The sequence below is a fragment of the Microbacterium sp. OVT16B genome, from assembly GCF_019969705.1.
Classification (GTDB): Bacteria; Actinomycetota; Actinomycetes; order Actinomycetales; family Microbacteriaceae; genus Microbacterium; species Microbacterium natoriense.
In genome coordinates, this window is record NZ_JAHXZA010000001.1 from 56,274 (window position 1) to 113,944 (window position 57,671).

At 68.1% G+C, this 57,671-nt stretch carries 45 protein-coding genes and 2 tRNA genes (2 of these 47 cut by a window edge); 24 read left to right on the forward strand and 23 right to left on the reverse strand.

Translation table 11 applies throughout. From position 1 onward, the window contains the following. Positions 1-277: the final stretch of a LuxR family transcriptional regulator gene (locus tag LC438_RS00285; RefSeq protein ID WP_223585459.1), read on the forward strand. Its footprint begins 2,261 nt before the window's first position; the window shows 277 of its 2,538 coding nt (coding positions 2,262-2,538); its start codon lies beyond the left edge, outside the window; its stop codon occupies positions 275-277. A 10-nt stretch (positions 278-287) separates the two neighbouring features. Next, a complete protein-coding gene (locus tag LC438_RS00290; protein WP_223585460.1) occupies positions 288-1,412 on the forward strand; it encodes a Xaa-Pro peptidase family protein in 1,125 nt (374 codons plus the stop codon). A 61-nt stretch (positions 1,413-1,473) separates the two neighbouring features. On the opposite strand, the gene LC438_RS00295 is transcribed toward LC438_RS00290, so the two are convergent. The 3 genes from LC438_RS00295 to LC438_RS00305 form a co-directional block, all read right to left on the reverse strand. After that, entirely contained in the window at positions 1,474-2,604 is a 1,131-nt protein-coding gene (locus tag LC438_RS00295; protein WP_223585461.1) for an aminotransferase class V-fold PLP-dependent enzyme, read from the reverse strand. A gap of 64 nt (positions 2,605-2,668) precedes the next feature. After that, positions 2,669-3,781 carry a DUF5677 domain-containing protein gene (locus tag LC438_RS00300; RefSeq protein ID WP_223585462.1) on the reverse strand — a complete coding sequence of 371 codons (1,113 nt, stop codon included), beginning with the start codon at positions 3,779-3,781 and terminating at the stop codon, positions 2,669-2,671. Between the two features lie 92 nt (positions 3,782-3,873). Further along, entirely contained in the window at positions 3,874-9,894 is a 6,021-nt protein-coding gene (locus LC438_RS00305) for a GH92 family glycosyl hydrolase (protein WP_223585463.1), read from the reverse strand. A 189-nt stretch (positions 9,895-10,083) separates the two neighbouring features. Between LC438_RS00305 and LC438_RS00310 the strand changes: the two genes are divergently transcribed. Continuing rightward, complete coding sequence (locus LC438_RS00310; protein WP_223585464.1) at positions 10,084-11,085, forward strand: LacI family DNA-binding transcriptional regulator; 1,002 nt, start codon at positions 10,084-10,086, stop codon at positions 11,083-11,085. Positions 11,086-11,139: 54 nt separating this feature from the next. Here LC438_RS00310 and ilvD read toward each other — a convergent pair whose 3' ends face one another. Further along, positions 11,140-13,044: a dihydroxy-acid dehydratase gene (gene ilvD, locus LC438_RS00315; protein ID WP_223585465.1), complete on the reverse strand. Its 1,905-nt coding sequence runs from the start codon at positions 13,042-13,044 to the stop codon at positions 11,140-11,142. A 76-nt stretch (positions 13,045-13,120) separates the two neighbouring features. Between ilvD and LC438_RS00320 the strand changes: the two genes are divergently transcribed. Further along, complete coding sequence (locus tag LC438_RS00320; protein ID WP_223585466.1) at positions 13,121-13,945, forward strand: helix-turn-helix transcriptional regulator; 825 nt, start codon at positions 13,121-13,123, stop codon at positions 13,943-13,945. Positions 13,946-14,061: 116 nt separating this feature from the next. Here the strand turns inward: LC438_RS00320 and LC438_RS00325 are convergent, their stop codons facing one another. From LC438_RS00325 to LC438_RS00355, 7 genes are all read right to left on the reverse strand, one after another. Further along, positions 14,062-14,421 (reverse strand): VOC family protein, encoded by a 360-nt coding sequence (locus LC438_RS00325; protein WP_219844592.1) that lies wholly within the window; start codon positions 14,419-14,421, stop codon positions 14,062-14,064. Positions 14,422-14,533: 112 nt separating this feature from the next. Continuing rightward, positions 14,534-15,415, reverse strand: a complete 882-nt coding sequence (locus LC438_RS00330) for a MerR family DNA-binding transcriptional regulator (RefSeq protein WP_223585467.1) — start codon at positions 15,413-15,415, stop codon at positions 14,534-14,536. Between the two features lie 278 nt (positions 15,416-15,693). After that, positions 15,694-15,766 (reverse strand) — tRNA-Ala (locus tag LC438_RS00335). 25 nt (positions 15,767-15,791) lie between these two features. Then, a tRNA-Ile gene (locus LC438_RS00340) sits at positions 15,792-15,865 on the reverse strand. A 98-nt stretch (positions 15,866-15,963) separates the two neighbouring features. Continuing rightward, the gene (locus LC438_RS00345) at positions 15,964-16,842 is read right to left on the reverse strand and encodes a DUF4097 family beta strand repeat-containing protein (protein ID WP_223585468.1); all 879 of its coding nucleotides are present in this window, start codon (positions 16,840-16,842) and stop codon (positions 15,964-15,966) included. Beyond that, the gene (locus LC438_RS00350; RefSeq protein ID WP_223585469.1) at positions 16,839-17,528 is read right to left on the reverse strand and encodes a response regulator transcription factor; all 690 of its coding nucleotides are present in this window, start codon (positions 17,526-17,528) and stop codon (positions 16,839-16,841) included. Before LC438_RS00350 ends, LC438_RS00345 begins: the two co-directional genes overlap by 4 nt. After that, positions 17,516-18,781 (reverse strand): histidine kinase, encoded by a 1,266-nt coding sequence (locus LC438_RS00355; RefSeq protein WP_223585470.1) that lies wholly within the window; start codon positions 18,779-18,781, stop codon positions 17,516-17,518. The genes LC438_RS00350 and LC438_RS00355 overlap by 13 nt, the downstream gene beginning before the upstream one ends. Positions 18,782-18,899: 118 nt before the next feature. Between LC438_RS00355 and LC438_RS00360 the strand changes: the two genes are divergently transcribed. Further along, positions 18,900-19,610 carry a VIT family protein gene (locus tag LC438_RS00360; protein ID WP_105673401.1) on the forward strand — a complete coding sequence of 237 codons (711 nt, stop codon included), beginning with the start codon at positions 18,900-18,902 and terminating at the stop codon, positions 19,608-19,610. 51 nt (positions 19,611-19,661) lie between these two features. Here LC438_RS00360 and LC438_RS00365 read toward each other — a convergent pair whose 3' ends face one another. The 7 genes from LC438_RS00365 to dnaA all read right to left on the reverse strand — a co-directional run bounded on the left by LC438_RS00365 (position 19,662) and on the right by dnaA (position 29,920). Continuing rightward, positions 19,662-20,066, reverse strand: coding sequence for a DUF3566 domain-containing protein (locus LC438_RS00365; RefSeq protein WP_105673400.1), 405 nt, complete (start codon positions 20,064-20,066; stop codon positions 19,662-19,664). Then, positions 20,063-22,609 carry a DNA gyrase subunit A gene (gene gyrA, locus LC438_RS00370; RefSeq protein WP_105673399.1) on the reverse strand — a complete coding sequence of 849 codons (2,547 nt, stop codon included), beginning with the start codon at positions 22,607-22,609 and terminating at the stop codon, positions 20,063-20,065. Before gyrA ends, LC438_RS00365 begins: the two co-directional genes overlap by 4 nt. Positions 22,610-22,780: 171 nt before the next feature. After that, positions 22,781-24,856: a DNA topoisomerase (ATP-hydrolyzing) subunit B gene (gyrB, locus tag LC438_RS00375; RefSeq protein WP_105673398.1), complete on the reverse strand. Its 2,076-nt coding sequence runs from the start codon at positions 24,854-24,856 to the stop codon at positions 22,781-22,783. Positions 24,857-24,975: 119 nt separating this feature from the next. Next, the gene (locus LC438_RS00380) at positions 24,976-25,473 is read right to left on the reverse strand and encodes a DUF721 domain-containing protein (RefSeq protein WP_105673397.1); all 498 of its coding nucleotides are present in this window, start codon (positions 25,471-25,473) and stop codon (positions 24,976-24,978) included. Next, positions 25,466-26,629 carry a DNA replication/repair protein RecF gene (gene recF, locus LC438_RS00385; RefSeq protein WP_105673396.1) on the reverse strand — a complete coding sequence of 388 codons (1,164 nt, stop codon included), beginning with the start codon at positions 26,627-26,629 and terminating at the stop codon, positions 25,466-25,468. The genes LC438_RS00380 and recF overlap by 8 nt, the downstream gene beginning before the upstream one ends. Before the next feature lie 218 nt (positions 26,630-26,847). Continuing rightward, positions 26,848-27,990: a DNA polymerase III subunit beta gene (gene dnaN / locus LC438_RS00390; RefSeq protein ID WP_223585471.1), complete on the reverse strand. Its 1,143-nt coding sequence runs from the start codon at positions 27,988-27,990 to the stop codon at positions 26,848-26,850. Between the two features lie 538 nt (positions 27,991-28,528). Further along, complete coding sequence (gene dnaA, locus LC438_RS00395) at positions 28,529-29,920, reverse strand: chromosomal replication initiator protein DnaA (protein ID WP_105673394.1); 1,392 nt, start codon at positions 29,918-29,920, stop codon at positions 28,529-28,531. Between the two features lie 318 nt (positions 29,921-30,238). Here dnaA and rpmH point away from each other — a divergent pair, with 318 nt between their 5' ends. The 11 genes from rpmH (at position 30,239) to LC438_RS00450 (ending at position 40,803) form a co-directional block, all read left to right on the forward strand. After that, a complete protein-coding gene (gene rpmH, locus LC438_RS00400; protein ID WP_045257399.1) occupies positions 30,239-30,376 on the forward strand; it encodes a 50S ribosomal protein L34 in 138 nt (45 codons plus the stop codon). 6 nt (positions 30,377-30,382) lie between these two features. Next, on the forward strand, positions 30,383-30,727 hold the full coding sequence (gene rnpA, locus LC438_RS00405) for a ribonuclease P protein component (protein ID WP_105673393.1): 345 nt from the start codon (positions 30,383-30,385) through the stop codon (positions 30,725-30,727). Beyond that, the gene (yidD, locus tag LC438_RS00410) at positions 30,724-31,074 is read left to right on the forward strand and encodes a membrane protein insertion efficiency factor YidD (protein ID WP_223585472.1); all 351 of its coding nucleotides are present in this window, start codon (positions 30,724-30,726) and stop codon (positions 31,072-31,074) included. Before rnpA ends, yidD begins: the two co-directional genes overlap by 4 nt. Before the next feature lie 3 nt (positions 31,075-31,077). Continuing rightward, positions 31,078-32,157 (forward strand): membrane protein insertase YidC, encoded by a 1,080-nt coding sequence (yidC, locus tag LC438_RS00415; protein WP_105673391.1) that lies wholly within the window; start codon positions 31,078-31,080, stop codon positions 32,155-32,157. Then, the gene (locus tag LC438_RS00420; protein WP_105673390.1) at positions 32,154-32,645 is read left to right on the forward strand and encodes a R3H domain-containing nucleic acid-binding protein; all 492 of its coding nucleotides are present in this window, start codon (positions 32,154-32,156) and stop codon (positions 32,643-32,645) included. The genes yidC and LC438_RS00420 overlap by 4 nt, the downstream gene beginning before the upstream one ends. A gap of 28 nt (positions 32,646-32,673) precedes the next feature. Further along, complete coding sequence (rsmG, locus tag LC438_RS00425) at positions 32,674-33,297, forward strand: 16S rRNA (guanine(527)-N(7))-methyltransferase RsmG (protein WP_223585473.1); 624 nt, start codon at positions 32,674-32,676, stop codon at positions 33,295-33,297. 3,129 nt (positions 33,298-36,426) lie between these two features. After that, entirely contained in the window at positions 36,427-37,350 is a 924-nt protein-coding gene (locus tag LC438_RS00430; protein WP_105677488.1) for a ParA family protein, read from the forward strand. Further along, on the forward strand, positions 37,350-38,321 hold the full coding sequence (locus LC438_RS00435) for a ParB/RepB/Spo0J family partition protein (protein WP_223585475.1): 972 nt from the start codon (positions 37,350-37,352) through the stop codon (positions 38,319-38,321). Before LC438_RS00430 ends, LC438_RS00435 begins: the two co-directional genes overlap by 1 nt. A 118-nt stretch (positions 38,322-38,439) precedes the next feature. After that, positions 38,440-39,882 (forward strand): sugar porter family MFS transporter, encoded by a 1,443-nt coding sequence (locus LC438_RS00440; protein WP_223585476.1) that lies wholly within the window; start codon positions 38,440-38,442, stop codon positions 39,880-39,882. Positions 39,883-39,929: 47 nt separating this feature from the next. Then, positions 39,930-40,265, forward strand: coding sequence for a tryptophan synthase subunit alpha (locus LC438_RS00445; protein WP_223585477.1), 336 nt, complete (start codon positions 39,930-39,932; stop codon positions 40,263-40,265). A 19-nt stretch (positions 40,266-40,284) separates the two neighbouring features. Further along, positions 40,285-40,803, forward strand: coding sequence for a GrpB family protein (locus tag LC438_RS00450; protein WP_223587431.1), 519 nt, complete (start codon positions 40,285-40,287; stop codon positions 40,801-40,803). Between the two features lie 60 nt (positions 40,804-40,863). On the opposite strand, the gene trxA is transcribed toward LC438_RS00450, so the two are convergent. From trxA to LC438_RS00470, 4 genes are all read right to left on the reverse strand, one after another. Further along, positions 40,864-41,187: a thioredoxin gene (gene trxA / locus LC438_RS00455; protein WP_105677494.1), complete on the reverse strand. Its 324-nt coding sequence runs from the start codon at positions 41,185-41,187 to the stop codon at positions 40,864-40,866. 69 nt (positions 41,188-41,256) lie between these two features. Beyond that, positions 41,257-42,231, reverse strand: a complete 975-nt coding sequence (trxB, locus tag LC438_RS00460) for a thioredoxin-disulfide reductase (protein WP_105677495.1) — start codon at positions 42,229-42,231, stop codon at positions 41,257-41,259. 168 nt (positions 42,232-42,399) lie between these two features. Beyond that, a complete protein-coding gene (gene murJ / locus LC438_RS00465) occupies positions 42,400-44,019 on the reverse strand; it encodes a murein biosynthesis integral membrane protein MurJ (protein ID WP_223585478.1) in 1,620 nt (539 codons plus the stop codon). Beyond that, positions 44,016-46,244 carry a DUF6049 family protein gene (locus LC438_RS00470; protein ID WP_223585479.1) on the reverse strand — a complete coding sequence of 743 codons (2,229 nt, stop codon included), beginning with the start codon at positions 46,242-46,244 and terminating at the stop codon, positions 44,016-44,018. Before LC438_RS00470 ends, murJ begins: the two co-directional genes overlap by 4 nt. Before the next feature lie 97 nt (positions 46,245-46,341). Between LC438_RS00470 and LC438_RS00475 the strand changes: the two genes are divergently transcribed. Beyond that, on the forward strand, positions 46,342-47,853 hold the full coding sequence (locus tag LC438_RS00475; protein WP_223585480.1) for a methyltransferase: 1,512 nt from the start codon (positions 46,342-46,344) through the stop codon (positions 47,851-47,853). 21 nt (positions 47,854-47,874) lie between these two features. Here the strand turns inward: LC438_RS00475 and LC438_RS00480 are convergent, their stop codons facing one another. Then, positions 47,875-52,146 (reverse strand): putative Ig domain-containing protein, encoded by a 4,272-nt coding sequence (locus tag LC438_RS00480; protein WP_223585481.1) that lies wholly within the window; start codon positions 52,144-52,146, stop codon positions 47,875-47,877. Positions 52,147-52,308: 162 nt separating this feature from the next. Between LC438_RS00480 and LC438_RS00485 the strand changes: the two genes are divergently transcribed. The 7 genes from LC438_RS00485 to LC438_RS00515 form a co-directional block, all read left to right on the forward strand. Beyond that, positions 52,309-52,743, forward strand: a complete 435-nt coding sequence (locus LC438_RS00485; protein WP_223585482.1) for a hypothetical protein — start codon at positions 52,309-52,311, stop codon at positions 52,741-52,743. Next, entirely contained in the window at positions 52,740-53,252 is a 513-nt protein-coding gene (locus LC438_RS00490) for a phage tail protein (RefSeq protein WP_223585483.1), read from the forward strand. Before LC438_RS00485 ends, LC438_RS00490 begins: the two co-directional genes overlap by 4 nt. 7 nt (positions 53,253-53,259) lie before the next feature. After that, positions 53,260-53,760 (forward strand): phage tail protein, encoded by a 501-nt coding sequence (locus LC438_RS00495; RefSeq protein ID WP_223585484.1) that lies wholly within the window; start codon positions 53,260-53,262, stop codon positions 53,758-53,760. 25 nt (positions 53,761-53,785) lie between these two features. Further along, on the forward strand, positions 53,786-54,313 hold the full coding sequence (locus LC438_RS00500; protein WP_223585485.1) for a phage tail protein: 528 nt from the start codon (positions 53,786-53,788) through the stop codon (positions 54,311-54,313). Beyond that, positions 54,306-54,815, forward strand: coding sequence for an N-acetyltransferase (locus tag LC438_RS00505; RefSeq protein WP_223585486.1), 510 nt, complete (start codon positions 54,306-54,308; stop codon positions 54,813-54,815). Before LC438_RS00500 ends, LC438_RS00505 begins: the two co-directional genes overlap by 8 nt. A 4-nt stretch (positions 54,816-54,819) precedes the next feature. After that, positions 54,820-55,878 (forward strand): LLM class flavin-dependent oxidoreductase, encoded by a 1,059-nt coding sequence (locus LC438_RS00510; protein WP_223585487.1) that lies wholly within the window; start codon positions 54,820-54,822, stop codon positions 55,876-55,878. A gap of 100 nt (positions 55,879-55,978) precedes the next feature. After that, a protein-coding gene (locus tag LC438_RS00515) for a collagen binding domain-containing protein (RefSeq protein WP_223585488.1) crosses the window boundary here: on the forward strand, positions 55,979-57,671 show its 5' portion. The gene runs 236 nt beyond the window's last position; the window shows 1,693 of its 1,929 coding nt (coding positions 1-1,693); the start codon lies at positions 55,979-55,981; its stop codon lies off the right edge, out of view.

A 57,671-nucleotide genomic window follows, 5' to 3' on the forward strand; every position in this document is an offset into this window, starting at 1 on the left:
CTTCGCGGAAGCCGCGATCGCCCGGTTCGGCGCTCCCACGGCCGAGGAGGATGTTCCGCTCGACGCGCTCACTCCGCGGGAGCAGGACGTCGCGGAGCTCGTGGCCGACGGACACACGAACCGCATGATCGCCGAACGGCTGCATCTGAGCCCTCGCACCGTGGAGAGTCACGTCGCACGCATCCTGCAGAAGACGGGTCTGCGCTCGCGCGCGGGCATCGCACGCCATCTCGACGGCACGCAGCCTTCCGTTCCGCCGGGCCGACCTGCGCAGTAGCGTTGACGTCGTGAGCACAACGCCGTTCCCCGCTTCCGTGTACGCCGATCGACTCGACCGGGCTGCGGCCCTCGCTGCGGATGCAGGGATCGACGGCATCGTCGTGGGTCCAGGACCCGACCTGCAGTATCTGGTGGGGGTGGAGGGCGACACGATCGAGCGCCTCACCGCCCTGGTGGTGCGTCCCGGCGCCGCCGCGACCATCGTCGTGCCGCGCATGGAGCTCGCGAAGGTCCGCAGCACCGCGGTCGGCGAGCTGGGGCTGGCCGTCGCCGACTGGGTCGACGGCGAGAACCCCTACGACCTCGTGGCCTCTGCCCTGGGCGCGGTGTCGCGGGTGGGGGTGTCGGATGCGCTGCCCGCACTGCACGTGATCCCGCTGGCCGAGCGCCTGGGTGTGCGGCTCGAACTCGCCACCCCCGTGCTGCGCGAGAGCCGGATGATCAAGGATGCCGCCGAGATCGTGGAGCTGCGACGTGCCGGCGCGGCGATCGACGCGGTGCATCGGCGGGTGCCGGAGTGGCTGCGCGCAGGTCGCACGGAGCGGGAGGTCGCCGCGGACATCGCGGAGGCGATCATCGCCGAGGGGCACCGCACCGTGGAGTTCGTGATCGTCGGCTCAGGGCCGAACGGGGCGGATCCGCACCATGAGGTGTCCGACCGCGTGATCGAGGACGGCGATGTCGTCGTGGTCGACATCGGCGGCGCCGTGCCCAGCGGCTACAACTCCGACAGCACCCGCACCTACGTCGTCGGACGTCCCTCGTCTCCCGACGCGGCCGAGCGGATCGCCGTGCTCGTGCGCGCCCAGCAGGCCGCCGTCGACGCGGTGCGACCGGGAGCGACGGCCCAGCAGGTGGATGCCGCCGCGCGCGATGTGCTGACGGATGCCGGCTTCGGCGAGGCCTTCCTGCACCGCACCGGACACGGCATCGGCGTCTCGGTGCACGAGGAGCCGTACATCGCGCCCGGCAACGACCTGGTCGTGCGCGAGGGGATGGCCTTCAGCATCGAGCCGGGCATCTACTTCGCCGGGTCCTGGGGCGCGCGCATCGAGGACATCGTCATCGTGACCGCCGACGGCGGCGAGCGCCTCAACCTCGCGCCGCACGACCTGCGCTCGGTCGGCGACTGACGCCGGGCGGATCGTCCCTGCGGAGCCGATCGAGCTCGCCGGGTACGCGGATCGAGGCCTGTCAGACCCCCATGCGGTCGAGAGCCGCTTCGAGCCGCGCGACCGCGCCGTCGACGTCGGTGAGCTTGTCGAGGCCGAAGAGTCCGACCCGGAAGGTCGAGAAGGCATCGGGCTCGCCGCAGTGCAGGGGCACCCCGGCGGCGATCTGCACGCCCTCCGCGCGGAAGCGCGCACCGCTGCGGAGCCCCGGATCGTCGGTGTGCACGACGACCACGCTCGGTGCGGCCACCCCCTCCGCAGCCACCGACGGCAGACCCCGTGCGGCGAGGAGCGCCCGCACTCTCGCTCCGAGCTCGACCTGCGCGTCCCGCAGGGCGGCGAAGCCGAGCCCGCGCGTCTCGATCATCTGCGCGAGGTTGTGGGCGATCGTGTCGGTCGGCATCGTCGCGTGATACCCCGCTGTTCCGTCGCGGTAGCCGTCGGAGATCGCGAGCCAGCGCCCGAGGTCCAGAGCGAAGCTCGTCGTGGCGCCGGCGACGACGGCATCCCGTCCTCGCTCTCCGAGCATGACGTAGCCGACGCCGGGGGATCCGCTCCAGCCCTTCTGCGGGGCGCTGATCAGCACGTCGACGTCGAGCGCCGTCATGTCGACCCACATGGCCCCAGAGGCGATGCAGTCCAGCACGAGCACTCCGCCGACCTCGTGCACGGCGTCGGCGAGGGCCCTGACGTACGAGTCGGGCAGGATCATGCCCGCGGCCGTCTCGACGTGCGGGGCGAACACGACGTCCGGCCGGGACGACCGGATCGCGGCGACGACCTCGTCGATCGGCGCGGGGCTCCACTCCGCCTGCGCGTCGTCGCCGTCGGGGCGCGCCGTGCACACGACGACGGATGACGCGATGCCGCCGGTCTCGAGGATCTGCGACCACCGGTAGGAGAACAGCCCGTTGCGGACGATGAGCGCGCGGCGCCCCGTCGCGAGCTGCCGCGCCACCGACTCCATCGCGTAGCTGCCGCCGCCGTTGACCACGACCGCGTCCTCCGCGCCGTACGCCTCGCGCAGGATCTCGAGGGTCTGCTGCATGACCGCGACGAAGCGGGCGGACATGTGGTTCAGCGACCGATCGGTGAAGACCACCGAGTACTCCAGCAGTCCGTCCGGATCGATGTCGTCGTGAGGAAGGCTCATCGCCCCAGTGTGTCAGGTGGGCTGCGCGGAGGGGAGAGCGGATGCCGCGAGACCGAGGTGACGCCTAGATGTCCCGCTTCCGTTCAACTCGATCACACACCCGAAAGACGTAGTCGATTCGACGAAGCACTGGTGCCAACCATCCAAGTGGGTCGAACGATCCATACTTTGGGAATACATCACGGGCAAAGCACTCACTTGCCAGGCCCAGAAGACTAGTTGCATAGCGAATGATCTTCACTGCTTCGTCGACGCCACCCTCAGGTCGCGTACTGAACAGATAAGACGATCCGAAGTCAGTGCTGAGCACCGTCATTGATGGGCCCACGTGAATGGAATGGCTGAGTTCCCTATACTCTTCAATATAGGGCTCCATCGAAACGGCACGCAGAATATCTTGCATCGATATTGATCTACGCCCCTCTTCCTTTCCGGAGATCAAGGGCCTCGCCCATCCGTAGGGCGAGAAGAAACCTCGACCCCAGGCACCCACAATGGCTGAGTCGATTTCAGGTGTCCTGTCTGACATGTTTTCCCAAAATGACCACGCATGATAGCGCTCCGCGATTAGGTGGGCATCGTCATCTTGTCGAGATATCGCAAGTAGCACTGCTACCGTCTCGACGAGTGTGCGAGAACGAGCCTGGGCACCCTCGACGAATCCGGCGTATGCGAGAACCTGGATCTCTTCGTAGAGGCGGACGCAACGAGCATGCAGTGACCCTTGCAGAAGTCCACGAAGTGCAAGACCGCCCAGGATCTCTTGGTGTGGAAGAAGTGCCTCGATGAGCGTGGTCTTATCCTCGCGGAATCTGGCCGCGAATGCATCGACAAATTCACGGTTGAGATTCTCTAAATCGACGACAGTGCGGGCGGTGACGCGTCTTAGCGTGCGAGTTTCTTCTCTCATTACCCGATCAGCGTGAACAACAGATCTAAACCGCTCGGAACTTAGGCGCCGGAATCTCTTGGCACCTTGCGGAGCCATACTCGCCCAGAAATACTCATCAATCGTCGCGTGGACCACGTCTTCGTTATCATCCTGAGGATCTTCATCCTCCGAAAGATTCAATCGACTGTCCATTGTTGGCGGACTTGCTTCGGTAAGTCTGATCTGCAGCAAACCGAGTAGACCTTGGGCGAGACCATTCTCATCAACTTCAACTTCGTCGATCACGGTGCAATGTTCCCACGGCCCCGTTCGAACCCTCAACAAGTGGCGAGCCGCCTCCTGAGGACAGAAGAGCGGCTCGCGACCTGAGCGGAGCCTCAGGACTCCCTGCGGCGGCGGGTCACGAGGACTCCACCGGCCGCGAGCAGCACCAGCAGCGCCACGATCAGCACGATCGGCACCGCTCCGCCCGTTCCGGCGAGACCACCGCCGACGGCAGCCGCGGCCGTCACCTGCAGCGCGGCCTGGGCGGTGAGGCCCGTGTCGGCGCCGGTGGCGACCACGGTGTGCGCGCCGACCGGGGCGTTCGCGGGCACGGCCACCTGGATGCGGAAGGAACCCGCACCGTCGGCGACCACGTCCGCGAGGTGGATCGGGTCGGAGTGCAGCACGATCGAGACCTTCTCGCCCGCGCCGAAGCCGCGGCCGATGAGCTCGAACGAGCCGCCCTGGACGACGCTCTTCACGCCGACCACGATCTCCGCGTCGAGCACCGGGGTGCTGCGCACGTCGAGCGTGAGCGGGGCGGACGTCGAGCCGAGGTAGGCCTTCGGATCCGACGGCACGAAGCGCGCGACGTAGGTGTGCGCACCCGAGGTCTCGATGCGGATGTCGGCCGTCGCCGTTCCCGCCGAGACTCCGGCGGATCCGACCACGACGTCGCCCTCGAGGAACTCGACCTGACCCGCCGCGCCTGCCGGCTTCAGCGTGGCGGTGAGTGCGACGGACTCGCCGGCGACCGGGTCGGTCGCCGTGGTCGAGAGCGCGACGGTCGTCGCCTTGGCGCCGGTCGATCCGGTGACGACGAGCACCGTGGCCCGCGCCTCGACGTTCGAGACGCTGCCGAGGGCGATCACGGGGTGAGCGCCGTCCACGGCATCCGCGGGGACCGTGACGTCGGCCGACACCGTGCCGTCGTCGAGGGCCTTCACGACCACCGGCTCCTCGTCGTCGATGCGGATCGAGACGCTCTCACCCGGCGCGAAGCCCGTGCCGGTCACGTGCACCGTGTCACCCGGCTCCACCTCGGCGCCGTCCACGGTGATCACGGGCTCGTACTCCGGTTCCGGCTCGGCGACCACGATCTGCAGCTGCGCGTCGGCCGACTTCACGCCGTCGTCCGCCGTGACCGTGACCGTGTAGGTGCCGGCCGCGGCGTAGGTGTGCGTGCCGGTGACGGCGCCCGAGGCCACGTCGACCGTGGACACGGGAGACCCGTCGCCCCAGTTGACCACCGCGGTCGTCTCGCCGGAGCCGCCCGAGATTGTAGCCAGCGCGGCCTCGAACTCCTCGCCGGCGATCTGATCGGCCACGGTCGATGCGGTCACCGCCAGCGGAGCGGCGGCGGCACGGTCGCCGTCGGAGGCGATGGCGAACACGTGCACGCGTCCGTCGCGGAGCGTACCTGCCTCCTTCGGCATCGTGAGCGACTCCACGACCTTCGGCTTCCCGTCGGCGTCGAGGTCGATCGTGATCGGCGCGGTCGCGTAGATCGCGGTGTTCTTCACACTGGACTCCGCGCCGGTACCCGACAGGCGTCCCTCGGAGACCGCGATCACCGAGTTGCCGAACGCCGGGCTGCCGGATGCTCCCACCCAGTCGCCGAACGAGATCTGCACGCGCTGCTCGGAGCCGTCGGTGAAGTGCAGCACCGCCTCAGGCTGACGCGCCTTCTCCGTCGCCGTGCCGACGAACGCGAGCTGCGTCGCGCCGGTGCCGAGGTCGAGGCGGATCGTCTGACCCTCTCCGGTGATGTTGTCCGGAGCGCCGGGGGCGACAGCGGGCAGATCGTAGGTGAGGGAGGAGCCGGGGAGCGTCAGGGTCTGACCCTGCACGAACCCGTCGGCGGCGAGCTTGTCGCGGTAGTACCCGTAGCCCTGGTCATCGCAGTTCGCGGCGGTCAGGTTGAGGTCGCCGATGCACACGCCGTTGAAGCTGCCGACGAGCGTCTCGTCGCGGTAGACCGTGACGGTCGCCGCACCGGATGCCGTGGCGCCCGTCGAGTCGCGCACCACGATCGTCGCCGTGTACGTGCCCGGGGCGTCGAAGGTGTGCGGGGCGCTCACCTTCCAGCCGCCGAGATCGTCGCGGGTGAGCTTCACGCTCGGCACCGGGGTGCCGTCGCCGTAGTCCACCGTGACGGTGTAGCCGGCGGCATCCGTCTCCTCGCCGATGATGGTCCCGAGGCTGCCGGTGAACGACGTTCCCGCCGCGACCCGCTGCGGGGCGGCCGGGGTGATCGAGAGTCCGTCGGCCCCTGCGGCCTTCGCGAACAGCTCGACCTCGGACAGCGACAGGGCATCGCCCGCACCCGTGAGGCTCAGCCTGATGCTCGTGTAGCCGCCCTCGCCGTTCGCCGTGAACGGCCGGGTCTGGGTGTCCCACGCGAACGTCTCGCCCGTGCGTGAATCGAGCTCGGTCCAGTTCACGCCGTCGGTGGAGCCCGAGAGGGTCCAGCTCGACGGGGCGCTGCCCTTCGCGGCATCCGTCAGCGTGTACTGCCCGATCGAGACCGGACCGGACTGCGAGGTCCAGACCAGCTCGGCGGTCGTGCCCGCGAACGTCGTCTTCGAGTTCATGTTGTCGTCGACGAGCGCGCCGACCGGGGTGCCGTCGGCGGCCGTGAGGATGCCGCGTCCGGGCTTGGTCGCATCGACCAGGCTCGTCGGCACCGCCAGCGGCTCCGTCAGGTCCTTCGCTCCCCACGCCGAGGGCTGCGCGCTCATCGTGAAGTCGAGCGTGCCGCCCGCGCGGACGAGGTCGCCGTCGAACGTGGTGTCGGAGACGGCCGTGCCGTTGATGCTGACGCCGGCGACGTAGTCCTTGCCGCTGGACGCCCCGGGGGCGTTGATGACCAGGTCGGTGTCGCCGATCGAGAGCGTCGCGCTGTCGAACAGGGGCGTGCCGACGGTGTAGTTCCCCGATCCGACCTCCATCGGGTAGAACCCGAGGGCCGAGAACACGTACCAGGCCGAGAACTCGCCGTTGTCCTCGTCGCCGGGGTAGCCCTGGCCGATGTCGGAGCCCACGAAGAGGCGGTCCTGGATGTCGCGGATCAGCTTCTGCGCACCGGACGGGTCGCCGGCCTCGGCGAGCACGTAGGGGATGTGGTGCGAGATCTGGTTCGACATGCCCAGCATTCCTAGGCGCACGTCGCGCGCCTCCCGAGCCTCGTGGATGCCGGAGTAGTCGGCCTTCTCACGGGTCGTGAGGAACTGGTGCAGGTTGTCGAGGAGTCCCTGCCTGCCGCCGTAGAGCACGGCGAGTCCGTCGACGTCGTGGGGAGCGTGGTACCCGAAGGTCCAGGCGCTCGCCTCGGTGAAGGCACCGCCCCACGCCTTCTTGTCGAAGTCCGCGCCGGACGTCCAGGAGCCGTCGGCGTTGCGCGAGGTGAACGTGCCCGCCTCGGGGTTGAACATCTCGACGTAGTGCTCGGCGCGGGCCTCGAAGTAGGTGGCCTCGTCCTTCAGCCGCTCGATGCGATCGGCCGGGGTCTTCGGGTCCTCGGACAGGGCCTTCGCCATCTCCGCGATGCCGAAGTCGTTGATGAAGCCCTCCAGGCCCCACGATGCGCTCTCATGCGTCGTCGCCTCGGTGTATCCGAGGAAGATCGACTGCGCGATGCCCTTGCGGCCGACGTCGTTCGAGGGCGGCAGCACGGTCGCGTTCTTGACCGCCGCGTCATAGGCCTCGAGGGCCGTGTCGGTGTCGAGGGATCCGGCGAGGTACGCCTCCGCGAACGCCACATCGGAGCTCGTGCCGGTCATCAGGTCGGCATAGCCCGGAGACGACCACCGCGCCACCCAGCCGCCGTCGCGGTACTGCTGCACGAAGCCGTCGACGAGGTCCTCGGTGACGTCGGGGTACAGCAGCGAGTACAGCGGCCAGGCCGTGCGATAGGTGTCCCAGAAGCCGTTGTTGACGTAGATCTTTCCGTCGACGATCTTGGCGTTGGTCTGGGTGTCGGTCGCGGATCCCGTCGTCGGGGAGACGGGGCTCGCGTACTTGTAGACCGGATCGGCCGCGCTTCCCGTGTTCTCGAACTGCGAGTTCGGGTACAGGTTCAGGCGGTACAGGCTCGAGTAGAGGTTGACCAGCTGCGCGTCGGTCGCGCCCTTGACGTCGTGCACGACGCCGAGACGGTCGTTCCACGCGGCTTCGACGGCGGCGTGGGCCTTGTCGAAGGAGACGCCGGAGAGCTCGAAGTCGAAGTTCTTGCGCGCCTGATCCTGCGAGATGAACGAGGTCGACAGCCGCAGCTCGACGGTGCGGTCGCCCGAGGTGTCGAACGCCGCATAGCGTGCGGTGCCGTTGCGGTCGCCCTTGGTGGTGGCGCCGGATGCTGTGGGCTGGCGGTCGAACGTGCCGTACACGAACATCCGCGTGCGCCCCGGCCAGCCGGAGCCGCCGTCGACCCAACCGGTCACGGTGTCGCCGGTGACCGAGAGCTTGGAGGAGTTCACGAGCTGGTCGATGACGACCGAGCTCGCGTCGCCCGTGAACTCGAAGCGGTAGATCGCGCCGTGGTCGGTGGCGGTGACATCGGTCTGGATGCCATTGTCGAAGCCGACGCTGTAGATGTCGGGACGGGCGATCTCGTTGTCGTGGCTGAACGTGAGCTTGCGGTCGTTCAGCGAGGACGTGGGGTTGCCGTTCGCGGCGGGCATCACGGCGAGCGAGTTGCGGTCGCCCATCCAGATGCTCGGCTCGTGCGAGATGCCGATGCCGTTGAGGGTCGGCTGGTTCTGCGCGTTATTGGCGCGCTGGTACTGGTACAGCGTGCCCGCGTTGTCGGCGTTGGTCATCGGGGTGATGAAGTTGAAGCCGTTCGGCCAGGCCACCGCCGGGAAGTTGTTGCCGCGGGAGAAGCCGCCGGTCGAGTTCGTGCCGCGACGGGTGTCGACGAACGACACGAGGCCGTCGGAGATGTCGCGCGGCGCGACCTCGGCGATGGAGATGTCATCGAGCCAGCCCGTGAAGGCCGTGCCCGCCGTGGGCACCTCGACGGCGTGCACGTCGGAGCCGGGGTGGTCGTAGGTGAAGAGGACGTCGTCGACCGTGCGGCCGGCGAACTGGCCGAGATCGACGGTCACCCTGTTCCACTGGTTCGGCCACAGGCTGTTCGACTGCCCCTTGGCCTTCGCGTTCGCCGCGTAGCCGTAGGAGTCGACGGCGCCGCTGGTGGAGAGGGTCGTGCCGTCGGTGAACCGCAGGTCGACCGCGACGAAGGTGGCCGCGTACGTCTGCTCGCCGTCGAGCACCGGGAAGACGGCGTACGAGAGGGCGGTGTCGTCGGCGACCGCGATGTCGACGTCGCTGTACAGGGTCGAGGTCGAGGAGGCGGGGCCCGCAGCGAGGGTGCGGCCCGTGTACTGCAGGGCCTTCACGCCGGTGAAGCCGACGCCGGTCTTGGCGGTGTCGGAGCTGGCGGGACCGGACCCGGTCGCGAGGAAGAGGTCGCTGGGCGGGGGCGTCGCGCCGTCGACGGCGATGGGCTCCCAGCCGGCGAGCTGCAGGATGTTCTTGCTGGGGTCGCGCACGGCCTGCACGTCGAGACGGTAGTAGGTGTACGCCGGGCTCGGCGTCGCGAGAGTGAAGCTGCGGGTCTCGCCGCGACCGGTGAAGAGCTCGCCGCTGCGCTGGTCGACCGTGTCCCAGTCGGTGCCGTTGTTGGAGCCCTGCACCCGGAAGTCCTTGGGGTCGCGCTCCTGGGCGTCGCCGCCGGAGGTGAGCGTGTAGCGCACCATCGGCTGCGGGGTGCTCAGCTGGTACTGCACCCACCCGGTGTTCTGGAACGCCAGCCACTTCGTTCCCGCGTTGCCGTCGGCGACGTTGGCGGCACCCTCGTTGGGGGTGTTCTGAGCGGATGCCGTGACCGCCGACACCTGGCCGAGCACGCTGCCGGGGGTGAAGCGGTCGCCGGTGACGTTGACGGCGGCGCCCGTGCCGGTGAGCACGGGCGCGGCATCCGTCGTCTCGAACGACGAACGGAACGTCGTGCCGCCGGCGGCGATCGCCTGCATCGGGGTCAGCATGGCGAGGGTCACGGCGAGGGCGACGCCTCCCGCCGCCCAGACGCGACGGCCGGGTCGTGCGTTCCTCGGGGATGGAACGGTCATGGTTGCTCCTTGAACTCCACTGCGATGTGTCGTCTGCGGCCGACGGGTGTGCTGCCGCGGCGCTGTCCACTTCATGACAGCGCTGTCATATGATGAGGACGCTACCACAGCGACGGTGGAGCGCGGAAGACATGATCGACGCATCCGCCGCGATAATGGGGATGCCCGCCGACGACCACAGGGGAGACGATGACGAGATCGGATGCAGAGCAGCCGGCGCGTCCGACGCTCGCCCAGGTCGCCGAGCGCGCGGGGGTGAGTCTGAAGACGGCATCCCGCGCCCTGGGCGGCGAATCGTATGTGAGCGAGAAGACGCTCGCCGTGGTGCTCGACGCGGCGAGGGAGCTCGACTATCAGCGCAACTCCGCCGCCAGCCTCCTGGCCTCCGGGCGACTCGCCGACTCGATCGGACTGATCACCGGCGACTTCACCAACCCGTTCTACTCCGCCCTCGCGCAGGGCATCGAAGACGAGATCCGCCCGCGGGGGATGCACCTCTCGGTGACCAACTCCCGCGAATCGGCCGAGCAGGAGCGACGGGTCGCGCACGACCTCGCCGACCGGCAGACGAAGGCCGTGATCACCGTCTCGGCGATGCCCGACCACCGCGACTACGCATCACTGCAGGCCCGCGGCATCCCCGTCGTGTTCGTCGACCGGCCGGCCGAGCAGGTCGAGGCCGACTCGGTCGTGTTCGACAACCGCGAGGGCGGACGGCTCGCCGCACGGCACCTCATCGACGCCGGGCATCGTCGCATCGCGTTCATCGGCGACTACGCGTGGCTCCCCACCTACCGGCAGCGCATGGCGGGCATGGGCGACGTGCTCGACCCCGCGGGCTCCGACTGGCGCGAGCTGCTTCGCGCCGACGCGCACGACGTGGGCTCGTCACGCGCCTGCGTGCGGGAGCTGCTCGCCCTCGCGCATCCGCCGACCGCGATCGTCGCCGGGAACAACCGGATCCTGCTCGGCGCCATGGAGGAGCTCGCGGAGATGCCGGCATCCGCCCGCCCTGCCGTACTGGGCTTCGACGACCCCGAGTGGGCGCAGGTGCTCGGCATCACCGTCGTGACCGGAGACGTCGAGGCGCTCGGGCGTCAGGCCGCACGCCTCGCGGTCGCCCGACTCAGCGACCGCTCGCGCCCCTTCGAGAACGTCGTGCTCCCGATGCGGCTGATCTCCCGCGGCTGAGTCCGCCGGAACCCGTTCGTCGAACGAGCGCAGCGAGACGAAACACCCGCCGGATCAGGCGAGGGATGCCGCGCTGCGGAGCTCCTGCTCACGCATCGCGCGCTCGACCGCCTCCACATCGCGCACCGCGCCGCGGTCGGCCGAGGTCGCCATGGCCGCGTACGCCCGCAGCGCGAGTGACACGGGGCGCTGGCGATCGACCGGGCGGTAGCCGGCGGCATCCAACAGCCGCTCGCGGCGACGCTCGAGCTCGGACTCATCGACGCGCAGGCTCATCGACCGGGAGGGGATGTCGATGTCGATGATGTCGCCGTCCTCGACCAGGGCGATGACCCCGCCGGCGGCCGCCTCGGGGGAGACGTGGCCGATCGAGAGTCCCGACGTGCCGCCGGAGAAGCGGCCGTCGGTGATCAGCGCGCAGACCTTGCCGAGCCCGCGGCCCTTGAGGAAGGACGTCGGGTGCAGCATCTCCTGCATGCCGGGTCCGCCCTTGGGCCCCTCGTAGCGGATCACGACGACATCGCCCGGCTGCACCTTCTTGCCGAGGATCTTCGCGACCGCTTCCTCCTGCGACTCGCACACCACCGCGGGCCCGGAGAACACGAGGATCGACGGGTCCACGCCCGCCGTCTTCACCACGGCGCCGTCCACGGCGATGTTGCCGCGGAGCACCGCGAGGCCGCCGTCGACCGAGTAGGCGTGGTCGATGTCGCGGATGCAGCCGTTCTCGGCATCCTCGTCGAGAGTCGCCCAGCGCTCGGACTGCGAGAACGCACTCGACGACCGCACGCCGCCCGGGGCCGCGAGCCACAGCTCCTTGGCGGTCTCGGTGGCCTTGCCGCCGCGGATGTCCCAGTCGTCGAGCCAATCGGCGAAGGAGGCGGAGTGGATCGTGCTGACGTTCTCGTCGAGAAGTCCGCCGCGGCGGAGCTCGCCGAGCACCGCCGGGATGCCGCCGGCCCGGTGCACGTCCTCCATGTAGTACATGCGGCCGTAGGCGGGGTTCGGGGCGATCTTCGCGAGGCAGGGCACGCGGCGCGACACGGCGTCGATCTCGTCGAGTCCGAAGTCGATGCCGGCCTCGTGCGCCGCGGCGAGCAGGTGCAGGATCGTGTTCGTCGAGCCGCCCATCGCGATGTCGAGGGCCATCGCGTTCTCGAAGGCGGCGAAGCTCGCGACCTCGCGCGGCAGCACCGAGCGGTCGTCCTCGTCGTAGAAGCGGTGCGTGATCTGCACGGCGACCTCGCCGGCCTTCTCGTACAGCGCGCGTCGGGCGGTGTGGGTCGCGAGCACCGAGCCGTTGCCCGGCAGGGCGAGGCCGAGCGCCTCGACGAGGCAGTTCATCGAGTTCGCGGTGAACATGCCGGAGCACGAGCCGCACGTCGGGCAGGCGTTCTCCTCGATGCGCTGGATGTCGGCATCCGACACCGTGTCGTTCGCCGCCTCGGAGATCGCGTCGACGAGGTCGAGCGTGCGGACGCTGCCGTCGACGAGGGTCGCCCGGCCGGACTCCATCGGTCCGCCGGAGACGAAGACCGTGGGGATGTTCAGGCGCAGAGCGGCCATGAGCATGCCGGGGGTGATCTTGTCGCAGTTCGAGATGCAGACCAGGGCGTCGGCCTGGTGGGCGTTGACCATGTACTCGACCGAGTCGGCGATCAGGTCACGCGAGGGGAGGGAGTACAGCATCCCTCCGTGGCCCATCGCGATGCCGTCGTCGACCGCGATCGTGTTGAACTCGCGCGGGATGCCGCCGGCCGCGGAGATCGCGTCGCTGACGATGCGCCCGACGGGCTGCAGGTGCGTGTGACCGGGGACGAACTCGGTGAAGCTGTTCGCGACGGCGATCATCGGCTTGCCGAAGTCGGCGGCGTTGACGCCGGCGGCGCGGAAGAGCGCGCGGGCGCCGGCGGCGTTGCGTCCGTGCGTGACGGTGCGGGAGCGAAGAGGGGTGGGCATTCTTCCACCCTGACGTCATCCCGACGTCGTCGGAAGACGGCACTGATACTAGTAGTGAGAGCACTAGGTTTGATCCATGACCACCGACGACCAGCAGCGCACCGAACTCGGCGCCTTCCTGCGCGCCCGACGGTCGCTGCTCGACCGGGCGGCGTTCGGTCTGCCCCCCGCGGGCCGCGGCCGCACGGTCGGCCTGCGGCGCGAGGAGATCTCCTTCCTCTCCGGCGTGAGCGTGACCTGGTACACCTGGCTCGAACAGGGCAGGGACATCAACCCGTCGAGGCAGGTACTGGATGCCGTCGCCAACGCGCTGCACCTCACCGTCGCGGAGCACGACTACATGCTGACGCTCGCGGGATTCGCCCCCAGTCGTCCGGGCTCGAGCGTCGCCGTCGAGACGGCTCCCGCTCACGTGCAGCGATTCCTCGACGCCCTCGATGAGCACCCCGCCTACGCGCTCGCCCCGGACTGGGGCATCGCCGGATGGAACAGCGCCTACGAGCGGCTGTACCCCAACGTCGCCACGACGCCCCCCGAGCAGCGCAACCTGCTGTGGCTCATCTTCACCGACCCCGCGGTGCGGTCGCTCCTCGACGACTGGGACGACACGAGCCGCCGGTTCCTCGCCGAGTTCCGAGCCGAGGCCGGACCGAGGCTCGGCGACCCGCGCTACCGCGACGTCATCGGCCGGCTGATGGACGCGAGCCCCGAGTTCCGCGAACGCTGGGAGAGCCACGGGGTCGGCGGCTTCGAGTCGCGCGAGCGGGTGTTCCTGCATCCGACCCTCGGCCGCCTCGTGTTCGAGCACCACCAGCTGCGTCCGTCTGACCTGACCGACGTGCAGCTCGTCGTGTACGTCGCCGATGCGGCGACGCGGGGGAGGTTCGCGGGGCGGGATTGATCCGGCCCTCGCAGCAGACTCCCGAAGAGGGCAGCATGACGTCATGGGTGTGAATCTCCGGGTCGGATTCCGGAGCCGCCCTGCGGCCGCGACGACCGCAGGGCGGAGCCTGCCGTTCAGTCGGCGTTCTTGCGCTGCCAGACTCCGAACCGGTTGCCCGCCGGATCGGAGAGGTGCGCGAAGATGATCGCTCCGTTGTCCACCGGGGGCAGCACGATCTGAGCCCCGTTCGCGGTCGCCGCGGCGACGCTCGTCTCGACGTCGGCCACCTCGACGTAGAACACGGCCCACGTTCCGGATCCGATCCCGCTGGTGTCCCACAGGCCACCGGCGTTCCCGTTCACCATGGCGTATCCGGCGGGTCCGGCCGGTCCGAACTCCCAGCCGAAGACCTGTCCGTAGAAGGCCCTCGCCGCCTCGGGGTCCGGCGTGCCGACCTCGAAGTAGTTCACGGTGTTCATGCTCGACTCGCTCATCTGCGATCGTCCTTCCGATCCGCGGCATCGCCCGCTGCGATGCTCTCGGATCGAGTCTGAGATCTACCACTGTGCGAGGGTCAAGCCACGAGAGGCTGACCGCTCTGACGGGTCAGCCGATGGGGACGTTGACCTCGGTCACCCACTTGTCGGGGTCTGACTCGCGACCCGGCCCGACGACGTAGACGTTGAAGAGAGGACCGACCTGCGTGCGACCCTGCGTCGCGATCCACGCGCCGATCGATTCGGTCGCCCGATGGATGCCGTCGAACCCGCCGTGGTGGGTCGTCCACGCCACCCTCTGTGCGGGACGGTCGACCACCTCGAATCCGCCCTGCGGTGTGAAGGAGCCGCGATAGTCGCGCCAGATCGCCATCTCCACATCCTCGTCGCGATACTCCTCGTCGAAGTAGGTCGCACCGACCAGGTCACCGAACCCGGAGGGGTCGACGCCGGCCGCGGAAGCCATCAGAGTCCGCAGATCCGCCCACAGCTCGCCCTCGGCCGGATAGCAGGCGACAGTGCGCCGCAACTGCAGCACCCGCGCGGACGGGAACATCCGCTCGCTCACCACCGATCCGGTCGATCCGAGGTCTGCGGCCAGGGTCAGCGCGAGGTCTCTCTGCGCCGCGAGCTGACGAGCCGCCTCCTCGAGACCGGCGATATGCACGTCGAGCCGATCCCGGAGCACCGCGGGAGACTCCTCGTACAGGGGCAGCAGCTCCATGATCAGCGCGATGCCGCACCCCGCATCGCGCAACGAACGGATGCGCCCCGCGATCCGCAGCTGTTCGACGGTGTAGCGCCGATACCCGGTGAACGGATCGACCACGGCCGGGATCAGCACGCCCCGATCGTCGTAGTGCCGCAGCATCCTCACGCTCAGACCGGCGTAGCGGGAGAAGGCACCGATGTTCAGCAGCGGAGCCGAGCCGTCGTGCTCCGGCAGCCGCACCCGATGCCGTGCCGCGTCGGCGTCTTCGTACCCGGTCATGGCTTCATGATGCCAGCCGTGGGGGATGACGGGGCACCGCACGTCCGGGAGGAGAACGCACTCTCGGACGGAGAGATGACGCGCGAACCTCAGCCCGAGCGTGAGATCTCCTCCCGACAGGAGGAGAAGGTGCTCTGTGTGGAGGGGCCTAGGAGACTCCGTGTGCGGGGAGCCTAGGAGACTCCGCCCTTCCGCTTCGCTCCAGGGCTCCCCGAATCACTCAACCCGATAGATGCGAGAAGGCCCCCGGGCTGCGCTCGGGGGCCTTCTCGCATCTGTGGAGCCTAGGAGATTCGAACTCCTGACATCCTGCTTGCAAAGCAGGCGCTCTACCAACTGAGCTAAGGCCCCTCATGGGGATTTCTTGAGTTAAGGGTGGGGCTACCAGGACTTGAACCTGGGACCTCTTCATTATCAGTGAAGCGCTCTAACCGCCTGAGCTATAGCCCCGTCAACCTCCAAGACTTTACCGGAAGATCCGACAAAATCCGAATCGAGGCAGGTGTACGGCGGATGCCGGGCGTTTCGGCCCGGCATCCGCCTCTCGATCATCTGCCCGGACGCAGCGTGACCGTGCCAGCGGAGAGGGTCACATCGATCGAGTTCCGTGAGCTCGAGGAGTGGTCGAGCCTGTTGTCGAGCGTTCCCGCGCTCACGTTCTGGGTGATGTTGTACTCGCCGGCGGGGACGCTCAGGTCGAGACCGCCCGCGCTCACGTCGATCGAGGTCTCGCTCGGCGCTGCACCGGTGAGCTCGACCGTGAGGTCGCCGGCCGATACGGCGAAGTCGGCTTCGCGCACTCCGTCGAGGAGGATGTCGGCGCTGCCGGCGCTCACGTCGGCGTCGAGAGACGACGCCGACCCGGAGATGGTCAGGTCGCCCGCCGACAGCTCGGTGTCGAGCTCCCCGAAGCGCCCCGTGACGTCGAGGCTGCCCGCGCTCAGAGTGAAGGACGCGTCGAGCCCCTGCAGCTCGGACGGAAGGGTCAGCACGACCGAGCGGTCGTCGTCGAACCAGCCGCCGAACCACCAGCCGAACACCGTCTCCGGTCCGCGGACGAGCAGCTCGTCCTCGTCGCGCTGCAGCGTCCAGGGGCCGCCGCGGCCGCCGGTCACGGCGAGCTGCGCCTGGTCGACGTCGCCGAACTCGACACGCACATCGCTCGCGCTCGCGTTGAGGTCGAGTTCCGAGACGCCCGTGACGTCGAGCTCCAGCACGGTGTCGCTGCGAGACAGATCTCCGGATGCGGCGACCGCTGCCGTCGCTCCGGTTCCGACCAGCGCGAGCCCGCCGATCACGGCGAGCGTGACGGTGATCCAGCTCGTCCCGCCCGGTCGCGGAGCCGCAGCCTGAGGCTGGGCCGGAGCCGGTACCTGAGCCGGCGAAGACGCGGGAGGGGGAGTGAGGGGGTTCTGTTCGGTGCTCATCGTGCGGCTCCTGTCTGGCCTGCGGGCGGCGTCGGGCCGCCGGTGTTCTCGATGTGGGCGAGGGCAGCGAGCACACGGCGGTTGCCCGACTCGTCCGGCTCGAAGCCCAGCTTCTGGAAGATGGAGGTGATGTGCTTCTCCACGCTCGCCTCAGAGAGGAAGAGCAGCGCGGCGATCGCCTGGTTCGACTTTCCCTCCGCGATCAGCGCCAGCACGGTGCGCTCGCGCTCGGTGAGCCGCAGCATCCGGTCGTCCTTGTTGCGTCTCGTGAGCAGCTGCGCGACGACCTCGGGGTCGAGCACGGTCGCACCCTCGGAGATGCGGGTGACCGACTCCAGGAACTCCGACACGTCGGCGACCCTGTCCTTCAGCAGATAGCCCAGGGGGCCGCCCTGTGCGGCGATGAGGTCGGATGCGTAGCGCTCCTCGACGTACTGCGACAGCACGAGCAGAGGCAGCGCGGGGTCGGTGGCCCGCAGCGCGAGCGCAGCGCGGATCCCCTCGTCTGTGAACGTCGGCGGGAGGCGCACATCGAGGATGCACAGCTCGGGCGCGGCATCCGCCACCGCCTCGGCGAGGCCATCGGTGTCGGGGAGAGCGGCGACCACCTGGTGGCCGGCGTCCTCGAGCAGTCGCACGAGTCCTTCGCGCAGCAGGACGGAGTCCTCGCAGATCAGGATGCGCATGGCACGTTCACCTCCAGGCTGGTGGGTCCGCCCGCAGGGCTGTCGAGGCGGAACGTGCCCCCGGCGGCGAGGATGCGGTTGGCGATGCCGTCGAGTCCACCGCCGGGCTGCACCTGCGCGCCGCCCATGCCGTTGTCTTCGACGCGAGCCCACAGTGTGCCTCCCTCGCGAAGCCGCACGGTCACCCGCGCCTCGCTCGCACGGGAGTGCTTGGCGGCATTGGTCAGCGACTCGGCGATCGCGAAGTACACGGCGGCCTCGGCCTCGCGGCTGCAGCGTCCGTCCATGCGGACGTCGAGACTCACGGGGATGTGGGAGCGGCTCGCGAGGGCCGACAGCGCAGCGTCCAGTCCGCGGTCGTCGAGGACCGAGGCGTGGATGCCGCGGGCCAGCTGCCGCAGCTCGGTGATCGCCGCCTTCGTCGAGGTGTGCGCCTCGGCGATGAGGCCCTTCGCGGCTGCCGGGTCGTCGTCGATCTTCTGATGCGCGAGTCCCAGCGTCATGCCGACGGAGACGAGCCGCGGCTGGACGCCGTCGTGCAGGTCGCGCTCGATGCGGGTGCGCTCGAGGTCGGCCGCCCGCACGGCGCCCTCGCGCTGCGCGGTCGTGGTGCGCACGCGCTCGGTGAGCTCGGCCTCGCGGCTCTGCGCCACGATCGCGAGCGACAGCGTGCGGTGCAGCAGGGCGAGACCGACGATGCCGGCGGCGCTCAGCACGACGCCGAGCGCACCGATCACCGGGGCCCATGCCGCATCCACGAGGGAGCCGAACGGGCCGTCCACCTCTCCGTCGCCCGCGAGCGGTGCGAAGGAGATGATGCCCGACCAGACGAGGGTCCAGAACAGACGCAGCACGATCACACCGGCGATGCACGCGAGCGCGAAGTTCGCGAGAGCCCTCCACATCCGGCCGTCGATGACCTGACGCCCGAGGGAGCGGGCCCATCCGCTGAAGCCGGGGCGGTCGCTGGTGCGGCGACGCAGCGGCGCCACCGGCACGCGGTACAGCGAACCGACTCGCGCCACCTCGAACCAGCCGAGGCCGAAGAGCGCGTAGACGAGGCCGATCAGCAGGAAGATGCCGATGCCGAAGGCGAAGAGGAGCCCGAGTCCGGCGCCGAACAGGCCGGTCAGCATTCCGAAGATGCCTGCGCCCAGAACGCCGAGCGCGGCGAGATGGAGGATCGTCAGGAGGATCCGCAGCGGCGGTCTCGCCGTGCCCTCCTGCAGTGGGGTCGCAGTCTGTGTGGTCATAGTCCCAAGGTACGGTGACGCCGCGACCCGCGACACGGAGGCACCCGGACTCTCGACTTCGGGTTTTCCCTACCCTGCGCCGTCGACCTGTACACCGGGTCTCTGGTTCACTGGCCTCATGACCACTCATGAAGGCGAAGCGCACGGTGCAGGACTCGGCCAGCGGCTGAACTGGCTGCGAGCGGGGGTGCTCGGCGCGAACGACGGCATCGTCTCGGTCGCGTCGCTCGTGGTCGGCGTCGCCGGCGCCACGACCGACAACGCGGCACTGCTCACGGCGGGGATCGCGGGGCTCGTCGGCGGCGCCATCTCCATGGCGCTCGGAGAGTACGTGTCGGTCAGCAGCCAGCGCGACAGTGAGCGCGCGCTCATCGCGAAGGAGAAGGAGGAGCTGCGCACCCTCCCCGAGCAGGAGCTCGCGGAGCTCACCTCGCTCTATCGGGAACGGGGTCTCAGCGAGGAGACGGCTCGCAAGGTCGCCGAGGAGCTGACCGCCCACGACGCGCTCTCGGCGCACCTCGAGGTCGAACTCGGCATCGACCAGGACGATCTGGTCAACCCCTGGCACGCCGCCATGTCCTCCGCCATCGCCTTCACGCTCGGAGCCCTGCTGCCGCTGCTCGCGATCCTGCTGCCGCCGCCGGCGTGGCGAGTGCCCGTCACCTTCGTCGCCGTGCTCGTCGCCCTGGCCGTCACGGGTGCGGTGAGCGCGAGGATCGGCGGGTCGAAACCGGTGCGCGCCTCGGTGCGTCTCGTGATCGGCGGCGCGCTCGCTCTCGCCGTGACCTGGCTGATCGGCACCCTGCTCGGCACCACGGGCGTCGCCTGAGAACGACGAAGGGCGGATGCCGCAGCATCCGCCCTTCGTTCTCTGTGAAGATCAGTTCGACATGAAGCCGACGAGCAGTCCGCCCGTGACCTTGACCGCCAGGTTGTAGATGCCGGCGACGACGGCGCCGAGCACAGTCACGACGATCAGATTGAGGATCGACACGACCGCGGCGAAGGCCATGACCTGCGGGAGGCCGGCGACCTCCGACAGACGGACGCTGTTGTCGGTGAAGCTGGAGACGAAGCCGTCGACCTGAGCGAGGACGTTGGTGGCCTGCAGCACCATGTAGATCAGGAAGAACGACACCATGGTGACGATCGCGAGCGCGACGGCCGCCAGGAAGGAGAGCTTCACGGCCGACCAGAAGTCGATGTAGACCAGGCGCAGGCGGACCTGCTTGCCGCTGGTCTTGCGCGTGGACTTCTTCGCCAGCTTGTCGGCTACTGTGCTCATGCGTTTTCCTCAGGGGTGTCTGTCGTCTCGGGAGCCGCGGGGTCGGCATCCGTCTCGGCCTCGTCCTCGCCGAGTCCTCGTTCGCCGTTGCGGGCGATCGCGAGGATGCGGTCTGCGTCCGTGGTCCGTGCGAACACCACTCCCATGGTGTCGCGGCCCTTTGCGGGGACCTCGGCCACGGCAGAGCGTACCACCTTGCCGCTGGACAGAACCACCAAGACCTCGTCGTCCTCCGCGACCATCAGACCACCCGCGAGAGTGCCCCGATCGTCGTTCAGCTTGGCGACCTTGATGCCGAATCCGCCACGTCCCTGGACCCGGTACTCGTCGATCGCGGTGCGCTTCGCGTAGCCGCCGTCGGTGACCACGAACACGTACTGGCCGGGGGCGGCGACGGATGCCGAGAGCAGGCTGTCGCCGCCGCGGAACTTCATTCCCTTGACGCCGGCGGTCGCTCGGCCCATCGGACGGAGCGCCTCATCGGTCGCGCTGAAGCGGACCGACATGCCCTTGCGACTGATCAGCAGGATGTCGTCCTCGGCGTTCACCATGAGCGCCGAGACCAGCTCGTCGTCATCGTTCAGACGGATCGCGATGACCCCGCCCTGACGGTTGGTGTCGTAGCTCGACAGGCTCGTCTTCTTGACCAGGCCGTTGCGCGTCGCGAGCACCAGGTACTCGGCGACCTCGTAGTCGCGGATGTCGAGGATCTGCGCGATCTTCTCGCCCGGCTGCAGCGCGAGCAGGTTCGCGACGTGCGTGCCCTTCGCGTCGCGCCCCGACTCCGGCACCTCGTAGGTCTTGGAGCGGTAGACGCGACCCTTGTCGGTGAAGAACAGCAGCCAGTGGTGCGTCGTCGTCACGAAGAAGTGCTCGACGATGTCATCCGCCCGCAGCTGGGCGCCCTTGATGCCCTTGCCGCCGCGGTGCTGCGAACGGTAGTTGTCGCTGCGCGTGCGCTTGATGTAGCCGTCACGGGTGACGGTGACGACCATCTCCTCCTCGGCGATGAGGTCTTCCATCGAGACGTCGCCGTCGAAGCCGTGCAGGATGTGCGTCCGGCGGTCATCGCCGAAGCGGTCGACGATGCCGGTGAGCTCCTCGCGGATGATGTCGCGCTGCAGCGCCTCGTCGGCGAGGATCGCGTTGTACTCGGCGATCTGCACCTCGAGCTCGGCGGCCTCGTCGAGGATCTTCTGACGTTCGAGGGCCGCGAGGCGGCGGAGCTGCATCGACAGGATGGCGTCGGCCTGGTCGTCATCGATGTCGAGCAGCGCCTTCAGTCCGCTGCGCGCCTCGTCGACCGTGGGCGAGCGGCGGATGAGCGCGATGACCTCGTCGAGCGCGTCGAGCGCCTTCAGGTACGCACGCAGGATGTGCATGCGCGCCTCGGCCTTGGCCAGGCGGAAGCGGGTGCGACGGACGATGACCTCGAGCTGGTGGGTGATCCAGTTCGTCACGAACCCGTCGATCGCGAGGGTGCGCGGCACCCCGTCGACGATCGCGAGCATGTTCGCGCCGAAGTTCTCCTGCAGCTGCGTGTGCTTGTAGAGGTTGTTCAGCACGACCTTGGCGACGGCATCCCGCTTGAGGACGACGACGAGACGCTGACCCGTGCGGTCGGAGGACTCGTCGCGGATGTCGGCGATGCCGGTGATCTTGCCGTCACGGGCGAGATCGCCGATCTTCACCGCGACGTTGTCAGGGTTGACCTGGTACGGGAGCTCGGTGATGACGAGGCAGGTACGACCCTGGATCTCCTCGACGTTGACGACGGCGCGCATCGTGATCGAGCCGCGGCCGGTGCGGTACGCCTCGTGGACGCCCTTGGTGCCGAGGATCTGCGCGCCGGTCGGGAAGTCAGGACCGGGGATGCGCTGGATCAGTCCCTCGAGGAGCTCCTCACGGGAGATGCCGGGGTTGTCCAGCGCCCAGAGAGCGGCGGCCGAGACCTCGCGGAGGTTGTGCGGCGGGATGTTGGTCGCCATGCCGACCGCGATGCCGACCGAACCGTTGACGAGCAGGTTCGGGAAGCGGGCGGGGAGGACCGTCGGCTCCTGGGTCTGACCGTCGTAGTTGTCGGTGAAGTCGACCGTGTCCTCTTCGATGTCGCGCACCATCTCGAGCGCGAGCGGGGCCATCTTGGTCTCGGTGTACCGAGGGGCTGCGGCGCCCATGTTGCCGGGGGAGCCGAAGTTGCCCTGGCCGAGGGCCAGCGGATACCGCAGCGACCACGGCTGCACCAGACGGACGAGGGCGTCGTAGATCGCCGAGTCGCCGTGCGGGTGGTACTGACCCATGACCTCGCCGACGACGCGCGCGCACTTCGAGAACGACTTGTCGGGGCGGAATCCGCCGTCGTACATGCCGTAGATCACGCGGCGGTGCACGGGCTTGAGGCCGTCGCGCACGTCGGGGAGCGCGCGGCCGACGATCACGGCCATCGCGTAGTCGAGGTAGCTGCGCTGCATCTCCGACTGCAGGTCGACCTGGTCGATCTTGCCGTGTTCGTGTTCCGGCTCGGGGCGGATGTCGTCAGTCATGGTTCTCGTTCGATTCTTTTGTGGCTACCGGACTCCGGGATGCCGCTTCGCTCGCAGAGCGGGGACCCTCCCGCTTCGCGGGCCCCTCCCGATGCTCGCTCCGCGGCATCCCTGCGTCCTCACGTCATGCGTGGCGGTAGCCTCCGATTCGCGTGTTTGTGTATGTAGGGATCAGATGTCGAGGAAGCGGACGTCCTTGGCGTTGCGCTGGATGAAGCTGCGTCGGGACTCGACGTCCTCACCCATCAGCACGCTGAAGATCTCGTCGGCCGCCGCGGCATCCTCGATGGTGATCTGCTGGAGCGTACGCGTGGAGTGATCCATCGTGGTCTCCCACAGCTCCTTCGGGTTCATCTCGCCGAGACCCTTGTAGCGCTGGATGCCGGCATCCTTCGGGATGCGCTTGCCGTTGTCGAGGCCGTGCTTGAGCAGGGCGTCGCGCTCGGCGTCGCTGAAGACGTACTCGTGAGCCGAGTTCGACCACTTCAGGCGGTACAGCGGCGGCATCGCGAGGTACACGAAGCCCGCCTCGATGAGTCCGCGCATGTAGCGGAACAGCAGCGTCAGCAGCAGCGTCGTGATGTGCTGGCCGTCGACGTCGGCATCCGCCATCAGCACGATCTTGTGATACCGCGCCTTCTCGATGTCGAACTCCTCGCCGATGCCCGTGCCGAAGGCCTGGATCATCGCCTGGACTTCCTTGTTGCCCAGGGCCTTGTCGAGACGCGCGCGCTCGACGTTGAGGATCTTGCCGCGCAGCGCCAGGATCGCCTGGGTGTGCGGGTCGCGACCCTGCACGGCAGAACCGCCTGCGGAGTCACCCTCGACGAGGAAGATCTCGCTGATCGACGGGTCCTTGCTCGTGCAGTCCTTGAGCTTGTCGGGCATCGCGGCCGACTCGAAGACGCTCTTGCGACGGGCCGTCTCACGCGCCTTGCGGGCGGCGAGACGAGCGGTCGCGGCGTCGATGGCCTTGCGGATGACGTTCTTCGCCTGGTTCGGGTTGCGTTCGAACCAGTCGCCGAGCTGGTCGCCCACGACCTTCTGCACGAAGGCCTTCGCCTCGGTGTTTCCGAGCTTGGTCTTGGTCTGTCCCTCGAACTGCGGTTCGCCGAGCTTGATCGAGATGACCGCGGTCAGCCCCTCGCGGACGTCATCTCCGGAGAGGTTGTCGTCCTTCTCCTTGATGATGTTGTTCGCCCTGGCGTACTTGTTCACGAGGGTGGTCAGCGCCGCACGGAAGCCCTCCTCGTGCGTGCCGCCCTCGTGGGTGTTGATCGTGTTCGCGTAGGTGAACACGTTCTCGGTGTACGAGGTGGTCCACTGCATCGCGACCTCGAGGGAGATCTTGCGCTCGGTGTCCTCCGACTCGAAGGCGATGATCTCGTCGTTGACGACCTCGGCGTGACGCACCCGGTTCAGGTACTCCACGTAGTCGACGAGTCCGCGCTCGTAGAAGAACACGTCGTTCGGCTGCTTCGTGACGGCCTGCCCGTCCTCCTCCGTCTCGTACGCGGAGTCGGGACGCTCATCGCTCAGCTCGATGCGGAGTCCCTTGTTCAGGAACGCCATCTGCTGGAAGCGGGTCCGGAGCGTGTCGTAGTCGAAGTCGACCGTCTCCTGGAAGATCTCGGCATCCGGCCAGAACGTGATGCTCGTTCCGGTCTCGTCTGTCGCCTCGCCCTTCTCGAGCTGCTGCTGCGGCACGCCGCCGTTCGCGAAGCTGTGGCGCCAGGCGAAGCCCTTCTGCTTGACCTCGACGTCGAAGCGCGTGGAGAGCGCGTTCACCACCGAGGAGCCGACGCCGTGCAGACCGCCGGAGACGGCATAGGCGCCGCCGCCGAACTTTCCGCCGGCGTGCAGGATCGTGAGGACGACCTCGACGGTCGACTTCGACGGGTCGGAGGAGTGCGGGTCGACGGGGATGCCGCGGCCGTTGTCGACGACGCGGACTCCGCCGTCGCCCAGCAGCGTCACGAAGATCGTGTCGGCGTACCCGGCCAGCGCCTCGTCGACGGAGTTGTCGACGATCTCGTACACCAGGTGATGCAGACCACGCGGACCCGTGGAGCCGATGTACATACCGGGGCGCTTGCGGACCGCCTCGAGACCCTCGAGGATCTGGATCGAGTCCGCGCCGTACTCACCGGGCTGCTGCGCCTTGGGTGCGGGTGCAGTGGTGCCCTCGTTCTCGGGGGTTCCCCCGTTGGTCGATTCCGTCTCGTCAGCAGGGGATTCAGGCGTCATCAGAGGGCATTCTCCACATCGATATTACGAACTCCCATTCTAAGGGGTTTTCGTCTCGATATGTGCGCTAGAACGCCGTGTGTGCCCTTCTGAGCGATTCGGACCCCATATCTGGTCCCCTACCCGTAGGTATCGCGAGGACCCCGCCCTGGAACGGCTCTGGGACCCCATTTCCAAGAGGGGACGTCCGGTCCGATGAAGCGGAGGTTCTGGACGCCGGCATCCGGGTACCTCCTGCCGATCTCGGTCAGGATGGTCGCCCGCATGTACTGGAGGTTCTTCGCCCACGCCGTCGAGTCGCACTTCACGGTGAGGAGCCCGCGCTCGAGAGACACCGGCTCGGAGTGCTTGGCCGTGTCGGAACCGGCGAGCTCGGCCCACTGCAGCACCAGGTCCTCACGGGCCAGGGTCGTCTGCCAGCCGGAGTCACGGGTGAGCTTGTCGAGCACCGCGCCGAGCGAACCGGGGTCGCGACCCGGCGTGAACGGCGCGTTCTCGTCGTCGTCCGCGATGCGCCGCTTGCGCTTCCAGTTCTTCGAGCTGGGCTTGAGGCCCCGCAGCCGCAGGTAGGTGGCGACGGTCTCCGGAGTGTCGGATGCCGCGGCGATGTCAGTCATGGCTCTCCTCCCGCTCGTCGCTGATGGTCCCTGCGGTGATGCGCACCACGTGCGCGTGCAGCACCTCGGGGATATCCTCCTCCACGGCCGCGGTGACCACCACCTGCTCGTAGCCGGACGTGAGGGAGGCCAGCCGCTGACGCCGATCGGCGTCGAGTTCGGCGAACACGTCGTCGAGGATCAGCACGGGGTCCCCGGCGGGCGATTCGTTGCGGAGCAGCTCGGCCGAGGCGAGACGCAGGGCGAGGGCGACCGACCAGGACTCTCCGTGCGAGGCGTAGCCCTTGACGGGAAGGTCGCGGACGCGGAGGACGAGGTCGTCGCGATGCGGTCCGGTCAGGGTGAGTCCGCGATCGAGCTCCTGCGTGCGCTTGGCCGCGAGTGACGCGCGGAACATCTCCGATATATCGCCAGTGGTCTCCGTGACGGCATCATCCTGCCCGTCTTCGGGGTCGCCTCCACGCACGGAGAGCGCCCATTCCAGCTGGGGACGGTGGTCGGCGCCGGCGATCGCCGCATACGCATCGGCCACGGGCTGCTGCAGATCGGTCGCGAGCCGCTGGCGCGCGACGATGATCTCCGAACCGAGGGAGACCAGCTTGTCGTCCCAGACGTCCAGGGTCGTGAGGGCCTCCCCGCGGATGCCACGGGCCCGCGCCGATTTCAGCAGTGCGGTGCGCTGCTTGAGCACGCGGTCGTAGTCGGCGAGCACTGCGGACATGCGGGGTGTGCGCTGGATGAGGAGCTGATCGGCGAATCGTCGACGCGACGAGGGGTCGCCGCGGACGATCTGCAGATCCTCCGGAGCGAACAGGACCACGTGGGCGTACCGCGGCAGCTCGCTGGTCTTCGAGGGCGACCCGTTGATGCGCGCCTTGTTGGATCCCTGCCTGTTCAGCTGGACCTCGGCGAGGACCTTGCGCTCTCCGTGGGAGAGCCGGGCGCGGATGATCGCGAACTCCTGGCCGTCGCGCACCATCGGCGCATCCGACGACACCCGATGCGAACCGAGCGTAGCCAGGAACACGACCGCTTCGGCCAGATTCGTCTTGCCCTGTCCGTTGCGGCCGACGAGCACGTTCGGTCCGCGGTGGAGGGTGAGTTCTGCGGTCGCGTAATTGCGGAAATCGACCAGACTCAGGTGCTCCACAATCACGGAGTCAGCCTACCTTTCGGGTCCGACAGTCGATCTCGGCCTGCTGCCCACCCGGTTGAGCCCCTGGACCGTTCCGCGGGGTGGCGGAGGATCCGTCTGAGAGGCGATTTTCGGCCCTCTCGGCCGGGCCCGCCACGCGGGGACCGGAAAACCGTCGTCAGGAACGATCCTGAGGACGCCTGATCCGAGCGTTCGGCGAGCCGTGATGCCGCTGCGGATCAGCGCAGGAGGAGGTTCGGCTGGAGCAGGTACTTGAACGAGTCGAGTCCGGCCTGGTCGACCGAGGTCTGGCTGGTGATGAGCACCGGGCTCAGCTTGTTCGCGTTGTCGCTGGACGTGAACGTGACCCGCACGAACTCGCTCTTCACCGCGCCGAGCGCCTCGATGAGGTACTGCGGGTTGAGTCCGAGGGTGACCTCGTCGCCACCGTGCAGGATCGCGTCGACCGACTCCGATGCCCTGGCGTGCTCGCTGCCGGACGCGTCCATCGTCACGCTCTCGCTGGAGAAGGTGAAGCGCAGCGGAGCGGCACGGTCGAGCACGAGCGACACACGACGAACCGCCTCGATGAGGTCGGCGGTGTTGACGACCGCGTAGTGATCGGTCTGCTCGGGGAAGAGGCGGCGGACCGGCGGGAAGTTGCCCTTGATCAGCAGCGACGTGACGGTCTTGTTGCCCGCGGTGAAGGCGATGATCTCGCGGTCGCCCGCTCCGGAGAACGCGACCTGGATCGTGCCGGCGTGACCGAAGGTCTTGCCGACCTCGACGAGCGTGCGAGCAGGGACGAGCGCAGTGCTCTCGACCTCGGCGCCGTCCCACGGGACGTCGCGGAGCGAGACGCGGTACCGGTCGGTGGCCACGAGGCTGAGGCTCTGGCCCGAGACCTCGAGCTGCACACCGGTGAGGACGGGGGTGACATCGTCGCGGGATGCCGCGAAGCCGACCTGCGAGATCGCGGTGCCGAAGTCGTCAGCCGGCACGACACCGGAGGAACCGGAGACCTCGGGGATCGACGGGTACTCCTCGACGGGCATGGCCGCAAGGGTGAACCGAGCGGAACCGCAGGTGACGGTGATCCCGCCGTCTTCCTCGACGGCGATCTCGATCGGCGCGTTCGGGAGGCGGCTGGCGATATCGGAGAGCAGTCGGCCGTGCACGAGGATCGTGCCAGGCGTGTCGACGGTGGCCTCGATCGTGGTGCGAGCGGATGCTTCGTAGTCGAACGCCGAGAGCGTGAGACCGGATCCGTCGGCTTCGATCAGCACACCGGCGAGGATCGGCTGAGGGTTGCGCTGCGGGAGCAGCTTGACCACGAAGGAGACAGCCTCGCTGAAGACATCGCGGTTGACCTGAAACCTCACGGGTGCTCCTCGTCGTTTCTTGATGACTCGGTCGTTCTTGACAGCCACATCGTCGTCGAATGACAAGACGTGATCGCTCCTGCCGGTGCAGGGCTTCCCATGCTAGCCCCACAGTCGAGCACTTCCCTACGACTTGTGATTCGAAGGGCCGCGGCGGCTTCTCCGCACCGTCTGGTGATCGGATCGCGCTTAAGACGGGTTAACTCCTTAACAGTGTTAACAGCTGTGGATACTGTGGATAACTCGGTGGAAAGCAGTCGCGAGTAAGGAACTACACGCTTGTCACTTGTGGAATCCCTGAGGAATCCGCGGGTTCGTGGCATCCATCGACCTGTGGACACTCCCGTAGTTATCCACAGGTTCTCCCGTTAACCCCACATCCGTCCCGACCGAAACACGATTCATCCACAAGTTATCCACATGTGTGAAAACGTGATATCCGATCGCTCAGAGGGCTGTCAAGTCGGCAAAAAGGGGGACACAGCGTCCGAACGGATGCCGTGTCCCCCTTTTCGTCGGAAGACGTGTGTCGAGGCCGTCAGCGGCGGCCGAGTTGCGTGGTGATCTCCGTCACCTGGTTGTAGATCGAGCGCCGCTCCTTCATGAGCTCGCTGATCTTCTTGTACGCGTACATGACGGTGGTGTGGTCGCGGTTGCCGAACAGCTGCCCGATCTTCGGGAGCGAGAGGCTCGTGCGCTCACGGCACAGATACATGGCGATCTGCCGTGCGGTCGCGATCTGCTGCGATCGACTCGAGCCGTAGAGGTCGTCGACGGTGAGCTTGAAGTACTGCGCGGTGGCCGTGATGATGTCGGTCGGGGAGATGACGTTGTCCTCCGCCGTGTCCACGATGTCGCGCAGCACGGTCTGGGCGAGGGAGATGTCGAGCGCCGAGCGGTTGAGGCTCGCGAACGCCGAGACGCGGATGAGTGCTCCCTCCAGCTCGCGGATGTTGGAGGAGACGACAGTCGCGATGTACTCCAGGACCTCGTCGGGGATGTGGAGGGACTCGCTCTGCGCCTTCTTGCGCAGGATCGCGATGCGCGTCTCCAGGTCGGGAGCCTGCACGTCGGTGATGAGACCCCATTCGAAGCGGCTCCGCATCCGGTCCTCGAAGCCCGTGAGGAGCTTGGGCGCCACATCGCTGGTGATCACGACCTGCTTGTTGTGGTCGTGCAGCGTGTTGAAGGTGTGGAAGAACGCCTCCTGGGTCTCGGCACGACCCTGCAGGAACTGGATGTCGTCGATGAGGAGGATGTCGACCTCTCGGTAGCGCGCCTGGAACGCGGCTCCGCGGTTGTTCGCGATCGAGTTGATGAAGTCGTTCGTGAACTCCTCGCTGGAGACGTACCTCACCTTCACCCCGGCGTAGAGGGACTGCGCGTAGTCGCCGATCGCGTGGAGGAGGTGGGTCTTGCCGAGCCCGGAGTCCCCGTAGATGAAGAGCGGGTTGTAGGCCTTGGCCGGAGCTTCCGCGACCGCGACCGCTGCGGCATGGGCGAAGCGGTTGGACTGGCCGATCACGAAGTTGTCGAAGGTGTACTTCGGGTTCAGTCGCGATTCGTGGCGGAGCGGGGTGGGCTGCTCCATCGGCGATTCAGGCCGCTGAGACTCCTGACGCCCGTAGTCGGGGACCGCGATGGGTGCTGTCGGCTGCTCGGCGAGCTCGTGGTTCACCACGACCCGGTACGAGGTGACGTCCTCGCCGACGTGGGCGAGGGCCTCCATGATCGGCAGCCGCAGCCGCTTGTTGATCTGGGCGGCGGTGAGGTCGTTGGGCACCTCGAGATAGAGGGTCGCGGCCATGACGCCCGCCGGCACGGCGAGGCTGAGGAATCCCTGCAGCTGCGGCGTGACCCGGTCGTCCGCCTCCAGCAGATCCTGCACCGTGGTCCAGATCGGAACGTCGGGCTGGGCAGGTGAGGACATGACGCTCCGGGCAGGGGATCGAGGAGGGATGCTCGGAATCGCGTCCCCCCTGTGGATAACTTCGGATGCCACGGTAGTCACCTGGGCTGAGAACGGCAACCTGCCCTTGAAAATCCGCGGGCGTGTTGCGTCTCGCGAGGACGCACAGGTTGTGGATAATAGCTGTGCGGATCGTGGCCGCCCCTTGGCCTCTGAGCGCGCAGATTTGCTCTGCGCGCCGTCAAGACGTACCCTTAGTCGGTTGACTTATGCCTGAACGGCAGTTCCCTATGTCTCCGGTCGAAATGGTTCCGGTGACAGCATTCCCGGAGTGATCCCATGAGCAAGCGCACCTTCCAGCCCAACAACCGCCGCCGCGCCAAGAAGCACGGTTTCCGTGCCCGCATGCGCACCCGTGCCGGCCGCGCGATCCTGTCGGCTCGCCGCGGGAAGGGCCGCGTCGAGCTCTCCGCGTAACCCGCTGTGCTCGCCCGCCCCTTTCGGTTGACCCGCGGGAGCGACTATCGACTGGTCGTTCGACGCGGATCCCGTTGTGGCGGGTCGCGCGTCGTGACGTCCATGTTGTCGACGGGCGAGAGCAGAGCCGCGAGGTTCGGATTCATCATCAGCAAGCAGGTGGGTGGCGCCGTCGTGCGCAACACCGTCCGTCGCAGACTCAAAGCAGTCTGCGCTGAGGCCCTGCCGCTGGTTCCAGAGGGCACGGATGTCGTCATCCGTGCCCTTCCTGCATCCGCGACGGCGAGCTACGCGGAGCTCAGCACCGAAGTGAACCGCTGTCTCGGACGCCTGAACCGGGTGACGGCATGAGCGCGCTTCCCGCCTCGTCGATCGGATCGGCGCACTTCGACGCGCATGACCTGATCCGCAGCATCCCGTTGATCCCTCGGAACCTCGTGCTCGGGTTCCTCACCGGATACCGCAGGGTGATCTCACCGATGTACGGCGACGTGTGCGCGTACTACCCCTCCTGTTCCGCCTACGCTGTAGGTGCGGTGCAACAGCACGGCGCCGCGCGGGGAACGCTGCTCTCGGCATGGCGCATCCTCCGCTGCAATCCCTGGACTCGCGGCGGCGTCGACGACGTTCGTCCGCATGAACACTTCCGCTACGACCTGACTTCACACGGTTTCGTCGTCCCTGCCCGAAAGGACTGAACAGTGGGTCTTGACCTCCTGCTCGCTGCGGCCACGCCGTCGCCGTCTCCGTCAGGAGCTGCGTCCGGCGGCTTCGACCTGCTCGGCACGATCCTCTGGCCGCTGAAGTGGCTCGTCGAGCTCGTGCTCGTCGCCTGGCACTGGCTCCTCACGACCGTCGGACTCCCCGCGGCATCCGGTCTGACCTGGGTGCTGTCGATCGTCGGACTCGTGATCGTCGTCCGCGCTGCTCTGATCCCGCTCTTCGTGAAACAGATCAAGAGCCAGCGAAAGATGATGGAAATTGCTCCTGAACTGCGAAAAGTGCAGGAGAAGTATCGCGGCAAGAAGGACCAGCTCAGCCGTGAGGCGATGAGCCGCGAGACCATGGCCCTGTACAAGAAGCACGGCACGACGCCGATGTCGAGCTGTCTTCCGCTCCTCGTGCAGATGCCCGTGTTCTTCTCGCTGTACTCGGTGCTGAGCGACGTCAAGAAGCACGCCGAGGCCGGTCTGGGTGGTGTCGGTCTTCTCAGCCCGGAGCTGACGAAGGAGTTCTACGACGCCAAGCTCTTCGGCGTCGCGTCTCTGCACGAGACTCTCGGCAACGCGTGGGAGAAGCAGAACACCACGGCGATCATCATCCTGGTCACGCTCGTCGTGCTCATGATCGGCTCGCAGTTCTTCACTCAGCTGCAGATCATCTCGAAGAACCTGTCGCCCGAGGCCAAGACCGGCCAGGCGTACCAGATGCAGAAGATCATGCTCTACATCCTGCCGCTGGGCTTCATCTTCTCGGGTGTCTTCTTCCCGCTCGGCGTCGTCGTGTACTGGTTCATCTCGAACCTGTGGACGATGGGTCAGCAGTTCCTGGTCATCCGTGAGATGCCGACGCCCGGTTCTGAAGCGGCGAAGGCCCGCGAGGAGCGACTGGCCCGCAAGGGCAAGGCGATCGACTCCTCCGGCAAGGTCGTTCCCATGGCAGTGTTCGAGGCGGAGCAGCAGCGTCTCGTCGAAGAGGTCGAGAAGGCCAAGGCCGAGGCCCCGAAGAGGCAGCAGCCCGTGGGCAAGAAGCGTGCGAAGAAGAAGGGATCCGGCGCATGAGCGAGAACCTGACCGAGGCGGTCGAGCCGACCGTCGCTCAGCTGGAGAACGAGGGCGACGTCGCTGCCGACTACCTCGAGGAGCTGTTGGACATCGCCGACATCGACGGTGATCTGAACCTCGACGTTCGTCAGGGCCGCGCCTATGTGTCGGTCGAGGCGGAGGGCGATGGACTGTCGCTGCTCTCGGCACCCGACACCGTGCAGGCTCTACAGGAGCTGACTCGCCTGGCCGTGCAGAACAAGACCGGTGCATTCTCGCGCCTCATCCTCGACATCGGCGGTTCGCGCGACACGCGTCGTCGTCAGCTCGAGACGCTCGTGAATGCCGCCGCCGCCAAGCTGGACGATGGGGCATCACAGGCCTCCCTGCCGGCGATGTCCAGCTACGAGCGCAAGCTCGTCCACGATATTGCCGCTGATCAGGGTCTTGTCTCGGAGTCGTACGGTGAGGGCGCGGATCGCCACACCGTACTGCGTCGTCGCTGAGACCTCACGTGATTCTGCGAGTCCAGTCATGAGTGACGTCGAGGTCGAGCCCGCGATCGCGGCCGAGCTGTTCGGCGATCGCATCGATGTGGCCCGTTCCTTCACCGATGCCCTTGTGCGTGAGGGAGAGGAGCGAGGCCTGATCGGTCCACTCGAGCTCCCCCGCCTCTGGACCAGGCACATTCTCAACAGTGTGATCGCCGCTCCGTTGTTCCACGGTTCGGTTGCGGACATCGGATCCGGCGCCGGCCTGCCCGGTGTGGTTCTCGCGATCGCCCGTCCGGATGTGCAGTGGACGCTCATCGAGCCGATGGAGCGTCGCGTGACCTGGCTCAACGAGCAGGTGTCGTCATTGGGCCTCTCGAACGTGGAGGTGCTCCGCGCTCGCGCCGAGGACGTGCGCCGCCCAGAGGGTTTCGACGTCGTCACCGCCCGCGCGGTCAGCGCGTTGCGAACGTTGATCCCGCTGACTGCACCCCTGGTGCGTGACGGAGGAGAGCTCACTCTCCTCAAGGGGCTCAACGCCGCGAACGAGATCGACGCGGCGCAGAAGCAGATCAAGAAGTTCCGCCTCGCAGATGTACGCGTTGAGGTCCTCGGTGAGGGCGTTCTCACCGAGACCACCCGAGTCGTTCGAGCTCGCGTCCGCTGACCAGGGTTGGTGTTTCACGTGAAACATCGATGGGTATGGGAGCTGCGGTTCTCGTCGGCGGAGGAACCGCGGACTGCGCCTGCTCTTCACGTGCTTTGACTGCCTAGGTACTTGCGATGGATACCGGGACTGGGCGAGTCGGCATCGTCTTTCGAAGCTCGCGACGGTCACTTCGCGCTGCGTTCGAGTGCGATGGATGGCTGCGCGTCCCCGTTGCGCTGTGGGCCGCTGAGCTGGGGCAGCTCTTGCGTCGGTGTTAATCTTCCCAGGAATGCGTCTTCCGGAACATTCTCGCTGCGGTTCGACGTGAGCTGGGTCCTGAGATGTTGACACCGGAGATCGCTGTCACTGGGACTCGCGCGCTCGGCGGATAGCGCCGGTCCTGACGCGCGAGTCTTGGTATCGGGTGATACTCCCGGGTCAGATTGCTCCGCGTTGCTCGAGGAAGTGGTCCCCGCGGTGCGGAAGAAGGCTCCGTGGTGGGGGGATACCCCTAGATGTTTCACGTGAAACGTCCTCGGTTCACGGTTGTTGGGTACACACTCTAGGCGTAGGCGTAGGCGTAGGCGTAGGCGTAGGCGTAGGCGTAGGCGTAGGCGTAGGCGTAGGCGTAGGCGTAGGCGTAGGCGCCATTCGGCACGCCAACTCGGATACTTCCGGTTGATGCTGTGTCCTCGTGCGCGTTTCGGGATGACAGCGCGCGACGAGAGTGTTTCACGTGAAACGGCACTGAAGCCACCACGCATCGCTCCGAACTGTGTGCGAAAGGCCATGGCCTACCCAGCCGGCGGTTCAGTTGGGCACAGGCGCATTCGTGAGTTTCGCGAAGGACGTAGGTAGGGAGTGTATGGTTCACGTGAAACAAGGGAGGGCTCCTGCGAAGCGACGCGGTAATGAGGCGGGTTTCACCGGACCTTGCTGAGCTCGCTTGATGGCGAGTTCAACGTTCTCACACGGCGAGAAGAGCTCTTCTGAGAGGTGAGAGCCCCACGCTTGCCGAGGGACTAGTGGACGCGGAAGAGGCTTGCGAAGCGGTCGTTCTGAGCTGATCCAGCGTGATGTGGTGCTGATGACGGCACAACGGGAAGAAGTCCGCTACAACGATCGATGATTCTGCCGACCTCGCTGCCTGGCTTCCGTCCAGTCGGCGCGGTGTGGCTCACGGACATATGTCGCGCTCGGAGTGTTTCACGTGAAACATCATCCACGCACGCACGCACGTTACGGTTGCCTCCGTCGTTAGTGAGGAGCCTCCCTCAGTAGCCGAGGGATCAATGAGATCTTGGGGCGGTGGTCGTGTCACGGAGTCTTTTCAACCCCGAGCAGCAGCGGATTGGGCGGAGAACGCGCATCGACGGCCGCACCGCCCTGGTCGCCCCTGGAGTGTATCGACGCACGAAGGATCACCACTCGTTGACTGGCTCTGGGTACTGCGCGCGGGCGAACGTGGCGACCATGAAGAACAGTGGGGGAGGGATGATGAGTACTGCCCACGGGGCGACGCGCAGTCCGTAGGCCCATGTTTCACGTGAAACGTCGCGCCTGTTGACGTTGATGGACCGTCTCGGGGATCTCGTTCCCGTCTAACGAGTTCGGTGTGTGATCTATGAGAAGCGAGGTGTAGTCCTGGAGCGGTGAGTGGTGAGTGGTGAGTGGTGAGCGGTGAGTGGTGGGTCGTGAGTCGTGAGAGGTGAGGCGTGAGAGGTGAAGTGGCGACGAAATGGACGGTGGTGGGGCGTGCGGCACCGGATTATGGGGTCTTGCACGCGGTGACATGTCCGGTGTCCGCTGTCCGGTTGGTGGTTGGCAGTGGCCGACGGCCGGTTTCCGGCTTGATGTGGGGAATAGGGCAGGCCTGGCGGCTGCGGGGGATGGGTGAGATAGCGAGATCGACCACAGTTTCACGTGAAACAACGCATGAGTCATTCTTCTCCTCTGCGCCTCACGGACCCCGGATGATCCTGGCCGGAGCGGCGAACATGGTTCGACAGTGTTGAGCATGCTGGTCTCGACCACTGATGAGGTGACACTTCACGTGGGCCACCCCCTGCTTTGCGTCTACCTAGTCGCAGAGACCGACGACCCGCGTGACCAACGCCTCTCGAAAGCGCGGAGGGGGAGTACCTGGCCAACGCTTCACGTGAAAGACTCATGTGATCCCCCATCCAGTCCTCGTCCACAAGCTCCCCGATGCCCGGCCGGCATGACGAACGTGATGCGACAGTGCTGAAGATGGTGGCGCCGACCACCGATTCACGTGAAACGGACTTGTGTCCCCATCCTCTCTTCTTCCACGGGCTCCCAGACGGTTCTGATCGGCGTGACGAACGTGATGCGACAGTGCTGAAGATGGTGGCGCCGACCACCGTTCACGTGAAACAACACATGAGCCACACTTCTTGCTTTGCGCCCACCTGGTCCCAGAAGCCGACGATCGGCGTGACCAACGCCTCGCGGGATTACGAAAGGGAGAGGAGCTGATCACCGCTCCAGGTGAAGCAATCTTGTGAGCGCCTCATATGCCCTTCGTCCACAGACTCCCAGCAGACGCCGGTCGGGGTGACCAACGTCATGCAACAGCGTGAAAAGAGCGGATCCGACCGCCGTTTCACGTGAAACATCACAGGAGACACCTCGCTACTCTTCGTCCACAGACTCCCAGATGTGGCGTCACGAACGTGGTGCTACAACGTGGACAGGAGCAGATTCGTCGACTGCTTCACGTGAAACATCACAGGACTACCTTTCGGTTCTACATGCATCGACTCGCAGACGGAGTCGGCCAACGTGACGAACGTGATGCAAGAGCGCGTAGGGGAGTGGTGCCGCATCATGGCGTCACGAACGTCGATGCAACCCGAGCGCACCGACATGCACCTGCCGAGACTGGAGCGACGCCGCAGCCACAGGCATCGGTGGGCGCCCAGCTGCGAGCACACCATGGCGCAGGCAGAGACTCCGATGTCGCCAGAGCAACACACCTGCCAGTGACTTCCCACCGCGACGAGCAGTTCTGAAGATACCCAGGACAGCCTGCAAATCCGCAGCAAGTAATCCCCAGGCCCTACATCTCCGCTCAGCCACGTCGCCTGTAGCGATTAGACTCGAACCCGGCCCCGAAAGGAGTGGATGTTTCACGTGAAACAATCCGAAAAGGCATCACCGAACACCTTCGGGATGGATACGCCGCTCGCGCGGGAGCTCGCCGACCTCTCTGCCCGCCGCAGGGTTCTCGAAGACGTCTCGATCGACTTCAGCGGTGACACCCGCATCCTCACCGTCTCGAACCAGAAGGGCGGCGTGGGCAAGACCACGACGGCGGTGAACATCGCCTCAGCCCTCGCAGGACTCGGCGCCAAGGTCCTTGTGATCGACCTCGACCCGCAGGGCAACGCGTCCACCGCATTGGGAGTGCCTCACACTGCGGAAGTCCCCAGCGTCTACGACGTGCTGATCGATGAGTTCCCTCTCGCAGACATCGTGCAGCAGAGCCCCGAGAACGAGAACCTCTTCTGCGCGCCGAGCACGATCCACCTCGCCGGCGCCGAGATCGAGCTCGTCGCCCAGGTCGCTCGTGAGCACCGACTGCGTCGTGCTCTGCTCGACTACCTCGAGAGCAACCCGATGGACTTCGTCATCATCGACTGCCCTCCGTCTCTGGGGCTGCTGACGATCAACGCCTTCACGGCGGCGTCCGAGGTCTTCATCCCCATCCAGTGCGAGTACTACGCCCTGGAAGGACTGAGCCAGCTGCTCGGGAGCATCCAGATGATCCAGAAGCACCTGAACCCCGGGCTGCACCTGTCGACCATCCTGCTCACGATGTTCGACGGACGCACCCGCCTCGCCCACCAGGTGGCCGAAGAGGTGCGCACTCACTTCCCGACGCAGGTGCTCGACACCGTGATCCCACGCTCGGTGCGGGTCTCGGAGGCGCCGAGCTTCGGACAGACCGTGATCGCCTACGATGGGCAGTCCGCCGGTGCGATCGCGTACCGCGAGGCCGCCGTCGAGATCGCGTCGCGCACAGCGGCGCAGAGCAAGGAGAAATGATGGCGAAGCGCACTGGGCTGGGTCGGGGGATCAGCGCCCTCATTCCCACCGCTGATCAGGCAGAGCGTCCGGTGGATGTGTTCTTCCCCGGGGCATCCATCAAGAAGGTCGAAGAGGCTGCAGCGCAGCCCGTCGAGGATGCTGCCCCCGAACTCGAGGCGATCCCCGGCATCCACCTGATCCAGATCGACCCGCACGAGATCGTTCCCAACCCTCGGCAGCCGCGCACGCACTTCGACACGGAGCACCTCGCGGAGCTCGTGCACAGCGTGCGCGAGTTCGGTGTCATGCAGCCCGTCGTCGTGCGCAGGAACAGCGAGGGAGCTTACGAGCTCATCATGGGCGAGCGCCGTACGCGCGCGGCCCGCGAGGCGGGACTCACGTCGATCCCCGCGGTCGTCCGCGAGACGGCCGATGAAGACCTGCTTCGAGACGCTCTGCTCGAGAACCTGCACCGGTCGGAGCTGAACCCCCTGGAAGAGGCATCCGCCTACCAGCAGCTGCTCGAGGACTTCGGCATCACGCAGGAGGAGCTCGCGACCCGCATCGGACGATCGCGTCCGCGCATCAGCAACACGATCCGTCTGCTCAAACTGCCCGTCCCCGTGCAGCAGCGCGTCGCCGCCGGTGTGCTGAGCGCCGGCCATGCCCGCGCCATCCTGAGCCTGGAGACGCCGGAGGCGATGCAGCGGCTCGCCGACAAGGTCGTCAACGAAGACCTGTCTGTCCGCGCGACCGAGGTGGCGGCGAAGACCGAGCCGTCCACGCCCGCTCGCACCGCGAAGCCGACTCCCGGCGCCCGCCGCGCGTACCTCGATGAGGTCGCCGGAAAGCTGGGAGACAGGCTCAACACTCGGGTGAAGATCAGCCTCGGTGCACGCAAAGGCCAGGTCACGATTGATTTCGCATCCATCCAGGATCTGAATCGCATCCTCGATGAGCTCGGCGAAGAGGGCTACGGCCGCAGCTGACGACCGCCGAGACCACGAAGAACCCCGCGCTGCAGAAACCTGTGGCGCGGGGTTCTTCGTTGTGCAAGTGTGTTGACCACCGACGCCGTCGCCGGTGGTCATGACGGAGGGTGGGATCATGGCTGGACACGGGGCAGTACCCCAGGAGGAATCGGTCTTCGACGACGAGGGCGACTCGAAGAGCGCAGGAGTGATCAGGATCGCCGTGGTCGCCGCGCTCGGTGGCTTCCTCTTCGGCTACGACAGCGCGGTCATCAACGGCGCGGTGTCGGCAGTCGAGAAGACCTTCGATGCGGATCCGGTGTCACTCGGGTTCGCCGTGGCATCCGCTCTGCTCGGCGCGGCCGTGGGCGCCCTGATCGCCGGAAGGATCGCCGACCGGGTCGGCCGACTCGCGGTCATGAAGATCGCCGCGGTGCTGTTCCTGATCTCCGCCGTGGTCGCCGGCCTCGCGCCCGACCTGTGGGTTCTCATCGTGGGGCGCGTGATCGGCGGTCTGGGTGTCGGCATGGCGTCGGTGATCGCCCCGGCCTATATCGCCGAGATCGCTCCCGCACGCATCCGCGGACGCCTCGCCTCGCTGCAGCAGCTCGCGATCGTCACCGGCATCTTCATCTCCCTGCTCGTGGACTTCCTGATCGCCACCGCTGCCGGAGGCTCCAACGAGCCGTTCTGGCTGGGCCTGGGCGCCTGGCAGTGGATGTTCCTCGCCATGGCCGTCCCGGCCGTCGTGTACGGCGGGCTGGCTCTGACGATCCCCGAGTCCCCGCGGTTCCTGGTGGCTCAGCATCGCGTCGACGAGGCCAGGGAGGTGCTGGCGAAGATGCTCGGCCCCGACAAGATCGAGACGACCGTCATCCGCATCCAGGCCACCATGGAGCGCACCACCAAGCCGTCCTGGGCCGACCTGCGCACCCCGACGGGCAAGATCGCCGGCATCGTCTGGGTGGGCCTGCTGCTGTCGATCTTCCAGCAGTTCGTCGGCATCAACGTGATCTTCTACTACTCGAACATCCTCTGGGAGGCCGTCGGCTTCGACGAGTCGCAGGCGTTCGTCATCACGGTGATCAGTGCGGTGATCAACATCCTGACGACGCTGATCGCGATCGCGACGGTCGACCGCTTCGGGCGCAAGCCGCTGCTCATCATCGGCTCGATCGGCATGACCGTGACGCTGGCGACCATGGCCGTGATCTTCGGCACGGCGCCGGTCGTCGACGGCACACCGGTGCTCCAGGGCGCAGCGGGACCGATCGCCCTCATCGCGGCGAACCTCTTCGTGATCTCGTTCGGCATGTCGTGGGGTCCCGTGGTCTGGGTGCTGCTCGGCGAGATGTTCCCGAACCGCATGCGCGCCGCGGCGCTCTCCCTGGCCGCAGCAGGGCAGTGGATCGCGAACTGGGTCATCACGGTCTCGTTCCCGGGCCTCAAGGACATCTCGCTGGGCCTCGCATACGGCCTCTACGCGACCTTCGCCCTGCTGTCGCTGCTGTTCGTGTGGCGGTTCGTGCAGGAGACGAAGGGCAAGTCCCTGGAGGACATGGGGGAGACCACGCGATGAGGAGCGGATGCCGCCCGGCATCCGCTCTCGGCACGTAGGCTGGAAGCATGACCGAGCACGTTCCCCGCCGCGCCAGCCTCGAAGTGCTGCGTGCGGAGGCGTCGGACGAACTGGCCGTGCTGATCCAGGAGCGGCTCCTCGGGGGAGAGGACCCCTGGGAGTTCATGGAGGAGCTGCCCAGCGTCGACGAGCTCGTCGTGTACCTGCTGCGTGCCGACAACATCGCCGCGAACGACGGTGTGCGGCCGAACGAGGCGCGTCACTACCGCGTCCTGCGGCAGATCGCGCTGGAGTATCCGGAGCTGACACCTGCCGTATGGGGCCTGCTCGACGAGAAGCAGCGTCACCGTCGGTGGGATCCGACGGTGGCAGACGCCTCCTGAGAGGCGCTCCGTGCCCCGGATGCTCGTCGCCTACGACCCCGCCTGGCCGCAGCGCTTCGAGAGCATCGCGGTAGGGCTGCGCGCACTCGGCGACCCTGACTGGGTGATCGAGCACATCGGCTCCACGGCGGTCCCCGGGCTGCGCGCGAAGCCGGTCATCGATGTCGCGATCCGAGTGGTGGATGCGGCGGAGTTCGCCCGCCATCGACCCGCTCTGGAGAGCGCGGGGTGGCGTGCGGAGAGCTCTGTGCGCACGCATCCCGTCCTCGTCCTGAGCGACGACGGCACGCGCGTGGCCATCGCCCACTTCTTCCCCGCGGAGGAGTGGGATGCCGCCAACCAGAGGATCCTGCGGGACTGGCTGCGCGCCCACGGTGATGACGCCGCGCTCTACGCCCACGCCAAGTGCGACGCGGTGGCGGCCGCGGCGCGGGGGAGATCGTCGTACAACGCGGCCAAGACCGAGGTGATCCAGGAGATCGTGGATCGAGCGAGAGCATCCCTCGGCCTGCCTTCTGTGCCCGTCTCCGACAAGTAGGGATGCAGAAGGGCCGCCACCCCCTGAAGGAGCGACGGCCCGGAGACTGCGTGCGGGAGGTCAGCCGATGAAAGCGGCGAGATCCTGCTCGAGAGCGAACTTCGGCTTGGCGCCGATGATGCTCGTCTTGACCTCTCCGCCGACGAAGACCTTCATCGCCGGGATCGAGGTGATCTGGTACTGCATCGCGAGCTGCGGGTTCTCGTCGACGTTCAGCTTGAGGATGGTGATCTTGTCGGGGTTGTCGGCCTGGATCTCATCCAGCACCGGCGAGACCATACGACACGGACCGCACCACTCGGCCCAGAAGTCCACCAGCACCGGACCGTCGGCCTGCAGAACGTCCTGCTCCCAGGTCGCCTGGCTCGTAGCCTTTGCACTCATCAGAGTTTCTCCTTGATTCGAGGTATCGTCCGCTACAACAGCGAACGATGCGATTGTGTTCCCGCTGCCTCAGGCGACGATGACCTCGGCGGCCTCCGCAGCGGGGACCTCCACCGAGGCGTCGTCAAAATCCGCGAGGAAGTGCTCCGCGTCGAGCGCGGCGACCGTGCCGGAGCCGGCGGCCGTGATGGCCTGACGGTAGGTGGGGTCGATCACGTCGCCGGCCGCGAAGACGCCGGGCACCGAGGTGACCGACGAACGACCGTCGACCCAGATGGTGCCCTCGTCGGTGAGCGTCAGCTTGTCGTGCACGAGGTGCGTACGCGGATCGTTGCCGATCGCGATGAACAGGCCGTCGAGGGGCAGGTCGCTGAGCGTGCCGTCGACCGTGTTGCGCAGCTGCACACCGGTCACGGAGTCACCGCCGAGAACTTCTGCGACCTCGCTGTTCCACACGAACTCGATCTTCTCGTTCGCGAAGGCGCGCTCCTGCATGATCTTCGAGGCGCGCAGCGTGTCCTTGCGGTGGATCACGTAGACCTTGTCGGCGAAGCGCGTGAGGAAGGTCGCCTCCTCCATCGCGGAGTCGCCGCCGCCCACGACGGCGATCGTCTTCTCGCGGAAGAAGAAGCCGTCGCAGGTCGCGCACCAGGAGACGCCGTAGCCGGAGAGGCGCTCTTCGCCCTCGATGCCGAGCTTGCGGTAGGCGGAGCCCGTCGCGTAGATCAGGGTGCGCGTCTCGTGCACGGCGCCGCTGCCGAGGGTGACCGTCTTCACGGGTCCTTCGAGGTCGAGTGAGGTGACGTCGTCGTAGAGGACCTCGGTGCCGAACTTCTCTGCCTGCTCCTGCAGCTTGGCCATGAGCTCGGGGCCCTGGATCCCCTCCGGGAAGCCGGGGTAGTTCTCGACCTCGGTGGTGTTCATCAGCTCGCCGCCGACCTCCACCGAGCTCGCAATGAGCAGCGGCTTGAGGCTCGCCCGCGCCGCGTAGATGGCGGCGGTGAATCCGGCGGGGCCGGAGCCGATGATGATGACCTGACGCATGTGCTCTCTCTCTTCCCTGAAAAGGGGTTCCGCTGCTTCAACCAATGGTAACCGCGGGGCATTCCCCGACCCAGCGCTCTCCTGGACGCGGAGTCCTCGTGCACTCGACGAGTACTCGTGCACTCGACGGAGGGGACGGGACGGGACGAGGGACGGGAGGGAGGGGGGTCAGCGGCCGGGGAGGAATCTGCGGAGCATCCGCGTGGCGGCTGACAGCTCGGGGGCGCGGAGCAGGAGGAGCACGATCACGTAGACGATGACGGCGGCGAGGCCGATCACTCCCGTTCCGACGGCGCCCAGGAGGCGATCGAGGAAGTTGGATCCGCTGTTGCCGAGGGTCCAACCGTTCTCGGCGCCGAGAAGGAGATAGGCGCCCCATCCCGCGAAGCCGGCCGGTATGGCGGCGATGAAGAAACGGAGGAGGGAGAGAAGGGTCTTCGGGATCTCGAGTCCGCCGAGGCGATTGCGCAGGATCCAGATCGCGATGATCGTCTGGATGATCCCGGCGATCGACTGCCCGAGGGCGATGGCGGCGGCGAGCTGCTCGATCGGGGCCACAGCGCCCGCGAGAAGCGAGAGCCCGATGATGAGCGCCACCTGCACGAGGGTGAAGTAGAAGGGCGTGCGGGTGTCTCCGTAGGCGTAGAACGCGCGCTGCACGATGAACAGCAGGGCGAGCGGTAGGAGGCCCACGAGATAGCAGATGAGCACGGGGGCCGCCTGGACGGCCTGCTCGGAGGTCGTGGTGAAGATCCGGGTGGCGGGCACGGCGGCGGCGGCGAGAGCGATGCCCGAGCCGACGACGAACAGTGAGATCACGCGGATGCAGCGGGCCACATCCGCACGGACGTCGAGGTCGCGCTTCGCGGCGGCGTGCTCGGCGATCTGAGTGAAGTACGGGGTTCCGATCGAGATCGCGAAGATCGAGTACGGGAGCATGAAGACGAGCCATGCCGCCTGCATGAAGATGACGGAGGGGTTGTCGCCTGAGGCGTCGCCCACGACGGCGGTCTGCACCCAGCCGGCGACCTGGCCGGCGATCACCATCAGGAAGGTCCAGCCCGCCAGGGTGCCGACGCCGCGCAGACCGACGCCGCGCCACTGGAAGTCGGCGCGGAGCCGGAGTCCGGTGCGCCGCCAGGAGACGAGGAGCAGAGCGGCCTGCAGCGCGATCCCCAGCGTCGCCGTGCCGGCGAGCAGCGCGATCATCGTGGGGTTCCACATGTCGACGTGATTGCGGTCGCCGCCGAACAGCGCGATGAAGATGAGGAAGCCCGCGATCGAGACGATGTTGTTGGCGATGGGCGCCCATGTGTAGGGGCCGAACACGCGTTTCGCGTTCAGGGTCTCGCCGATCAGAGCGTAGAGACCGTAGAAGAAGATCTGCGGCAGGCACCAGTACGCGAAAGCCGTCGCCAGCGCCTGCTGGTCGGGCGTGAACTTCGGGCCGTAGAGCGCGACCAGCCACGGTGCGAGCAGCATGGCGAGGACGGTCGCCCCGAGGAACACCACGGTGCCCAGCGTGAACAGCTTGGAGATGTACGCCCGCCCGCCGTCCTTGTGGGCGCCGGCCTTCACGATCTGCGGGATGATCACGGCAGTCAGGATGCCGGTCTGGATGATGGTGAAGACGTTGTTCGGCAGCTGGTTCGCGACGCCGAAGGCATCACCGGGGCGGCCGAAGCTGCCGATGGCGGCGAGCAGCACGATCGTCCGGATGAGGCCGGTGACGCGGGAGACGAGGGTGCCCGCCCCGAGGAGGGCGCTGGCGCGGCCGAGACTGCTCACTGAGGGTCCTTCGAGGGATCGGCGGGATCGGTCGCGGCATCCGTCGGTGAGGTCGGGATCACGGGCGGGTGAGAACCGGTCGCCTGATCAGGCGCAGCGTCCTCGGCGTTTTCCGCATCGGACTCCACGTTCTCCGATGGCTCTTCGTCGGCCGCGGCATCCGTCTCCGCATCCTGGGGCGCCTCGTCGCGGTTCTTGCGCCGGCGACGCAGGGTGCGGACGATGCCCAGCACGAGGAGGATGGCGATCAGGCTGCCGAACACGGCGAGTCCGATGCCCTCCCACTCGGCGCGCACGGCGACGCGGACGGTCTGATCCTGACCGATCGAGACTCCGGTCGGGCTCTTGAGAGAGAGGTGCAGGTCGAGCTCGCCGCTGCCCACCCGTGCCGAGACCGGCACTTTGACCCTGCCGGTGGTGCGGGCCTGGATCTCTGCGGTGGTGACGGGCTTCACCTCGAGGCGCGGGTCGCTGGGGCGCGTGTACAGCACGATGTTGACCGGCCAGGGGAGGTCGTTGCGCACGCTGAAGGGCAGATCCGCGTTGGCAGAGAGCAGCTGGATCGTGCTCGACTGCGGTATGTCGACCGCGGCCAGGGTGTCTTGCGTGGCATCCGTGTGGGATCGCAGGGCCTTCTCGAACTGCGCGGCGCTGTGCCCCACCCCGATCGTGCGCAGGATCCTGATGCGTTCGGGGCTGAGCAGCAGCTGAGGATCGCTGAGGATCGTCGAGAACGAGCCCAGTGTGACCTCGTCGGCGAGCATCCGGTGCAGAGCGGCACCGCGGTCGTCGTCGACGTCTGAGTCGACGGATGCCGCGGCAGCCGGGGCCGCACGCACCGAGGTGAGATCGACCCCGGGGGAGTCCGCCGTGGTGACGGCGTCGCGCAGTGCATCGGCCGTGCGGTTCTCGTCGCGGTCGAGTCCGACGATCAGCGGCGCCGCTGACTGCTGTGCGGAGAGGAAGAGGTACGCGTTCGCCGCCGCCAGGGAGCGCGATCGTGCGGTCGCGTCGGGTTCGTTCGCCGCCGTGGAGAGGGCGTCGGATGCCGCGGCATCCGTGACCAGCACGTCAGCGTCTCCGACGGCGGCGTGCCCGGACGAGCCGGACGACAGCGACGTCGAAGGCAGGACGGTCGACGCCGTGCCGCCGAGATAGGTGCGGAAGTCGGCGAGGTCGTCGGTCGTGACATCTCCGCGCGGCCAGAGGATGCCGGGGGCTGCACCGTCGACGACCGACAGGGTCTCATCGTCGGGAAGCACGGGCCCGTCTGTCGGAGTCGGCGAGGGCGTCGCGTCCGGAGTCGGCGTCGCGGGCGCCTGGAAGTTCTTCGGGTCGAGGAACGGAGCGAGCGTCGTCGGGGCGAGCAGCGACGGAAGATCGGCCTGCGCCTGCGTGGTGGCGTCGGCATCGCCGAACTGCAGGGCGAAGCGCTCGTTGGGCAGGGCATCGAGGCGGTCGAGCCACTCGGTCACGCTGGTCGGGGCCGACGTGCCGAGCACGCGGATCGCCGCAGGGATCGCCGGGTCGATCGCCAGCACCGCCGAGGTGCCGGAGACGCCGTCCAACTGGGCGGTGAGATCGCCGTCTGCGGCCGTGAGCTCGGTGAGCTCGTCGATCGACAGCAGGGCGCCGTTCTGCGGTGTGGCCGTGATCGGGACCAGCACGGCGACCTGGGGTCGCTGCGCGGCCGAGACCACGAGCACACTCGTCGCCGTCGCATCCTCTTCGCTTCCCGACCCCGGGGAGGCCCCGGTGAGCTCGGCGCGCAGCGGGTACACGCCGGGGGCGAGGTCGGCGAAGAGCTCCTGCGGGAGCGGGATGCTGCTCGTGGCCGACGCGCCCGCGTTCACGGCGGCGGTGCTGTCGTCGGCGATGCGGTCGAACGCTCCGTCGGCATCCTCGGACTCGAACCAGTCGGCGACAGCGGCGCGGTCGGCGAGGGCTGTCCGGTTCAGTTCCACCACGACGTGACCGGTGGAGAGAGCGTCGCCGGTGCCGTTCTGCACGGTCACTGAGGCGGAGGTGGAGAGACCGGGGGTGACGGCGCCGTTCGCACCCGCCGACAGGTGCAGTTCGACGACCGCGTCGTCGGTCTTGTCGGCGGCGTGGGCGCTGGTGGCGGCGATCCCGCAGACACCCAGAGCGATCGCGAAGACGGCGGCTCCGCTCGTCGCGCGCCGCAGGCGCGCACGGAAGCCGCTCTCGGGGATGATCACGGTCATGGGGGTCTTCCTCGAACGCCCGAGAACGGGCTGATCGTGAGTGCTGACCCTGTGATTCTAGGTGCGCGGGCGATGGAGAACCCTGAAGACGCGTAGAGTGACGGCCGTGTCCGACACCGCAGCACCCACGCCCGAGCCCCTCCTCTGCGCCGCGTTCGCCGCCGATCTCGACGCCGCCGACTTCCGCTCGGAGCCGCTCAGGAGCCTGTGGGGGAGCGAGGCGGACGACGCGCTCGCCCGCGGGACGCGCGAGCCGATCCTGCGTGCGATCTCCGGTGACGATGGCGTGCTCGCCACGCTCGGCAGGCTGCTCGTCCTCGGCATGCCGCAGCCGACCGCCGCCGTCGAGGCCGCGCTCCCGCAGCTGGGCGTGCAGGGACTCGTGAGCCTCGGACTGGCGACGCTGACGGAGGATGCCGTCACCCCGACCGCTCTGCTGCGGCCGCAGTCGTTCGTCGACGCCGACGGCATCGGCGAATGGTGGATCGCGAGCGATCTCGACGAGGTGGCCCTCGACGGCGCCCTCCCCGCCGATCACGTCCTGGGCGTCGGAGGCGCATCCCGCACGCTCGCCGAGATCGTGATGCCCCTCGAGGTCGACCGCGCTCTCGATCTGGGCACCGGCTGCGGCATCCAGGCCCTGCTGGTGTCGCGGCACGCGGCATCCGTCGTGGCGACCGACATCTCCGCGCGTGCGCTCGCCTACGCCGAGCTGAACGCGATGCTCAACGGCGCCCGCAACATCGAGTTCCGTCTGGGCAGCATGTTCGAGCCCGTCGAGGGGGAGGCGTTCGATCTGATCGTCTCCAACCCTCCGTTCGTGATCACGCCGCGCGTCGACGGCGTGCCCGAGTACGAGTACCGCGACGGCGGTCTCGTGGGCGACGCGCTGGTGGAGCAGTTCGTGCGCACCGCTCCGTCGTACCTCACCGCGGGCGGGGCGGCGCAGCTGCTCGGCAACTGGGAGTCGCGAGTCGTCGAGTCCGGACTCGACCGCCTCTCGTCCTGGGTTCCCGCCGACGTCGACCTGTGGGTCATCCAGCGGGAGGAGCTCTCCCCGCTCGGCTACGCGGAGCTGTGGATCCGCGACGGCGGCACGACTCCGCGCGATGCGGCGTTCACGAGGCTGCTGACCGCGTGGCTCGACGACTTCGAGGAGCGCGGCGTCTCCGCGGTGGGCTTCGGGTACATCCTGCTGCGCCGCCCGGCGAACCCCACGGCCACGCCGCTGCGGCGGATCGAGCGGATGCCGCAGCCGGTGTCGAACGTCGGCGGAGCGCTGCGTCAGGGGCTCGAGGCGCACGACCTGCTCGCCGACGGACTGCCGACGACGCTCTTCACGGCATCCGACGTCACCGAGGCGCGGCATCTCCTTCCCGGCAACGACGACCCGAGCGTGATCGAACTGCGCCAGGGCGGCGGGTTCGCCCGCACTCTCAAGGTCGACTCCGCGCTCGCCGCCTTCGTCGGAGCCTGCGACGGCGACCTCACGGTCGTGCAGATCGTGTCGGCCCTCGCCGACCTGTTCGAGGTGCCGCTGGTCGACCTGTGGGCGGACCTCGAGCCCCGCATCCGTCAGCTCGTGCTCGACGGGCTGCTGCACGGCTGAGCGCGCAGCGGCCCGTCGTCGCTACGCCAGGCGCCGACGCGCGCCGCGGATGAGGGCGAGTCCGCCCAGCAGCGCGAACAGGGCGATGAGCCCGAGGCCGAGAGACGGCGCGGCATCCGCACCCGTCGCGGCGAGTCCGCCGGTTCCGGTGCCTCCGCCCGTCGCGGGTGCGACGACCGTGGTGGATGCCGTCAGCAGGCGCGCAGTGCCCTCGGCGCCGATCCCGATCGCGGCGATCGTGTGCGCTCCGAGGGTCTGGCCGGCGGGGATGGTGATGACGGCCGAGAACGATCCCGAACCGTCGGCGACGGTCGTGCCGAGCATCGTCGGCACCGAGTAGATGCCGAGCTGGATCGTCGCCCCGGGGAGGAAGCCGGAGCCGCCGATCGTGAGCTGCTGGCCGCGGACGACCGAGGCGGGAACCCCGGTCAGCGCGCCGTCGGATGCGCTCGGGAGCACGGACGGCAGGGCCACGGTGGTCAGCACGGTGATCTGCACGGTGGTCTCGGCGGTGCCGAAGCCGTTCGCCGCGGTGACCGTGATCTCCACCGCGCCGGCGTCGGCGAGGGCCGGGGTGCCGGTGAGGGTGGCGGTGCCGTCGCCGGCATCCGTGAACGTCAGCCAGGCCGGGACACCCGTGGCGGTGAGGGCGCTCACCGGGAGACCGGTGCTCGTGATGTCGACCGTGACGGGGGCTCCCGCCAGCGCGGTGATCGGGTCGATCGCGTCGACGACCGGCGTCTGGCCGACTGTGAGCAGGACCTCGTCGCTCGTCGCCGAACCCGCCGTGTTCGTGAACACCGCACGGAACAGCGTGCCGTCGTCGCCGATCGTCGGCGCGAGCGTCAGCGTGGTGCCCGTGGCTCCGGCGACCTCGGACCAGGAGCCTCCGGTGAAGCGCTGCCACTGCACGGACGGCGCCGGGTACCCGGTCGCGGTCGCGGTGAACGTCGCGTCCGTGCCCTCCAAGACCGTCGCGGCGACCGGCTGGGCCGTGATGACGGGGGCCTCGTTCACCGTGAGCGTGAAGCTCTGCGTGACGCCGCTGCCGTCGATCGAGAGCTCGAAGGAGACGGTTCCGCCCGAGCCCGCCGGGGGCGTGCCCACCAGCGTCTGCGAACCTGCGACGCCGTCGAGGGAGAGCCAGGCCGGCGCTCCGCTGATGCTCACCGCGTTCTTCACGGGGAACCCGGGGTCGACGGTCACGGGGAACGATCCGGCGGAGCCGACCGTGAAGGTGGTGTGGTCGGCGCTCGTGAAGCTCGGCGCCTCCCTGATCGTGAGGAAGAAGATGCCCGGCACGGTGCCGTGGATGTTCGTCGCGGTCATCGCGATCGCGTACGCCCCGGCCAGTGCCGTCGGCGTGCCGTGCAGGCTCGCCGTCCCGTCTCCGTTGTCGTCGAGGGAGAGTCCGGCGGGCACGGGCCCGATGGCGGCGATCGTCGGCGTCGGCACACCCGTCGTGGCGATGGTGATGTCGACGGGCTCGCCGCGGTCGACGGTCGCGACCGTGGCGCCCAGGAACACCGGGAGCGAGCCGACCACCGTGATGTCCACCGTGATCTGATCCGTGCCGAAGCCGTTGTCCGCGGTCACCGTGATCTCCACCGCACCGGCGTCCGTCAGGGCGGGGGTGCCGGTGAGGGTGGCGGTGCCGTCGCCGGCATCCGTGAACGTCAGCCAGGCGGGCACGCCCGTGGCGGTCAGAGCGCTCACCGGGATGCCGGTGCTGGCGATGTCGACGGACAGGGGCGTCCCGACCGGGGCCGTCACCGGGTCCACCTCGTCCAGCACCGGCACCTGACCGACCGAGAGCACGGCCTCGTCGCTGGTGGCGGTGCCCGCGGAGCTCGTGAACACGGCGCGCAGTCGTGCGCCGGCATCCGCGATCGACGTGTCGATGCTCAGCGTGGTCGAGGTCTCACCCGCGATGTCGGTCCACGAGCCGCCGGTGAAGCGCTGCCACTGCACGGTCGGGGTCGGGTAGCCGGAGGCGGTCGCGGTGAAGTCGGCGTCCGCGCCGGCGATCACGCTGATCGAGTCGGGCTGGTCGGTGATGACGGGAGCCTCGTGCACCGTCAGAGTGAACTCCTGGGTGACGGAGCTGCCCGTGATGGCCAGATCGAAGGTGTACGTGCCGCCCGCACCCGCCGGCGGCGTGGCCTGCAGCTGCTGCATGCCCGCCGCACCGAGCAGCGTGAGCCAGGCCGGGGCGCCCGTGAGGGTCACCGTGTTCAGTACAGGGAACCCGGCGTCGACGACGATCGGGAAGAGTCCGGGCGTGCCGACCGTGAACGTCGTGTGGTCGGCGCTCGTGAACGCCGGCGGCGCGGTGATCGTCAAGGTGAAGTCGGCCGGGGTGGTGCCGAGCGCGTTCGCCGCGGTCAGATGGATGACGTGCTCGCCCGGTCCGGCGGTCGACGTGCCGTGCAGGCGGGCCGTGCCGTCTCCGTTGTCGTCGAGCTGGAGACCGGCGGGGAGACCTCCCGTCGCCGCGATCTCCGGCACCGGGGAGCCGGACGCGGTGATCGTCACGTCGACGGGGTCACCGTCGGCGACGGATGCCGTGAGCGATCCGGTGAACGACGGCGCGGCGCCGATCGTGACGGTGAGGGTCTGCTGCACCGGGGCGCCGCCGTTGGACGCGGTCAGGGTCAGGGGATAGGTGCCCGAGCTCGTCGGCGTGCCGGAGAGCGTCGCCGAGCCGGAGCCGGCGGAGAAGGTCAGTCCTGGAGGGGCACTGGGTGAGGTCAGCGAGATGTTCGGCACCGGGAAGCCGGTGGCGGTGACCGTGAAGCTGAACGGCGTGCCGACCGTGGCTGTCGCGCTCGCCGCGCTCGTGAACGCCGCGCTCTGACGCACGGCGACGGAGACGGGAACGGATGCCGCCCCGAAGGTCGCCGTGGCGCCGCCAGGGCCGCCCGTGCTGCCGGAGGTGAAGGTCGTGGTCGCCTCGCCGAGGTGGAACGCGGAGGACGAGACCGAGGAGCCGGACGGAGCGACGCCGGTCCACCCGACGGTCGCGCCCTCGAAGGCGGAGAGGTTCGCGCCGCCGATGGTGCTGCCGGCGGAGTTCGTGCGCAGCGATGCCGTGAACGTGGCGGTCGACGCGGTGTCGATCAGGCTCGCGCTCGTCGTCGCGCTCAGCACGAGGTACGGGTTCGCCGATCCGCTGGCGATGCTCGTGGTGTCGCACCCCGCGGCGCCCGGACCGCCGTTGCAGCCCCACCAGCTGTTCGTCAGCGTCGCGACGGTCGTGGCGCTCGTGCGTACGGCGGCGGCGCCGGTGTTGCCCGAGAAGGAGTTGTACTGGGCGCTGAGGGCGCCGTCTGCGGCATCCAGTGCGCCGCCACCCGCGGATGCGCCGCTGGCGACGTTCGCGGTGAAGACGTTGCCGGTCACCGTCGACGGGCCCTGGAGCTGCTGGATCGCGCCGCCTCGCGCCGCCGTGCCGCTCGTGCCGTCGGCGACGTTGGAGCCGAACGTGCTGCCGGTGATCTGCGCCGTCCCGACGCCGTTCGAATCGATCGCGATCGCGCCGCCGCCGGCGACGATCCCCGCCGACGCGGTCACCCTGTTGTTCGTGAACGTGGAATCGGTCACCGAGAGGGCGTCGCCCGATGCGGAGGCCTCGTAGTACACGGCACCGCCGTTGGCGGGACCGGCGTCGTTGCCGTCGAACGTCGAGTCCTCGATCGTGAGGTCGCCGCCGATGAACTGGATCGCGCCGCCGGGGTTGGCGGTGCCGCCGGTCGACCTGTTGTCGATGAACCGGGTGTCGCGCACGATGAGCGAGTCGGGGGAGGCCGCGGTGAAGCTGCCGGCGATGATCGCGCCGCCGCCGTAGACGGTGTCCCTGCCGCCGGTGAAGGCGAAGCCGTCGATCTCGACGGAGATGTCGCCCACGAGATCGGCGTCGATCGCGAGGAGCTGCGTCGTTCCGCCGCCGACGACGCTCGCGCGTCCTCCAGACGACGCCAGACGCACGTCGGTGCCCGACTGCGTGCCGAGCTTCAGGGCCCCGCCGGTGAGGGTGTACGTGCCACCGGGCACCGTGATCGTGCTCTCGCCGCCGAGGTTGCTCGCCACGCAGAGCGCGTTGCGCAGCGTCACGGGCGAGGCCGTCGTCGTGACGCTCGGCGTCGAGCATGCGCCGTTCGCATCGGCGTCGGTGAAGCTCGTGACGGTGATCGTGGTCGCGGCCGCAGCGGGATCGGCGACGACGAGCCCGACGGTGCTCAACGCGAGCACGGCGACGGCGGCGATGGCGCCGCGCGTCGAGAGGGGGGACATCCGGGGAGCAGACATCGAAGTCCTTCGCTCGGGCGCTGGGGGCACCGTGAGATCAACGGGAATATCGGAATGCTATCGGTTGGCCACGCCGGGTGATAGCGTCAGTTCCGCACCTCGCCTGATAAGGCAGACCCCAGGGTGCATCCGACTGCAGGAGCGCTCATGACTGCTGTGATCTCCCGCCGAGGCGTGCTCGGAGCCGGTGCCGTCGTGCTCGGCGTCGGCATGGCCGCCGGCGCACCCCCGGCCGTGGCCGCGACCTCCTCGCGGCCGATGACGGATGCCGCGGCATCCGCTCCTGGGACCGATCCGCTCACCCCCGTGCGTTCGATGTTCGCCGGGAAGGAAGGCGCCGAGTTCTCGGGCGCCTCCCCGTGGTCGGCTCACCGCCTGGTGCTGGCGAGCGTCGACGACCTCCACGGGGGAGGGGATGCCGAGAACCGCTTCCGTCTGGAGTTCACGACCGACGACGGCGCCCGCGACGGCATCTACCGTCTCACGCAGGGCGGAGAGCTCGTCGCCTCCCTGTTCCTTGCGAGGGTCGGCAGCGATGCGCGGCTCGAGGCCACGATCGACCGGGGAGAGGGCGCGTCATGAGCGAGTACTACATCGGCGAGATCCGCCTCTTCGCCGGCAACTTCGCCCCTGCCGGCTGGGCGTTCTGCAACGGACAGCTCGTCAGCATCGCCGAGAACGAGACGCTGTACGCCCTGATCGGCACGACCTACGGCGGCGACGGACAGACGACGTTCCGCCTTCCCGACCTGCAGGGGCGCTCCGCGGTGCACATGGGCCCGCGCGGCGGTGTCGGAACCTATGTGATCGGGCAGACGGGTGGGGCGGAGACGGTCACCCTGACGTCGCAGCAGCTGCCGTCGCACACGCACTCCGCCGTGTACTCCGCCACCGCAGGCGGCACCTCGCCCACGCAGGCGCGCTGGGCCGCGCAGTCGTCCAACGCCTACTCGGATGCCGCGTCGAATGCCACGCTCGCGGGCAACGCGATCTCTCCGGCCGGCGGCAACCTGCCTCACGAGAACATGCCGCCGTTCGTCGCGGTGTCGTACATCATCGCCCTCTACGGCATCTTCCCCTCGCAGAACTGAGCACACGATGAGCTTGCAATTCCTCGGCGAGATCCGCCGTGTCTCCTTCAACTTCGCCCCCAGAGGCTGGGCACTGTGCGACGGACAGATCATGTCGATCGCACAGAACCAGGCGCTGTTCGCCTTGCTCGGAACGATGTACGGGGGCAACGGGGTCACGACCTTCGCACTCCCCGATCTGCGCGGCAGGTCTCCGATCCACCCCAGCCCCAACGGCATCGATATCGGGGTGGTCGGCGGCGAGGCCTCGCACACCCTGTCGGTTCAGGAGATGCCTCGGCACACGCACGTCGTGCAGGCGTCGTCGGGTGCCGCCGACACCGCCACGCCGCAGGGCACGTACTGGGCCGCGCCAGGCGAACCCGCCTACGGCACGGATGCCAGCGGCATCATGAGCTCCTCCGCGATCGGGGTGGCGGGTGGCAATCAGGCGCACGAGAACCAGTCGCCCTATCTCGTCGTCAACCACATCATCGCGCTGACGGGCGTCTTCCCGTCTCGCAACTGACCTTCGATCCACGGGAGAGCGCATCATGGTGGACCCATACCTCGGCGAGATCCGCACCGTCGGCTTCAACTTCGCCCCTCAGGGGTGGGCTCTGTGCAGCGGCCAGCTCATCCCCATCTCGCAGAACACGGCGCTCTTCTCGCTCCTCGGCACGAATTACGGCGGTGACGGGAAGGTGACGTTCGCCCTGCCCAACCTGAACGGCTCGTTCGTGATCGGCCAGGGAGAGGGGCCTGGCCTCACGCCTCGCATCGTCGGTGAGATGGGCGGAAGCCCGTCGGTCACCCTTCTCAGCTCGGAGATGCCGGGTCACACGCATACCGCCAACGCCGTGGCGACTCCGGGCAACACCGGCAGCCCGGCTGACCGGCGCTGGGCCGAGACCCGGTACGGCAGGGCCACCCGCAACGCGTACGCCTCGTCGAAGAACACGGCGATGGCACCCGACGCCCTCGCCTTGTCGGGAGGGAACGCGGCGCACAACAACATGCCCCCGTATGTGGGCATGTACTACGTGATCGCTTTGCAGGGCGTCTTCCCGCCGCGTGGATGACGACGCCTCTCGAATCGAACGGGTCTCCCTCGACGACCCTCGTCTCCACGCGATCGCCGCGGAGGAGCTGCATCAGCGCCTGCACGGCATCCCGGTGGCGGTCGCAAGGCCGCTCGTCGAGGTGCAGCTGACCTCGAAGTTCGCGGGACTGCTGGCACAGCATCCGGATGCCGTGGGCCTGCTGCTCTCGATGGACGGCGCTCCCGTCGCCTACGCGGTGACCGCGGATGCCGTGGACTCCGCGGCTGCCGTGCGCCTGTGCGACATCGCGGTGTCGGCGACGGCCAGGGGGAGGGGCGTCGGCGGGCGGCTGCTGTCGATCATCCTCGGCGAAGCGGATGCCGCCGAGGCGGTCGTCACGCTGTCGGTGTGGCACGACGCCGCGGCGCGCGGATGGTATGAGCGCCGCGGCTTCGTCGTGGCGGGCGGGGACTCGGAAGGCTACCTGGAGATGCGGCGGGAGCCGGCGGGGGAATACCCCGGCATCCATTCGGTTGCATAGACATATGAAGGCTTTCGGATTCCTCTCCTTCGGGCACTACGGCGATGTGCCCGGCTCGACGACCCGCACCGCGGGCGACATGCTGAAGCAGACGATCGAGATCGCGGAGGGTGCCGACGAGCTCGGCGTGAACGGCGCCTACGTGCGCGTGCACCACTGGGCGCGCCAGGCCGCATCGCCCATGCCGCTGCTGTCGGCCATGGCTGCGCGCACGGAGCGCATCGAGGTCGGCACGGGCGTGATCGACATGCGGTACGAGAACCCGTTCCAGTTCGCCGAGGAGGCGGCCGCGCTCGACTTCATCGCCGACGGCCGCATCGCGCTCGGCGTGAGCCGCGGGTCACCCGAGACCGCTCTGCGCGGCTACGAGACCTTCGGATACCTCGACCAGGAGGACCCGGAGCGCGGCAGCGTGCTCGCCCGCGAGAAGTTCGACCTGTTCCTCTCGGCCATCGAGGGCGAACGGCTCGCGCCGGGCGACCCTCGCATGGTCGGCGCCGGCCACTACCTCGCCGTCGAACCCCACTCGCCGACGCTCCGCGACCACATCTGGTGGGGCTCGGGTTCTCGCGCGACGGCGGAGGAGACCGGCCGCAAGGGCCTCAACATGATGAGCTCGACGCTCGTCACCGAGGCCACGGGGCAGCCGTTCCACGAGCTGCAGCGCGAGCAGATCGACCTGTTCCGCGCCGCCTACAAGGAGGCAGGGCACACGGGATCCCCGCGCGTCTCGGTGAGCCGCAGCGTGTTCCCGCTCGTCTCCGACATGGACCGGGCCTACTTCGGTCTGCGCAGCGAGGAGAACGCCGACCAGATCGGCGTGATCGACGGCTTCCGCTCGACCTTCGGCAAGACCTACGCGGCCGAGCCCGACGTGCTGATCCGGCAGCTGCTCGCGGACGAGGCCGTGATGGCGGCGGACACGCTCATGCTGACGATCCCGAACCAGCTCGGTCCGGAGTACAACCTGCACGTGCTGGAGGCGTTCGCCGAGCACGTGGCCCCCGCACTCGGCTGGAAGGCGAACACCGAAGGACCCGTCCAGGGCGGTCCCGTCGCCTGAGGCCGTCGCCGGGGCGCGAGCGTCGTCGGCCTTTCGCCCCGGCCTGCGCTCACCAGCCCGAACCTCGCCAACGTTCTGGCATATCGGTACGCTGGGCGCCATGCGTGTGTATCGGAGCGGGGTCATCGCCGGAGCGATCGTCGTCATCGCGGCACTGGTGGGGGCGATTCCCGCCGCCGCGGCGACGACCACGTCGTGGGCGGGGTGGCAGCCGCTGGCCGGAGCGCCCGGCGCCTACACGAGCGCGGTGCAGATCGCGGCGAAACCCGCGGTGACCGCGACGGTGACGAGCGACTCCCGTGGCGGCCAGGTCGGCGTCATCACGGGAGCCTCCACCTGGCTCTCGGAGGGCACGCCGGTCGGCGCGAAGTACGGCAGCAGCCTGAACCAGCCGTACCTGAACCTCCGTCCGAAAGCCGACAACGCCACCAGCCCGTCGACGACGACCTACTCCTTCGCAGCTCCGACCCCGGCATCCGGCTGGACCTTCGTGCTCGGCGACATCGACGCCGACGCTGTACGCATCCACGCCGTCGCCGCCGACGGGCACGTGCTCGACGCGACGGAGCTGGGCTTCCGCGGCGGCTTCAACTACTGCGCCCCGGGTGTCGTCGGCAAGCCGTCCTGCACGGGCGATGCCGCAGACGTCCCGACATGGGATGCGGGCACCCTCACCCTCACGGGCAACGCGGCCGCCGCCGACACGAGCGGCGCCGCGGGCTGGTTCGAGCCCTCGACGCCGATCGTGTCGCTCTCGTTCGTGTTCACACGTCGCGCGGGTCTCCCCGTCTACCAGACGTGGTTCGCCTCCCTCGCCCGCGACGTCACCGGCACCGTGACCGACACGGCCGAGGGTCCGCTGGACGGCGTCGAGCTCACGCTCACCGATGCGAACGGCGCCGTCGTCGGCACGACCACGACGGCGGCGGGCGGTACCTACTCCTTCCCCGGTGTCGTGGCGACCGACGGCTACACCGTGCGCGTCGCCCCTCCGGCGGGCAAGATCTCCGAGGGTCCGAACGCGCAGACGGTCGACCTCACGGATGCCGACGGGGTCGCCGACTTCACGGTGCGCGACATCGTGCCCGTCACGGTGTCCGGACGGGTCACCGACACCGACGGCACGCCCATCGCCGGTCTCACCGTCACGATCGACGGGCGCACGACGACGACGGATGCCGACGGCCAGTACCTCTTCGACAAGGTTCCCGTCGGCACGCACAGCGCCACGATCACCAGACCGGACGGCTACACGATCGTCACGACTCCGCCTCCCTTCACCGTCGCGGACGGCAGCGAGACGCCCATCACCGGCGTCGACTTCCGTCTCGCCGAGAACCCGACGCTCAGCGGAACCGTGCGCGCGGGGGGCTCTGGCGTCGCGGGAGTGACGGTGACGGCATCCGGTCCGGGCGGCACCCCGCTCAGCACGGTGACCGACGCGAACGGCGACTACTCCTTCCCGCGGCTTCCGCTCGGCGAGTACACCGTCGCCGTCGAGGTGCCGGACGGGTACGCGGCATCGGGTGCGGTCTCGCGGGACGAGAACGTCATCGAAGGCGACGTCGACGACGTGGACTTCGCGCTGGTGCGCCTCGGCGCGATCGACGGCACCGTGCGCACCGACGGCGGCGCCGCGGTGTCCGGCGTCGTGATCTCGGTCTCCGGTCCCGGTGGAACGCAGCAGCTGACGACGGATGCCGACGGCGCCTACGGCCTCGGCGCCCTCCCACCAGGCAGCTACACGATCACCGTGACGCCGCCCGCGGGCGGCACCGTGGTCGGCGCCGCCA

Bases quoted from the DNA above. Each gene is read 5' to 3' on its own strand.
- LC438_RS00510 (WP_223585487.1), top strand. From the start codon at position 54,820: ATGAAGGCTTTCGGATTCCTCTCCTTCGGGCACTACGGCGATGTGCCC.
- LC438_RS00430 (WP_105677488.1), top strand. From the start codon at position 36,427: ATGTTTCACGTGAAACAATCCGAAAAGGCATCACCGAACACCTTCGGG.
- LC438_RS00450 (WP_223587431.1), top strand. From the start codon at position 40,285: ATGCTCGTCGCCTACGACCCCGCCTGGCCGCAGCGCTTCGAGAGCATC.
- trxB (WP_105677495.1), bottom strand. From the start codon at position 42,231: ATGCGTCAGGTCATCATCATCGGCTCCGGCCCCGCCGGATTCACCGCC.
- gyrA (WP_105673399.1), bottom strand. From the start codon at position 22,609: ATGACTGACGACATCCGCCCCGAGCCGGAACACGAACACGGCAAGATC.
- LC438_RS00490 (WP_223585483.1), top strand. From the start codon at position 52,740: ATGAGCGAGTACTACATCGGCGAGATCCGCCTCTTCGCCGGCAACTTC.
- rpmH (WP_045257399.1), top strand. From the start codon at position 30,239: ATGAGCAAGCGCACCTTCCAGCCCAACAACCGCCGCCGCGCCAAGAAG.
- LC438_RS00355 (WP_223585470.1), bottom strand. From the start codon at position 18,781: ATGACCACACAGACTGCGACCCCACTGCAGGAGGGCACGGCGAGACCG.
- LC438_RS00365 (WP_105673400.1), bottom strand. From the start codon at position 20,066: ATGAGCACAGTAGCCGACAAGCTGGCGAAGAAGTCCACGCGCAAGACC.
- LC438_RS00380 (WP_105673397.1), bottom strand. From the start codon at position 25,473: ATGACTGACATCGCCGCGGCATCCGACACTCCGGAGACCGTCGCCACC.
- LC438_RS00345 (WP_223585468.1), bottom strand. From the start codon at position 16,842: ATGAGCACCGAACAGAACCCCCTCACTCCCCCTCCCGCGTCTTCGCCG.
- LC438_RS00440 (WP_223585476.1), top strand. From the start codon at position 38,440: ATGGCTGGACACGGGGCAGTACCCCAGGAGGAATCGGTCTTCGACGAC.
- LC438_RS00305 (WP_223585463.1), bottom strand. From the start codon at position 9,894: ATGACCGTTCCATCCCCGAGGAACGCACGACCCGGCCGTCGCGTCTGG.
- LC438_RS00435 (WP_223585475.1), top strand. From the start codon at position 37,350: ATGGCGAAGCGCACTGGGCTGGGTCGGGGGATCAGCGCCCTCATTCCC.
- trxA (WP_105677494.1), bottom strand. From the start codon at position 41,187: ATGAGTGCAAAGGCTACGAGCCAGGCGACCTGGGAGCAGGACGTTCTG.
- LC438_RS00350 (WP_223585469.1), bottom strand. From the start codon at position 17,528: ATGCGCATCCTGATCTGCGAGGACTCCGTCCTGCTGCGCGAAGGACTC.
- LC438_RS00420 (WP_105673390.1), top strand. From the start codon at position 32,154: ATGAGCGAGAACCTGACCGAGGCGGTCGAGCCGACCGTCGCTCAGCTG.
- LC438_RS00320 (WP_223585466.1), top strand. From the start codon at position 13,121: ATGACCACCGACGACCAGCAGCGCACCGAACTCGGCGCCTTCCTGCGC.
- LC438_RS00485 (WP_223585482.1), top strand. From the start codon at position 52,309: ATGACTGCTGTGATCTCCCGCCGAGGCGTGCTCGGAGCCGGTGCCGTC.
- LC438_RS00325 (WP_219844592.1), bottom strand. From the start codon at position 14,421: ATGAGCGAGTCGAGCATGAACACCGTGAACTACTTCGAGGTCGGCACG.
- LC438_RS00360 (WP_105673401.1), top strand. From the start codon at position 18,900: ATGACCACTCATGAAGGCGAAGCGCACGGTGCAGGACTCGGCCAGCGG.
- LC438_RS00310 (WP_223585464.1), top strand. From the start codon at position 10,084: ATGACGAGATCGGATGCAGAGCAGCCGGCGCGTCCGACGCTCGCCCAG.
- LC438_RS00470 (WP_223585479.1), bottom strand. From the start codon at position 46,244: ATGACCGTGATCATCCCCGAGAGCGGCTTCCGTGCGCGCCTGCGGCGC.
- LC438_RS00445 (WP_223585477.1), top strand. From the start codon at position 39,930: ATGACCGAGCACGTTCCCCGCCGCGCCAGCCTCGAAGTGCTGCGTGCG.
- LC438_RS00330 (WP_223585467.1), bottom strand. From the start codon at position 15,415: ATGACCGGGTACGAAGACGCCGACGCGGCACGGCATCGGGTGCGGCTG.
- LC438_RS00295 (WP_223585461.1), bottom strand. From the start codon at position 2,604: ATGAGCCTTCCTCACGACGACATCGATCCGGACGGACTGCTGGAGTAC.
- dnaA (WP_105673394.1), bottom strand. From the start codon at position 29,920: ATGTCCTCACCTGCCCAGCCCGACGTTCCGATCTGGACCACGGTGCAG.
- LC438_RS00495 (WP_223585484.1), top strand. From the start codon at position 53,260: ATGAGCTTGCAATTCCTCGGCGAGATCCGCCGTGTCTCCTTCAACTTC.
- LC438_RS00480 (WP_223585481.1), bottom strand. From the start codon at position 52,146: ATGTCCCCCCTCTCGACGCGCGGCGCCATCGCCGCCGTCGCCGTGCTC.
- rsmG (WP_223585473.1), top strand. From the start codon at position 32,674: ATGAGTGACGTCGAGGTCGAGCCCGCGATCGCGGCCGAGCTGTTCGGC.
- yidD (WP_223585472.1), top strand. From the start codon at position 30,724: ATGAGCGCGCTTCCCGCCTCGTCGATCGGATCGGCGCACTTCGACGCG.
- ilvD (WP_223585465.1), bottom strand. From the start codon at position 13,044: ATGCCCACCCCTCTTCGCTCCCGCACCGTCACGCACGGACGCAACGCC.
- LC438_RS00500 (WP_223585485.1), top strand. From the start codon at position 53,786: ATGGTGGACCCATACCTCGGCGAGATCCGCACCGTCGGCTTCAACTTC.
- gyrB (WP_105673398.1), bottom strand. From the start codon at position 24,856: ATGACGCCTGAATCCCCTGCTGACGAGACGGAATCGACCAACGGGGGA.